Annotated in this window: 55 protein-coding genes, 1 tRNA gene and 6 pseudogenes (2 of these 62 running past the window's edge); 29 read left to right on the forward strand and 33 right to left on the reverse strand. The window is 65.8% G+C overall.

Translation table 11 applies throughout. The features are described from left to right. Positions 1-312 carry the 5' end (the start) of a diacylglycerol/lipid kinase family protein gene (locus tag PIB19_RS10315; RefSeq protein ID WP_271240736.1) on the reverse strand. 342 nt of this gene lie to the left of the window's left edge, so only the first 312 of its 654 coding nucleotides appear in the window; its start codon is at positions 310-312; the stop codon falls past the left edge of the window. A 37-nt stretch (positions 313-349) separates the two neighbouring features. Then, the gene (locus tag PIB19_RS10320) at positions 350-1,648 is read right to left on the reverse strand and encodes a DUF5597 domain-containing protein (protein WP_271240737.1); all 1,299 of its coding nucleotides are present in this window, start codon (positions 1,646-1,648) and stop codon (positions 350-352) included. Positions 1,649-2,014: 366 nt separating this feature from the next. Here PIB19_RS10320 and PIB19_RS10325 point away from each other — a divergent pair, with 366 nt between their 5' ends. The 3 genes from PIB19_RS10325 (at position 2,015) to PIB19_RS10335 (ending at position 3,981) form a co-directional block, all read left to right on the forward strand. Next, entirely contained in the window at positions 2,015-2,410 is a 396-nt protein-coding gene (locus tag PIB19_RS10325; protein ID WP_271240738.1) for an EthD family reductase, read from the forward strand. A gap of 80 nt (positions 2,411-2,490) precedes the next feature. Continuing rightward, a tRNA-Gly gene (locus PIB19_RS10330) sits at positions 2,491-2,564 on the forward strand. A gap of 25 nt (positions 2,565-2,589) precedes the next feature. Beyond that, on the forward strand, positions 2,590-3,981 hold the full coding sequence (locus tag PIB19_RS10335) for a M20/M25/M40 family metallo-hydrolase (RefSeq protein WP_271240739.1): 1,392 nt from the start codon (positions 2,590-2,592) through the stop codon (positions 3,979-3,981). Positions 3,982-4,293: 312 nt separating this feature from the next. Here the strand turns inward: PIB19_RS10335 and PIB19_RS10340 are convergent, their stop codons facing one another. Beyond that, entirely contained in the window at positions 4,294-5,049 is a 756-nt protein-coding gene (locus tag PIB19_RS10340; protein ID WP_271240740.1) for a competence/damage-inducible protein A, read from the reverse strand. After that, positions 5,046-5,552 carry a GFA family protein gene (locus tag PIB19_RS10345; protein ID WP_271240741.1) on the reverse strand — a complete coding sequence of 169 codons (507 nt, stop codon included), beginning with the start codon at positions 5,550-5,552 and terminating at the stop codon, positions 5,046-5,048. Before PIB19_RS10345 ends, PIB19_RS10340 begins: the two co-directional genes overlap by 4 nt. Before the next feature lie 63 nt (positions 5,553-5,615). On the opposite strand from PIB19_RS10345, the gene map reads away from it, so the two are divergent. The 9 genes and pseudogenes from map (at position 5,616) to PIB19_RS10390 (ending at position 16,869) form a co-directional block, all read left to right on the forward strand. Beyond that, positions 5,616-6,440 (forward strand): type I methionyl aminopeptidase, encoded by an 825-nt coding sequence (gene map / locus PIB19_RS10350; RefSeq protein ID WP_271240742.1) that lies wholly within the window; start codon positions 5,616-5,618, stop codon positions 6,438-6,440. Positions 6,441-6,616: 176 nt separating this feature from the next. Next, on the forward strand, positions 6,617-6,955 hold the full coding sequence (locus tag PIB19_RS10355) for a P-II family nitrogen regulator (RefSeq protein ID WP_271240743.1): 339 nt from the start codon (positions 6,617-6,619) through the stop codon (positions 6,953-6,955). A 93-nt stretch (positions 6,956-7,048) separates the two neighbouring features. Next, positions 7,049-8,461, forward strand: coding sequence for a type I glutamate--ammonia ligase (glnA, locus tag PIB19_RS10360; protein WP_271240744.1), 1,413 nt, complete (start codon positions 7,049-7,051; stop codon positions 8,459-8,461). Positions 8,462-8,795: 334 nt separating this feature from the next. After that, positions 8,796-11,447 (forward strand): TonB-dependent receptor, encoded by a 2,652-nt coding sequence (locus PIB19_RS10365; RefSeq protein WP_271240745.1) that lies wholly within the window; start codon positions 8,796-8,798, stop codon positions 11,445-11,447. After that, positions 11,447-12,495, forward strand: a pseudogene (locus PIB19_RS10370) (phytase). The gene PIB19_RS10365 and the pseudogene PIB19_RS10370 overlap by 1 nt, the downstream one beginning before the upstream one ends. 42 nt (positions 12,496-12,537) lie before the next feature. Next, entirely contained in the window at positions 12,538-13,836 is a 1,299-nt protein-coding gene (locus PIB19_RS10375; protein WP_271240746.1) for a M20/M25/M40 family metallo-hydrolase, read from the forward strand. A gap of 57 nt (positions 13,837-13,893) precedes the next feature. Continuing rightward, positions 13,894-14,934 carry a PQQ-dependent sugar dehydrogenase gene (locus PIB19_RS10380; RefSeq protein ID WP_271240747.1) on the forward strand — a complete coding sequence of 347 codons (1,041 nt, stop codon included), beginning with the start codon at positions 13,894-13,896 and terminating at the stop codon, positions 14,932-14,934. 253 nt (positions 14,935-15,187) lie between these two features. Beyond that, entirely contained in the window at positions 15,188-15,352 is a 165-nt protein-coding gene (locus PIB19_RS10385) for a hypothetical protein (protein WP_271240748.1), read from the forward strand. 92 nt (positions 15,353-15,444) lie between these two features. Next, positions 15,445-16,869, forward strand: coding sequence for an aldehyde dehydrogenase family protein (locus tag PIB19_RS10390; protein ID WP_271240749.1), 1,425 nt, complete (start codon positions 15,445-15,447; stop codon positions 16,867-16,869). Between the two features lie 39 nt (positions 16,870-16,908). Here PIB19_RS10390 and PIB19_RS10395 read toward each other — a convergent pair whose 3' ends face one another. The 5 genes from PIB19_RS10395 to PIB19_RS10415 all read right to left on the reverse strand — a co-directional run bounded on the left by PIB19_RS10395 (position 16,909) and on the right by PIB19_RS10415 (position 22,777). Beyond that, the gene (locus tag PIB19_RS10395) at positions 16,909-17,556 is read right to left on the reverse strand and encodes a PP2C family protein-serine/threonine phosphatase (RefSeq protein WP_271240750.1); all 648 of its coding nucleotides are present in this window, start codon (positions 17,554-17,556) and stop codon (positions 16,909-16,911) included. Continuing rightward, positions 17,540-18,628, reverse strand: coding sequence for a type VI secretion system-associated FHA domain protein (locus PIB19_RS10400; RefSeq protein ID WP_271240751.1), 1,089 nt, complete (start codon positions 18,626-18,628; stop codon positions 17,540-17,542). Before PIB19_RS10400 ends, PIB19_RS10395 begins: the two co-directional genes overlap by 17 nt. A gap of 7 nt (positions 18,629-18,635) precedes the next feature. Beyond that, complete coding sequence (locus tag PIB19_RS10405; RefSeq protein WP_271240752.1) at positions 18,636-20,249, reverse strand: protein kinase domain-containing protein; 1,614 nt, start codon at positions 20,247-20,249, stop codon at positions 18,636-18,638. Between the two features lie 234 nt (positions 20,250-20,483). Continuing rightward, the gene (locus PIB19_RS10410) at positions 20,484-21,092 is read right to left on the reverse strand and encodes a LysM peptidoglycan-binding domain-containing protein (protein ID WP_271240753.1); all 609 of its coding nucleotides are present in this window, start codon (positions 21,090-21,092) and stop codon (positions 20,484-20,486) included. Beyond that, positions 21,089-22,777, reverse strand: coding sequence for a putative bifunctional diguanylate cyclase/phosphodiesterase (locus PIB19_RS10415; RefSeq protein ID WP_271240754.1), 1,689 nt, complete (start codon positions 22,775-22,777; stop codon positions 21,089-21,091). The genes PIB19_RS10410 and PIB19_RS10415 overlap by 4 nt, the downstream gene beginning before the upstream one ends. 75 nt (positions 22,778-22,852) lie before the next feature. Here PIB19_RS10415 and PIB19_RS10420 point away from each other — a divergent pair, with 75 nt between their 5' ends. Both PIB19_RS10420 and PIB19_RS10425 read left to right on the forward strand, forming a co-directional pair. Beyond that, positions 22,853-24,115, forward strand: coding sequence for an alkaline phosphatase family protein (locus PIB19_RS10420; protein WP_271240755.1), 1,263 nt, complete (start codon positions 22,853-22,855; stop codon positions 24,113-24,115). Positions 24,116-24,153: 38 nt separating this feature from the next. After that, complete coding sequence (locus tag PIB19_RS10425) at positions 24,154-24,606, forward strand: MaoC family dehydratase (RefSeq protein ID WP_271240756.1); 453 nt, start codon at positions 24,154-24,156, stop codon at positions 24,604-24,606. Here PIB19_RS10425 and PIB19_RS10430 read toward each other — a convergent pair. The 6 genes from PIB19_RS10430 to PIB19_RS10455 form a co-directional block, all read right to left on the reverse strand. Then, the gene (locus PIB19_RS10430) at positions 24,603-25,010 is read right to left on the reverse strand and encodes a hypothetical protein (RefSeq protein WP_271240757.1); all 408 of its coding nucleotides are present in this window, start codon (positions 25,008-25,010) and stop codon (positions 24,603-24,605) included. The two genes, PIB19_RS10425 and PIB19_RS10430, sit on opposite strands and share 4 nt — an antisense overlap. Before the next feature lie 91 nt (positions 25,011-25,101). Beyond that, positions 25,102-25,641, reverse strand: coding sequence for an adenine phosphoribosyltransferase (locus PIB19_RS10435; protein WP_271240758.1), 540 nt, complete (start codon positions 25,639-25,641; stop codon positions 25,102-25,104). An 85-nt stretch (positions 25,642-25,726) separates the two neighbouring features. Continuing rightward, positions 25,727-26,560, reverse strand: coding sequence for a cytochrome c1 (locus tag PIB19_RS10440; RefSeq protein WP_271240759.1), 834 nt, complete (start codon positions 26,558-26,560; stop codon positions 25,727-25,729). A gap of 15 nt (positions 26,561-26,575) precedes the next feature. After that, on the reverse strand, positions 26,576-27,874 hold the full coding sequence (locus PIB19_RS10445; protein ID WP_271240960.1) for a cytochrome b: 1,299 nt from the start codon (positions 27,872-27,874) through the stop codon (positions 26,576-26,578). Positions 27,875-27,876: 2 nt separating this feature from the next. Next, a complete protein-coding gene (gene petA, locus PIB19_RS10450; protein WP_271240760.1) occupies positions 27,877-28,461 on the reverse strand; it encodes a ubiquinol-cytochrome c reductase iron-sulfur subunit in 585 nt (194 codons plus the stop codon). A gap of 502 nt (positions 28,462-28,963) precedes the next feature. Beyond that, positions 28,964-29,839, reverse strand: a complete 876-nt coding sequence (locus PIB19_RS10455; RefSeq protein WP_271240761.1) for an alpha/beta fold hydrolase — start codon at positions 29,837-29,839, stop codon at positions 28,964-28,966. Positions 29,840-29,932: 93 nt separating this feature from the next. Here PIB19_RS10455 and PIB19_RS10460 point away from each other — a divergent pair, with 93 nt between their 5' ends. The 3 genes from PIB19_RS10460 (at position 29,933) to PIB19_RS10470 (ending at position 31,885) form a co-directional block, all read left to right on the forward strand. Then, positions 29,933-30,382 carry a tRNA (cytidine(34)-2'-O)-methyltransferase gene (locus PIB19_RS10460; RefSeq protein WP_271240762.1) on the forward strand — a complete coding sequence of 150 codons (450 nt, stop codon included), beginning with the start codon at positions 29,933-29,935 and terminating at the stop codon, positions 30,380-30,382. Between the two features lie 61 nt (positions 30,383-30,443). Next, positions 30,444-31,286: an oxygen-dependent coproporphyrinogen oxidase gene (gene hemF, locus PIB19_RS10465; RefSeq protein ID WP_271240763.1), complete on the forward strand. Its 843-nt coding sequence runs from the start codon at positions 30,444-30,446 to the stop codon at positions 31,284-31,286. Beyond that, positions 31,277-31,885 carry a GNAT family N-acetyltransferase gene (locus PIB19_RS10470; protein ID WP_271240764.1) on the forward strand — a complete coding sequence of 203 codons (609 nt, stop codon included), beginning with the start codon at positions 31,277-31,279 and terminating at the stop codon, positions 31,883-31,885. Before hemF ends, PIB19_RS10470 begins: the two co-directional genes overlap by 10 nt. Here PIB19_RS10470 and PIB19_RS10475 read toward each other — a convergent pair. Together PIB19_RS10475 and PIB19_RS10480 are read right to left on the reverse strand one after the other, a co-directional pair. Further along, entirely contained in the window at positions 31,840-32,589 is a 750-nt protein-coding gene (locus PIB19_RS10475; protein WP_271240765.1) for a hypothetical protein, read from the reverse strand. The two genes, PIB19_RS10470 and PIB19_RS10475, sit on opposite strands and share 46 nt — an antisense overlap. Then, entirely contained in the window at positions 32,586-33,410 is an 825-nt protein-coding gene (locus tag PIB19_RS10480) for a hypothetical protein (protein ID WP_271240766.1), read from the reverse strand. Before PIB19_RS10480 ends, PIB19_RS10475 begins: the two co-directional genes overlap by 4 nt. Positions 33,411-33,502: 92 nt before the next feature. Here PIB19_RS10480 and lipB point away from each other — a divergent pair, with 92 nt between their 5' ends. The 3 genes from lipB to PIB19_RS10495 all read left to right on the forward strand — a co-directional run bounded on the left by lipB (position 33,503) and on the right by PIB19_RS10495 (position 35,334). Further along, positions 33,503-34,165 carry a lipoyl(octanoyl) transferase LipB gene (lipB, locus tag PIB19_RS10485; RefSeq protein WP_271240767.1) on the forward strand — a complete coding sequence of 221 codons (663 nt, stop codon included), beginning with the start codon at positions 33,503-33,505 and terminating at the stop codon, positions 34,163-34,165. An 89-nt stretch (positions 34,166-34,254) separates the two neighbouring features. Further along, on the forward strand, positions 34,255-34,497 hold the full coding sequence (locus tag PIB19_RS10490; protein ID WP_271240768.1) for a hypothetical protein: 243 nt from the start codon (positions 34,255-34,257) through the stop codon (positions 34,495-34,497). A 96-nt stretch (positions 34,498-34,593) separates the two neighbouring features. Beyond that, a complete protein-coding gene (locus tag PIB19_RS10495; RefSeq protein ID WP_336297308.1) occupies positions 34,594-35,334 on the forward strand; it encodes a hypothetical protein in 741 nt (246 codons plus the stop codon). A 130-nt stretch (positions 35,335-35,464) separates the two neighbouring features. Here the strand turns inward: PIB19_RS10495 and queE are convergent. From queE to PIB19_RS10530, 7 genes and pseudogenes are all read right to left on the reverse strand, one after another. After that, positions 35,465-36,096: pseudogene (gene queE, locus PIB19_RS10500) on the reverse strand (7-carboxy-7-deazaguanine synthase). Further along, positions 36,093-36,774 (reverse strand): annotated as a pseudogene (gene queC / locus PIB19_RS10505) (7-cyano-7-deazaguanine synthase QueC). The pseudogenes queE and queC overlap by 4 nt, the downstream one beginning before the upstream one ends. A gap of 163 nt (positions 36,775-36,937) precedes the next feature. Next, positions 36,938-37,342 carry a DUF3617 domain-containing protein gene (locus tag PIB19_RS10510; RefSeq protein ID WP_271240769.1) on the reverse strand — a complete coding sequence of 135 codons (405 nt, stop codon included), beginning with the start codon at positions 37,340-37,342 and terminating at the stop codon, positions 36,938-36,940. Between the two features lie 89 nt (positions 37,343-37,431). After that, complete coding sequence (hslO, locus tag PIB19_RS10515; protein WP_271240770.1) at positions 37,432-38,355, reverse strand: Hsp33 family molecular chaperone HslO; 924 nt, start codon at positions 38,353-38,355, stop codon at positions 37,432-37,434. A 148-nt stretch (positions 38,356-38,503) separates the two neighbouring features. Beyond that, positions 38,504-39,427, reverse strand: coding sequence for an ornithine carbamoyltransferase (gene argF, locus PIB19_RS10520; RefSeq protein WP_271240771.1), 924 nt, complete (start codon positions 39,425-39,427; stop codon positions 38,504-38,506). Between the two features lie 78 nt (positions 39,428-39,505). After that, positions 39,506-40,702 (reverse strand): aspartate aminotransferase family protein, encoded by a 1,197-nt coding sequence (locus PIB19_RS10525; protein WP_271240772.1) that lies wholly within the window; start codon positions 40,700-40,702, stop codon positions 39,506-39,508. 157 nt (positions 40,703-40,859) lie between these two features. Further along, positions 40,860-41,715 (reverse strand): annotated as a pseudogene (locus tag PIB19_RS10530) (ABC transporter permease). A gap of 52 nt (positions 41,716-41,767) precedes the next feature. Between PIB19_RS10530 and PIB19_RS10535 the strand changes: the two are divergent. Then, complete coding sequence (locus PIB19_RS10535; RefSeq protein WP_271240773.1) at positions 41,768-42,430, forward strand: GcrA family cell cycle regulator; 663 nt, start codon at positions 41,768-41,770, stop codon at positions 42,428-42,430. Positions 42,431-42,537: 107 nt separating this feature from the next. Here the strand turns inward: PIB19_RS10535 and PIB19_RS10540 are convergent, their stop codons facing one another. Both PIB19_RS10540 and PIB19_RS10545 read right to left on the reverse strand, forming a co-directional pair. Continuing rightward, positions 42,538-42,711, reverse strand: coding sequence for a hypothetical protein (locus PIB19_RS10540; protein ID WP_271240774.1), 174 nt, complete (start codon positions 42,709-42,711; stop codon positions 42,538-42,540). Between the two features lie 48 nt (positions 42,712-42,759). Then, positions 42,760-43,701, reverse strand: coding sequence for a serine hydrolase domain-containing protein (locus PIB19_RS10545; protein WP_271240775.1), 942 nt, complete (start codon positions 43,699-43,701; stop codon positions 42,760-42,762). A gap of 138 nt (positions 43,702-43,839) precedes the next feature. On the opposite strand from PIB19_RS10545, the gene PIB19_RS10550 reads away from it, so the two are divergent. The 7 genes from PIB19_RS10550 (at position 43,840) to PIB19_RS10580 (ending at position 48,502) form a co-directional block, all read left to right on the forward strand. Beyond that, positions 43,840-44,001 carry a hypothetical protein gene (locus PIB19_RS10550; RefSeq protein ID WP_271240776.1) on the forward strand — a complete coding sequence of 54 codons (162 nt, stop codon included), beginning with the start codon at positions 43,840-43,842 and terminating at the stop codon, positions 43,999-44,001. A gap of 15 nt (positions 44,002-44,016) precedes the next feature. Beyond that, positions 44,017-45,996: a DNA topoisomerase IV subunit B gene (gene parE, locus PIB19_RS10555; RefSeq protein ID WP_271240777.1), complete on the forward strand. Its 1,980-nt coding sequence runs from the start codon at positions 44,017-44,019 to the stop codon at positions 45,994-45,996. Positions 45,997-46,066: 70 nt separating this feature from the next. After that, positions 46,067-46,585 (forward strand): RNA polymerase sigma factor, encoded by a 519-nt coding sequence (locus tag PIB19_RS10560; RefSeq protein WP_271240778.1) that lies wholly within the window; start codon positions 46,067-46,069, stop codon positions 46,583-46,585. Next, positions 46,582-46,917 carry a hypothetical protein gene (locus tag PIB19_RS10565; protein WP_271240779.1) on the forward strand — a complete coding sequence of 112 codons (336 nt, stop codon included), beginning with the start codon at positions 46,582-46,584 and terminating at the stop codon, positions 46,915-46,917. The genes PIB19_RS10560 and PIB19_RS10565 overlap by 4 nt, the downstream gene beginning before the upstream one ends. Then, positions 46,880-47,155: a hypothetical protein gene (locus PIB19_RS10570; RefSeq protein WP_271240780.1), complete on the forward strand. Its 276-nt coding sequence runs from the start codon at positions 46,880-46,882 to the stop codon at positions 47,153-47,155. The genes PIB19_RS10565 and PIB19_RS10570 overlap by 38 nt, the downstream gene beginning before the upstream one ends. Before the next feature lie 31 nt (positions 47,156-47,186). Then, entirely contained in the window at positions 47,187-48,224 is a 1,038-nt protein-coding gene (locus tag PIB19_RS10575) for a serine hydrolase (RefSeq protein WP_271240781.1), read from the forward strand. Beyond that, positions 48,224-48,502, forward strand: coding sequence for a hypothetical protein (locus PIB19_RS10580; RefSeq protein WP_271240782.1), 279 nt, complete (start codon positions 48,224-48,226; stop codon positions 48,500-48,502). The genes PIB19_RS10575 and PIB19_RS10580 overlap by 1 nt, the downstream gene beginning before the upstream one ends. A gap of 265 nt (positions 48,503-48,767) precedes the next feature. On the opposite strand, the gene PIB19_RS10585 is transcribed toward PIB19_RS10580, so the two are convergent. From PIB19_RS10585 to PIB19_RS10605, 5 genes and pseudogenes are all read right to left on the reverse strand, one after another. Next, a complete protein-coding gene (locus PIB19_RS10585) occupies positions 48,768-49,022 on the reverse strand; it encodes a hypothetical protein (RefSeq protein ID WP_271240783.1) in 255 nt (84 codons plus the stop codon). Then, on the reverse strand, positions 49,009-49,527 hold the full coding sequence (locus PIB19_RS10590) for a GNAT family N-acetyltransferase (RefSeq protein ID WP_271240962.1): 519 nt from the start codon (positions 49,525-49,527) through the stop codon (positions 49,009-49,011). Before PIB19_RS10590 ends, PIB19_RS10585 begins: the two co-directional genes overlap by 14 nt. Positions 49,528-49,541: 14 nt before the next feature. Continuing rightward, a pseudogene (locus PIB19_RS10595) lies at positions 49,542-50,332 on the reverse strand (LysR family transcriptional regulator). Beyond that, entirely contained in the window at positions 50,329-50,727 is a 399-nt protein-coding gene (apaG, locus tag PIB19_RS10600) for a Co2+/Mg2+ efflux protein ApaG (RefSeq protein ID WP_271240784.1), read from the reverse strand. The pseudogene PIB19_RS10595 and the gene apaG overlap by 4 nt, the downstream one beginning before the upstream one ends. 11 nt (positions 50,728-50,738) lie before the next feature. Then, positions 50,739-51,944, reverse strand: coding sequence for a trans-sulfuration enzyme family protein (locus PIB19_RS10605; protein ID WP_271240785.1), 1,206 nt, complete (start codon positions 51,942-51,944; stop codon positions 50,739-50,741). A gap of 83 nt (positions 51,945-52,027) precedes the next feature. Here PIB19_RS10605 and PIB19_RS10610 point away from each other — a divergent pair, with 83 nt between their 5' ends. After that, positions 52,028-53,293, forward strand: coding sequence for a glycosyltransferase family 39 protein (locus PIB19_RS10610; protein WP_271240786.1), 1,266 nt, complete (start codon positions 52,028-52,030; stop codon positions 53,291-53,293). Here PIB19_RS10610 and PIB19_RS10615 read toward each other — a convergent pair. Together PIB19_RS10615 and leuB are read right to left on the reverse strand one after the other, a co-directional pair. Next, positions 53,290-54,393: a glycosyltransferase gene (locus PIB19_RS10615; protein ID WP_271240787.1), complete on the reverse strand. Its 1,104-nt coding sequence runs from the start codon at positions 54,391-54,393 to the stop codon at positions 53,290-53,292. The genes PIB19_RS10610 and PIB19_RS10615 overlap by 4 nt on opposite strands. Beyond that, positions 54,390-55,326 (reverse strand): annotated as a pseudogene (leuB, locus tag PIB19_RS10620) (3-isopropylmalate dehydrogenase); it runs 115 nt beyond the window's last position. Before leuB ends, PIB19_RS10615 begins: the two are co-directional and overlap by 4 nt.

The raw sequence follows: 55,326 nt of genomic DNA on the forward strand, positions 1-55,326 counted from the left end.
GTGCGGATCGGTCTCGCTGTGCAGCCCCTTGGCGAGCAGGTTCATCGTGCCGCCGGGCAGGATCAGGAACGCGCCTTCCCATTTCTCCAGCGCACAAAGCGCCGCGTTGATCGTCCCGTCGCCTGCGAACAGCACGACGGTATCGACCCCCGCGCTATCGAGTTCCCCGGCTTCGGGCAGCTTCTGCTCGGGAAACTCGGTCCGGCCGGCGAGCTTGAGCCCGCTTTCCTCGAACACTGCTTCGAGCGCCTCGCATTTGGCGCGGGTGGCGGTGCCGGAATTGGGATTGGTGATGAACCAGAGCGTTTCCATGCCCGCCGCAACGCGCGAGCCGGCTTTTGGTCGCTTCTCAGCCGTAACGATATAGCCGCACGCGCTGGACGCCCTGCGCGTCGGGCGGCAGGCGGACATGGCGTCCCTGATGGGTCTGGTCGCCGTTGAGCAACCGCCCCGGCACCCATTTCCCGTCGACGAACCTGCCCTCCTCCACCCGGTCGAGCTCCGCCCGTCCCTTGCCGTCCGCCGGCTCGACGGTGACGGTGATCCCGGTGCCCGCGATCAGATAGTCCTCGCCGCCCAGCCACAGGATCATGCCGCCATGTTCGGCAGGCACCTGCTTGTCCTTCGGCGTCCACGGATCGACGAAGCTCACCGTGAAGCGATAATCGCCGAGCGTCCGCACCTGCGGCGCCTGGTCCACCGCTCCCTCGAACGTGACCGGCGGAGAGAAGCCGAGGATTCGCCCGGCCGCCTGCGCGCGGAGGATCTCGGGCGCCATGCTGTCCAGCAGCCCATAGAGCTCGCCCAGCTTCGCCGCGCCCGCACTGTCGATCCCCTCGATGGAGAACGGACTGAAACCGATCCCGCGATGTCTGGCGATCACGCCGAAGGCATTGGCCGCTGCGCGCGGATCGCCGGCATTGTTGGCCTCGGGAACGAACAGCGGATTGCCCGGCCGCGCATAGCCCGCAACGATGCCGGCGAAGTTCGGGAAATAGATGTCGGGCGCGAGGAAATCGATCGACGGCGCGCCCTTGCGCCACACCTCCATCAGATGCGCCAGCGGCCCGCCGCTCGGATATTCGCCCGGCAGCTTGCCCGGACGCCCCTGCGCGCCGTTGACGTACATCGGCAGCGGATATTCGCGCTTGCCCGCACGCGTTACGGCTTCGGTGAAGCGCGCATAGGCATCGGCGGTGAATGCCTCTTCCGATCCCTTGAACTTCGCGAATGCCGCATCGGCCACCGGTCCATGCTCACGCGCGGTGGGAAGAAAGCCGATCTCGTTCTCGACCTGGATCATGATCACGGTGTGTCGGGCGCCGTCGACTTGCTTAAGATGCGCCATCAGCGCCGCGAACGCTTTGGCATCGGCATCGCGGGTCGCGGTGCCGAAGGCGGAGAGGATCTCCTGCGCCTTGCCGTCCGCGCCGACCGTTCGGGGAAAGCGCCGCTCGTCGCGTTTCACCCATGCCGGCACATAGGTCGACATCGAGTTCTTCCAGCTGCCGAACCACAGGAACACTAGCCGGAGATCGTTCGCCCGGGCATCCTCGATCAGCCAGTCGACGGTCGAAAAGTCGAACCGGCCTTCCTGCGGCTCGATCAGCTCCCAGCTTACCGGCGCCAGCACGGTATTGAGGTGCATCGCCTTGAGCCGCGCCCAATGCGGCTGGAGCCATTCGCGCTCGGACGCGCTCGAATTGCCGAGTTCGCCCCCAGCACCAGAAACGGCTTGCCGTCGACGATCAACTGGCCGTCCTTCAGATGCGGTGTTTGCGCGAAGGCGGGGACTGCGGCGAACACAAGGGCGAGCGAAAGGAGCAGGCGAAGCATGTCCCTTCCATCCCGCGCAGGGAGGGAGCGCGTCAAGCGACGAAACCTGCGCGGCGGCATCGGATGTCGTCCTCGGCATTGATCTCGATCGCCGGATGCGCAACCTTCCCTGCCGGGCAAATGCAGAAGGCGACTCATCGCACGACAATCGGCCGGACGGACCAGGGAGAGGAAAGCGATGCTGAGCAGACGCGATTTCGGCCGGGGAGCGGCGACGAGTCTTGGCGCAATGGCGGTCATGTCGTCCGGGGCAGCGGGCGCTACATCGGAGCCGAAGGTGAGCCTGAACATTCTCTATCCGAACCGGGAAGGCGCGCGTTTCGACCTCGCTTATTACCGCTCCGTCCACATCCCGTTGGCCATGAAGGTCATGGGGGCCGCCGATGTCATGCTGATCGAGGGTGTACCGATGGGAAATGCCGCACCGCCCTATGTAATGATCGCGCATTTCCAGTTTGCATCGTCCGCAGCGCTGGAGAAGGGGCTCGCTAATCCCGCAATAGCCGATGTCCGGGCCGATATCGCCAAGTTCACTGATATCAAACCAACGGTCATGCGCGGGAGCTCCGCATAGGGCTGTCGGAATTCCGACTGGAACAGTGTCGGAATGCCCGCTTGACAGGAGTTAGGAAACCTAGGATTTCCGCGGCTCGCGCGGGTGTAGCTCAATGGCAGAGCAGAAGCTTCCCAAGCTTACGACGAGGGTTCGATTCCCTTCACCCGCTCCAGCCTCTTGATCGGAGCCCCCGCCTTATGCGCCACGTCGCGGTTTTCCTCGCAGTGGCGCTCGCCGCCGGTTCGGCGCAGGCGCAGAACAATCCGCAGGCCGAGGCGCAGGCGCTCGAATTGCTCAAGCGCGGCGTCGCCTTCCGCAGCGTCGCGGGCCCGGGCAACCAGACTTTCGATTATGCGACCTATCTCAAGGCCCAGCTGGTGGCGGGCGGGTTCGCCGACGCCGATGTCCGCATCGAGAAGCTCGGCGACACCGCCTTTCTGGTCGCGCGCTATCGCGGCACCGGCAAGGCGAAGAACGGCGCCAAGCCGATCCTGATCTCCGGGCATATGGACGTGGTGGAGGCGAAGCCGGCCGATTGGGAGCGCGATCCGTTCACGCCGGTGGTCGAGAACGGCTATCTGTTCGGCCGCGGGGCAAGCGATAACAAGTTCGACGTCTCGACCTTTGTCGCCTCGATGATCCAGCTCAAGCGCGAAGGCTTCAAGCCCGGCCGCGATATCGTGATGCTGTTCTCGGGCGACGAGGAGACGGCGATGAAGACCACCGCCGTGCTCGCCGGCGAGTTCCACGACGCCGAATTGCTGCTCAACATCGACGGCGGCGGCGGCGATCTCGACGAGAGCGGCAAGCCGATGATGTTCGGCGTGCAGGGTGCCGAGAAGAGCTATGCCGATTTCGAGCTGAGCGTCACCAATCCCGGCGGCCATTCGAGCGCGCCGCGCAAGCCCAATGCGATCTACCAGCTCGCCGCCGCGCTGCAGAAGATCGAGGCATACGAGTTCCCCGGCCAGGTCAACGAGATCACCAAGGCGAGCTGGGCGGCGACCGCCGCGCGCACCGCGGACCCGAAGCTCGCCGACGCAATGCGCCGCTTCGCCGCCAATCCCGAGGATGCCGGTGCCCGCGCCATCCTGCGCGCCGATCCGGGCTATGTCGGCCAGACCGGCACCACCTGCGTCGCGACGATGGCCAATGCGGGCCACGCCACCAACGCACTGCCGCAGCGCGCGACTGCCAACATCAATTGCCGGATCTTCCCCGGCACGCCGATCGCCGAAGTTCAGGCGAAGCTCGCCGAACTGGTCGCCGATCCGACGGTGAAGGTGACCAAGGTCGAGAGCGGATCGGTGCCGAGCGACGCCTCGCCACTGCGCCCCGACCTGATGAAGGTGATCACCAAAGCGGTGCACGCGCGCTTCCCCGAAGCGCCGGTGGTGCCGGTGATGTCCGCGGGCGCGACCGACAGCATGTGGTTCCGGGGCCGCGGCGTGGCGAGCTACGGCGTCAGCCCGCTGTTCATGAAGTCGAGCGACAGCTTCGCGCACGGTCTCAACGAACGGATCCCGGTGGGCGAAATCGCGCCAGCGGTGACTTTCTACAAAGCGGTGATCACCGAGCTCGCGAAATAGCCCCGACGCGGCGCCGTGATGCGCCGACCATCGGCGGCTGATCCGCGCCTTTTTTGTCTGCCAGCTACTGGCAATGTAGGATTTGCCGTGCTTCCGTCCGAACATGGGCAAGCAGGATCCTGGCGCCGTCGCAACCTGTCAGAGACCGTTGACGCTTGACACGCGAATACGAAAACGCGTCAAGCACCGGACGGCCGGCGCAGCGTGTATTTTGCGATATCAATCTGAAAAACAAAGATTTTCTGAACCAACCAAAGGCTGGAAGCCGACCGCGACGCCGCCCTTGCCAACCATCCGGTTGGCAACGAATGCCTAGATCCCGCCGTCGATCACGTCATGGCCTGCGGCGTGCAATGCGTCGATCAGCGCGGTCACGCAGCGATCCACCAGTTCCTGCCCGGTCGCCCGGACGACGAAGTTCGCGCCCGTCCGCCCGTCGCGGAAGAAGGGGTAGCTGCCGATCGCCACGCCTTCATGCGCGCGCTCGATATCGCCGAGCAGGTCGGCGATCTCGCTCTCCGCGACCCAGGCGCCGACGGTGCGCGACAGTACCGGCAGTCCTCCTTCGAGCGTGCCAGTGAGCGCGTCGAGCATGCCGGCGGTGATATGCGGCACGCCGGCGAGGATGAAGACATTGCCCCAGCGGATGCCGGGCGCGCCCGACATGCGATTGGGGATCAGATCGGCGCCTTCGGGCACCCGCGCCATGCGCAGCCGCGCATCGGTGAGACCGCCGCGTGTCTCGTAATAACGCTCGAGCACGGCCCGCGCTTCCGGATGCACGATCACCGGCACGCCCAAAGCCGCGGCGATCGCATCCACGGTGATGTCGTCGTGCGTCGGGCCGATCCCGCCGGTGGTGAACAGATAGTCGTTGCGTGCCCTGAGCGCGTTGACCGCCTCGACGATCGCGCCCTCGACATCGGGCACGATCCGCACTTCGCCCAGCCTTATGCCCTGCACGTTGAGCCAGCTGGCGAGCTGCGCGACATTCTTGTCCTGGGTGCGTCCCGAAAGGATTTCGTCGCCGATCACCACCAGCGCCGCGGTCCAGACGCGCCCGTTCACGCGGCAGTGCTCCGCTCCGCCGCGCGCCGCTCGATCAGCGCGCGGAGCCGCGCCATCCGCTCGGGCGGCAACAGCTCGGCCGGATTGTAGGTGGTATCGAAATGCGGAACCCCTTCGGGCAGAGTCACCCAGGGCATCCGGCTGGCGACGAAGATCGCCGCATCGGGCCGGACCGCGCCGGGATCGTCGAGCGTCCCTGCGCGTACTCCCGCGCCGAGTTCGCCCAGCCGCGGATAGTGGCTCCACAGCGCGGTGCCGCAGGTCGCGCATCGCACGATCACCTGATCGCCGCCGCTGCCCGTCTTGACGACATGGCGCACCGTCTCGCCCGAAAGCTGCGTGATCGCATCGGTCTCGAAGAACGCATTCACCACCGAAGTGGAGCCGGTCTGATGCTGGCACAGCCTGCAGTGGCAGTTGTTCACGTAGATCGGCTCGCCCTCGATCCGATAGCGCACCGCGCCGCAAGCGCAGCCGCCGTCCAACAGGGTCGCGCCGCTCATTCCGCCAACTCCCAAGCCATATGCCCCTCGTCACTTGGACTCGGATGCCCTATATCGCAAGCCATGACCGAATATGTCACCGTCACTGAAGACATGCCGCAGGCGCGCGACGGCGCGATCAAGCTCCATGGGCCCGCAGGCTTCGAAGGCATGCGCCAGGCCGGCCGCCTCGCCGCCGAGATCCTCGACGCGCTGGTGCCGCATGTCGTCCCCGGCGTCTCGACCGAAGAGCTCGACGACATCGTCCGCAACATGACGATCGCGGGCGGCGGCGTGCCCGCGACGCTCGGCTATCGCGGCTACACGCACAGCTGCTGCATCTCGATCAACCATGTCGTCTGCCACGGCATCCCGTCCGAGCGCACGCTCAAGGACGGCGACATCGTCAACATCGACGTCACGCCGATGCTCGGCGGCTGGCATGGCGATACCAGCCGCATGTATCTGGTCGGCGACGTGCCGATCAAGGCGCGCCGACTGGTCGATGTGACCTATGAATGCCTGATGCTCGGGCTCGAACAGGCGAAGCCGGGCAACCATCTCGGCGACATCAGCAACGCCATCCAGCGCCACGCCGAGAAGCATCGCTACGGCGTCGTCCGCGATTTCTGCGGGCACGGCCTCGGCCAGGTTTTCCACGACGCGCCCGAAGTGGTCCATGTCGGCCGCCCCGGCACCGGCCCCGAACTGCGCCCGGGCATGTTCTTCACCGTCGAGCCGATGATCAATATCGGCCGTCCCGACGTGAAATTGCTCGACGACGGCTGGACCGCCGTGACGCGCGACCGCTCGCTCTCGGCGCAGTTCGAACATTCGGTCGGCATCACCGAGACCGGCTGCGAGATCTTCACCACGAGTCCCAAGGGGCTGCACAACCCGCCTTATTGAGGCGGGTTCGCGGTTCTTGCCCTCGAATAAGGCAGCCGGGCCGCCGCTGCCCATTTGGCAGGCACTTGTTAAGCCTTGCGCAGCGTGCGACCCGAGGGGCATCCCCGACTCCGCCTCTGGCACGGATGTTGCCAGACGCGCGATAGGGGAACTGCCTCATTCCTTTGGGGGAACACGTGAAAAAGATCGAAGCGATCATCAAGCCGTTCAAGCTCGATGAAGTGAAGGAGGCGCTGCACGAGGTCGGCGTCAGCGGCATCACCGTCACCGAAGCCAAGGGCTTCGGCCGCCAGAAGGGCCATACCGAGCTCTATCGCGGTGCCGAATATGTGGTGGATTTCCTCCCCAAGGTGAAGCTCGAGGTGGTCGTCGAGGATTCGCTTGCCGACCGGGTGGTCGAGGCCATCGCCACCGCCGCGCAGACCGGCCGCATCGGCGACGGCAAGATCTTCGTGATCCCGGTGGAGACCGCGTTGCGCATCCGCACCGGCGAGCGCAACGAAAACGCGATTTGACGCAGCGCAGCAACCTTCTAGTGCTGCGCCCGTAAAAGTAATTTTATTGCCCGATTCGGCGGGCAGACGAAAGAGAGCGAAAGGGCTTTAACGATGGCGAATTCGGCCAATGATGTTCTGAAGATGGTGAAGGAGCACGAGATCGAATGGATCGACCTCCGCTTCACCGATCCCAAGGGCAAGTGGCAGCACCTCACCATGGTCGCCAAGGTGATCGGCGAGGACGAGCTTACCGACGGCCTGATGTTCGACGGTTCGTCGATCGAAGGCTGGAAGGCGATCAACGAATCGGACATGATCCTGAAGCCGGATCTGGACGCCGTGTGGATCGATCCGTTCTCGGCCACCCCGATGCTGATCCTCGTCTGCGACATCGTCGAGCCCTCGACCGGCGAGCTCTACAGCCGCGATCCGCGCAGCACTGCGAAGCGTTCCGAAGCGTATCTCAAGACGCTCGGCATCGGCGACACCGTCTATGTCGGCCCCGAGGCCGAGTTCTTCATGTTCGACGACGTCCGTTTCGAGAACAGCTATGCGACGTCGTATTACGCGATCGATGACATCGAGCTGCCGGGCAATTCGGGCAAGGAATATGAAGCCGGCAATCTCGGCCACCGCCCGCGCGCCAAGGGCGGCTATTTCCCGGTCGCCCCCGTCGACAGCGCCGTCGACATCCGCGGCGAAATGGTCGCAACGATGCTCGAAATGGGCCTGCCCTGCGACAAGCATCACCACGAAGTCGCCGCCGCGCAGCACGAGCTCGGCCTGACCTACGGCACGCTGGTCGAGACCGCCGACCGCATGCAGATCTACAAGTACGTCGTGCACCAGGTCGCGCATGCATACGGCAAGACCGCGACCTTCATGCCCAAGCCGATCAAGGAAGATAATGGCAGCGGCATGCACACCCACATTTCGATCTGGGACAAGGGCAACCCGCTGTTTGCCGGCAACGGCTATGCAGGCCTCAGCGACATGTGCCTCTACTTCATCGGCGGCGTGATCAAGCACGCCAAGGCACTCAACGCCTTCACCAACCCGTCGACCAACAGCTACAAGCGTCTGGTCCCGGGCTATGAAGCGCCGGTGCTGCTGGCCTATTCGTCGCGCAACCGTTCGGCCTCGTGCCGCATCCCTTATGGTGCGGGCAGCAAGGCCAAGCGCGTCGAGTTCCGTTTCCCGGACGCGCTCGCCAATCCGTATCTTTGCTATGCGGCCTTGCTGATGGCCGGCCTCGACGGCATCCAGAACAAGATCCACCCGGGCGATCCGATGGACAAGAACCTGTACGATCTGCCGCCGGCCGAGCTGGAGAAGGTGCCGACGGTGTGCGGGTCGCTCCGCGAAGCGCTCGACAGCCTTGAGGCGGACATGGACTTCCTGCTCAAGGGCGACGTGTTCACCAAGGATCAGATCGCGGCCTATGTCGAGATCAAGCGCGCCGACGTCGCCCGCTGGGAGATGACGCCGAGCCCGGTCGAATACGACATGTACTACAGCTCGTAAGCGCGAGCGTCAGACCGACAAAAGGGGCGTCCGGAGCGATCCGGGCGCCCTTTTCGTTCGACATCGGCGCCTTGCGTCGTGCGGCGTGGCGAACTCGTCACGCCTTCGTAATGTCATTTCCACGACGTCAAACTGTCACTGAAACCGAGCCGAACTGACATTCGGCGAGGTTACGGCGCCCTCACCATCAGGGGGATCCTTCAATGACCAGCCGATTCGTCCGCAATTTCGCGGGCGCCAGCGCTTTGCGCTCAGCTTTGCACTTGCCGCGCCGGCAATAGCACAGGATGCTCCGGCTGCGTCCCCGGACGAAGCTGAAATCATCGTCACCGGATTGCGCCCGATCGCCGAATCCGAAGCATCCGCGCTCAACGTGCAGAAGAATTCGGACTCGCTGATCACCGTCGCCGCGGCGGACGGCGTCGGCCGCCTGCCCGACCAGAACATCGCCCAGGCAACCGGTCGCCTGCCGGGTGTCGCAGTCGAACGCGATCAGGGCCAGGCCCGCTATATCTCGTTGCGCGGCGCGCCGAACTATTGGACCACGCTCTCGTTCGACGGGATCAACGTGGTCAGCCCCGAAGGCCGCGACGCGCGCTTCGATTCGATCCCCTCGGCGATCGCTTCGCAGATCGTCGTTTCGAAGGCGGTCACGCCGGAAATGCCGGGCGAGACGGTGGCGGGCAACGTCAACGTGATCACGCGCTCGGCTTTCGACTACAGCGGCTTCCACTTCGCCGGCAAGGCGGGGATCGGCATCGCCGAACTGGGCGACCGCAAGCAATATGAAGGCTCGGCTGTGGTCTCGGATCGCTTCGCCGTAGGGGGCGGCGAGATCGGCGTGCTCGTCTCGGGCAGCTATTATCAGCGCGCGATGATCACCGACAATTTCGAGACCGACTACGAGCGGGTCGCCCAGGATCAGCGCCCCGGCAACCAGACGCGCTTCTGGGCGCATGAGGCCGAGAACAAGCTCTATCGCCTCACCCGCCGCAACTGGTCGGTATCGGGCCGGCTCGATTATAAGCCGGACGCGGACAACACGATCTCGCTGCGGTCGATCTACACGATCTTCAAGGACGACGAGGCCCGCGACAATTACCGCTTCGATCTCGACGACCGCCAGAACGATCTGGTGGCGAACACCGCGGCCTGCTCGACGACGGTGAACCCCACGCCCACCACCAGCGGCTATGCCGATGTCTGCATCGGCAATACGCCGCAAAAGGGCACGATCTACGGCATCGACATCCGCCAGCGCTCGACGCTGCGCGCGTTCCGCCAGTCGATCTTCACCAACACGCTGGCCGGCGACCACGACTTCGCCGAGGGCTGGCACCTGAGCTGGCTCGGCAACTACACCGAGTCGAAGGACGACCGCTCGGTCGTCGGCGAGGTCGCCTGGGACAGCCCCTCCACGCGGACTTTGCGCCCCACGGTCAGCTATGATTTCAGCGACCGCAACTTCTCGCGCCTCGCGCTCTTCACCACCACCCAGCTGACCGGCCCGACTCGCTTCCAGGCAGGCACCCCGGTGACCAATATCGACAGCTTCACCAAGCCGCCTTCGTCGCTCACCGTGCTCGACGCGATCGATACGACCAAGGCCTATACCGGCAAGCTGGTGCTTTCGCGCGAAACCGGCTTCCTGGGCAGCGAAGCGGTTTTCAAAGCGGGCTTCCAGTTCGACCAGCGCACCAAAATCGCGGACGAGAAGCAGATCCTGCTCAACACCGCGGCGCAGTTCACCACCGTTGGCCTGCCCCAGGATTTCAACCTCTTCTCGCTCGACCAGTCGTTCCTCGGCAAGATCCCGATGGGCTACACCTTCCACTATTTCGACACTGACAAGATGCGCGCGGTGTCCGATGCGGCGCGCGCCAATTTCGCCTTCACGCCCAACACTGACAACAATTACGAGGTGCGCGAACAGGTCTATGCCGGCTTCGCGATGGCTACCCTGAAATATGGCTGGGGCTCGATCCTCGGCGGCGTCCGCGTCGAGCATCTGAAGAACAGCGGCGAAGCCATTGCCACAGTCGGCACGATCAAGGGTCCGGTGAGCGCAACGTCCAGCCAGACGCTCGCTTTCCCCAGCCTGCACGTCAATTACAATCTGGACGATACCAAGAAGCTGCGCCTATCGTTCAATTCGGGCGCGGCGCGCGCCGATTATGATCAGCTTCGCCCCAATGTCGTCGTCAACGACACCAACCAGTCGATCTCGGGCGGCAATCCCGCGGTGAAGCCCGAGCGCGCATACGGGGTCGACGGCTATTTCGAATGGTATGTCCGACCGCAGGGCTATCTGATGGCTGGCCTGTTCTACAAAAAGGTCAAGGACGTGCTCTATCGTCAGACGCGCACCTTCGGATCAGGCGCATTGGACAGCAACGGCATCGACCGCTCGTCCTATACCTTCTCGGGCATCACCAATGGCGGTGACGGGCGCGTGTTCGGCGCGGAAGCCGCGGCGCAGTTCCAGCTCGAACCCTGGACCGACGATCTCGGCCTGCCCGGCTGGATGGGCGGCTTCGGCATCACCGCGAACGTCACGTTGAACGACAGCGAAGTGACCAAGCCTGCTCTGGGCGCGGTGCTCGCACGCAAGGTGCGGCTGCCCGGCACATCGGACCTCGTCTATAATATCGGCGGCTATTACGAGAAATACGGCCTGTCGCTGCGCGTCCAGTATCAGCGCCGCAGCACCTGGCTCGACGGCATCGCCGATGATCTCACCGACGGTGGCGACACCTATTGGGCGGCCGACGACGAGATGGACATCTCCGCGCGCTACGCGGTCAATCGGAATTTCGAGATTTTCCTCGACGCGTCGAACGTGCTCAACAAACCCGGCCGCCGCTATTCGGAGCCGGGCAATTTGCTGAACGCCACCGGCGTAGCGAGCCCGCGCAGCGACATCCAGACCATCGAATGGGAGCAATTCGGCCGCCGCTATTCTGGTGGCATCCGGGTGACCTTCTGATGCGCAACACGATTCAGACGACTCTGCTCGGCCTGCTGTCTTTGGCGACGGGCTGCACCGCCGCCGAGAAGCGCCCAGCCTTCTCTCCCGCGCCCACCGCTTCGGTGCAGGCGCGCGGCGAGACGGCGGCGGTGGGCACCGCCAATGCCGATGCGGCGGACGATCCCGCGATCTGGCGCAATCCGGTCGATCCGGCCGCGAGCCTGATCGTCGGGACCGACAAGAAGGCCGGGCTCTACGTCTATGACCTGGCGGGCAAGCAGCTGTCGTTCATCGACGCGGGCCGCGTGAACAATGTCGACCTGCGCGACATGGGTGCGGCCGGGATCATTGTGGGGGCGAGCGACCGTAACGATCCGCTGCGCGCCCAGCTCGCGCTTTTCCGGCTTGATCCGGTGACCCGGAAACTGACCGCGCTCGGCAAGGTCGCCGTGGGTGCGGGCGAGGCCTATGGCGTGTGCCTCTATCGCGAGGGCGACGCGCTTCAGGCTTTCAATGTCCTCAAGGACGGCACCATCAACCAGCTGGCGCTCGATCTTTCGAGCGCGGCGCCCGCGGGCAAGATCGTCCGCACCATGAAGCTCGCCACGCAGTCCGAAGGCTGCGCGGTGGATGAACGCACCCACCGGCTCTACGTCGCCGAGGAGGATGTCGGCATGTGGCACTTTGATGCGCGCGCCACCGGCAGCACCACGCCGGCGAAGATCGCCGCGGCCGATGGGATCCAGATCGTCGCCGATACCGAAGGCGTCGCGCTGGCGACTGAAGGCGACGGGAACGGTGGCTATCTGCTGGTGTCGAGCCAGGGCGACAATGCCTATGCCGTCTATCGGCTGAGCGACGAATCCTATGTCGGCCGGTTCCGGATCGGCGCAGGCAAGTTCGGCGCGACCGAGGAGACCGACGGCATCGACGTGGTGGCGGGCGATTTCGGCGTCGACTATCCCGGCGGACTGTTCGTCGCGCAGGACGGGCACAACACCCCTCGGCGCAGAACTTCAAGCTCGTCGCCTGGGCTGACATCAAGACAGCGCTCGGGCTGAACTAGCGGGCATTGCGCCGAGGCGGTTCGGAACCTAGCCTCGGCGTCATGCTTCGTCCCCTGCTCTGCGCGCTCGCACTCACCGCCGCCCTGCCCGCCTCCGCCCAGCTCAGCAGCGCCGAGCGCAAGATCGCCGCGGCGGTCGATAGCGATGCGGAAGGCACGCTCGCCTTGCTCGAGCGAATGGTGAACCAGAATAGCGGCACGCTGAATCTCGCGGGCGTACGCGCGATGGGCGAGATGCTGCGTCCCGAATTCGAAGCGCTCGGCTTCGAGGTGACATGGATCGACCTGCCCGAAACCCAGCGCGCCGGCCACTTCGTCGCCATCCATAAAGGCAATGGCCGCGGCAAGCGGATGCTGCTGATCGCGCATATCGACACGGTGTTCGAAGCGAACTCGCCCTTCCAGAAATTCCATCGCGAGGGCGACAAGGCGATCGGCCCCGGCGTGGTCGACGACAAGGGCGGGATCGCGGTCATCCTCGCCGCGCTCCGTGCGATGGACAAGGCCGGCACGCTCAAACAGGCCGACATCCAGGTGATACTCACCGGCGACGAGGAGAAGACCGGCGATCCAATCCCGCTCGCGCGGCGCGACCTGATCGAGGCGGGCAAATGGGCCGATGTCGCGCTCGAATTCGAGAATCTCGCGCGCGAAAACGGCCAGGATTTCGGCACCGTCGCACGGCGCAGCGCCAATGGCTGGACGCTCACCACCACCGGCAAGACCGGGCATGGCGGCGGTATCTTCAACGCCGAGACCGGCTATGGCGCAATCTACGAGATTGCCCGCATCCTCGATTCGTGGCGCAGCGGATTGATCGAGGAGAACCTCACCTTCAATGTCGGCGTGATCGGCGGCGGCACGCCCGCGACGATCGACAAGGACGGCGTGCGCATCGAAGCATCGGGCAAGACCAACGTGGTGCCCGCCACCGCGATCGCGCGCGGCGACCTGCGCAGCCTCACCCCCGAGCAGGACGCAGCCGCGCGCGCGAAGATGCAGGCAATCGTCGAGAAGCATCTGCCTGGCACCACGGCCACGCTCGACTTCCAGGACAACACGCCACCGATGGCCCCCACCGAGGGCAATCGCGCATTGCTCGCCCGGCTCAACAAGGCCAACCGCGACCTCGGCCTGCCCGAGATGGCCGAATTCCCGCCCGCCAAGCGCGGCGCGGCGGATTCGAGTTTCGTCGCGGCTTATGCCGACACGCTCGCGGGCATGGGCCCGAGCGGCGGCACGCTGCACGCCGAAGGCGAGTGGCTCGACATCCCCAGCATCGCGCTCCAGGCCAAGCGCAGCGCGATCCTGATAAGCCGGCTGGCACGCGAGAGGCGCTGACCCGGAACGAACCGGGCATTTGTCGCGTTCGACGCTCGCGTCGAGAGGAGAGCGGTCATGCGTCGTGCGGTGTTCGGCTCACTCCTCTTCCTCGCCGCCTGCAGCAGCGACGGCAATGGCGACGGCGCCACCCCCACGCCAACCCCGGGCCCCAATAGCCCGCCGAGCTTTACTTCGGCCGCCACGGCCAGCGTCGCCGAAAATACGGCGCTTGCCTATCAGGCCAGCGCGACCGATCCGGAGGGCAATCCAATCACCTTCTCGATCACCGGCGGCGCCGATCAGGCGCGCTTTACGATCAGCGCCGCCGGCGCACTGAGTTTCGCCGCCAACCCCAATTTCGAGCTTCCCGCCGATGCCGACGGCAACAATATCTACGCCGTCCAGCTGCGTGCCAGCGACGGCACCGCCAACGCGACGCTGGACTTGCAGGTCACAGTCACCAACAGCCGTGAAGGCATCGCCGTCCGCCGCGTGGGCACCGGCTTCGACCAGCCGATCGACGTGGCGGCGGTGCCGGGCGACAACAGCCGTGTGCTCGTCGCGGAGAAGACCGGCGGCGTCTGGTTCCTGACTCCATCCACCGGCGCGAAGGCGCTTGCCTTCCGCGTGACGGGTCTCACCACCGAAAACGAACGGGGGCTGCTCGGAATCGCGCCGTCGCCCAACTATGCCACCACCGGCGAGGTCATGGTTCATATGACCGGTACCGCAGGCACGATCTTCATCCGCCAGTGCTTCGTGCCGGGCGGAGCGTGCAACGACGTGCTGTCGATTCCGCACCCGACCAACAGCAACCATAATGGCGGCTGGATCGCGTGGGGTCCTGACGGCAATCTCTATGTCGCGGCCGGCGACGGCGGCGGAGGGGCGATCCGAACAACAATGCGCAGAATCCCAATTCGCGGCTCGGCAAGATCCTGCGGCTGGCGCGGGGCGGCGCGGGGGCTTCGTCGCGGCGCCCGGCAATCCATTCGCAGCGGGGGGCGGCGATCCCTATGTCTTCGCGCTCGGCCTCAGGAATCCCTTCCGCAATTCGTTCGACGGCAACCGGATCATCATCGCCGATGTCGGCCAGAGCGCGATCGAAGAGCTTGATCTGGCGCGCACCGATCAGCCAGGCCTCAATTTCGGCTGGCGCTTCCTCGAAGGGACCCAGCCTTTCTCCGGCACCGCGCCGGCCGGGCTGACCGCACCGGTATCGCAATATGGCCATGGCAGCGGCCCGCGCGAAGGCGGATCGATCATCGGCGGCTATGTCTATCGCGGCCCGATCACGTCGCTGCAGGGCGCCTATGTCTTCGGCGACTTCATCAGCGGCAATATCTGGACCCTTCCCGCCGCCTCGCTCGTGCAGGGATCGCTGTTCCCCGCGTCGAGCTACGAACGCCGCAATCAGGATTTCACGCCGGACGCCGGCACGATCGATCAGCTCGTATCGTTCGGTCTCGATGGCGTGGGCAACCTCTACATCGTCGATATCGCGGGCGAGATATTCGAGGTGGTTCCGGCGTAAAGCCGCGCTTCGCGCAAATGCGTTGCAGCTTGCAACCGCTGACGCCGGCCGCCATCTAGTGCGCCATACCGGAAGTTCGAATCGGAGTCGGGATGCGCAGCTATCTGAAGCACTATATCGACGGTGCCTGGGTCGAGAGCGACGGCGGCATGCGCCACGAGGTCATCAATCCGGCGACCGAGGCACCCGTCACCGAGATCACGCTCGGCTCGACGGCCGATGTCGACAAGGCGGTCACCGCCGCCAGACGCGCCTTCGAAAGCTTCTCGCGCACCAGTGTCGACGAACGCATCGCCCTGATCGAACGGGTTCTCGAAGCCTATAAGACACGTGCTGCCGACATGGCGGAAGCGATCAGCCTCGAAATGGGCGCGCCGCTCAGCCTCGCCAAATCCGCGCAGGTCGGGTCGGGAATCGGCCACCTGCTGTCCGCCGCCCGCGCGCTCGGGGAATTCCAGTTCGAGGAGCAGATCGGCAACAGCCTCGTCGTGCACGAGCCCATCGGCGTGGTGGCCATGATCACGCCGTGGAACTGGCCGCTCAACCAGGTCCTCTCAAAGGTCGCGCCCGCGCTCGCCGCGGGCTGCACGATGGTGCTCAAGCCGTCCGAGGAGGCGCCGGGCTGCGCCGCGATCTTCGCCGAAGTGATGGATGCGGCAGGCGTGCCGGCCGGCGTGTTCAATCTCGTCAACGGCGACGGCCCCGGCGTCGGCACCGCGCTTTCGCAGCACAAAGGCGTCGACATGGTGAGCTTCACCGGCTCGACCCGCGCCGGCATCCTCGTCGCGAAGAACGCCGCCGACACCGTCAAGCGCGTCCATCAGGAGCTCGGCGGCAAATCGCCATCGCTCGTCCTCGAGGGCGCCGATCTCGGCAAGGCAGTCCCGGGCACTCTGTTCAGCGTGCTGATGAATTCGGGGCAGAGCTGCATCGCTCCCGCACGCCTGCTCGTGCCAAGGTCCCTGCAGGAGCAGGCTGCTGCGATCGCCGCCGCGAATATGAAGGCCGTTCAATGCGGCGATCCTTCCGAAGAGGGCCGCCACATCGGGCCCGTCGTCAACAAGACCCAATGGGACAAGATCCAGGGCCTGATCGCCAAGGGTCTTGAGGAAGGCGCCAAGCTCGAAATTGGTGGCCTCGGCCGCCCCGACGGGATCGAGACCGGCTATTTCGTCAAGCCGACCCTGTTCTCGAACGTCCGCAACGACATGACGATCGCGCGCGAAGAGATCTTCGGCCCCGTCGTCACGATCATCCCCTATGAGGATGAGGAAGACGCGATCCGCATCGCCAACGACACCGATTACGGACTGTCGGCAGTGGTGTTCGGCGATGCCGAAAGCGTCAAGCGCGTCGCCCCGCGGCTGCGCGCGGGCATGGTCTATGTGAATGGCGGCCAGCCCGATCCGAACCTTCCGTTCGGCGGCTACAAGCAATCGGGCAACGGCCGCGAGCATGGCAAGTTCGGACTCGCCGAGTTCCTCGAGGTCAAATCGGTGGTCGGGGTCTTCGCGTAGAAAGTCCCGGTACCGGCGATCAGGCGGCAGCCCGATTGGTCAGTGCGAAGCTTCGGCATTCGAAATGAGCACGAAACTGATATTGTCGCTGCCGTCCTTCAGGAGCGCCTCGGCGAGCAACTGATCGGCCTCGCCGGCGCGCACCGGATCCAGCGAGCGGCTGAGCCCATCCGAGCAGAGCAGAATCGCTTCGCCCGCGATGATCGGGAAGGATGTGCAGGCGATCTCAACCGTGGCATCGACGCCGAGCGCGCGGGTGATGACGTGCGCGCGCGGATGATGCACGGCGTCGCTCGCATCGATCAGGCCCTGGTCGAGCAATTCCTGGACGAGGCTGTGATCGCGGGTCACCTGTTCCCAGACACCGTGCGCTGCCCGATAGGCGCGGCTGTCTCCGGCCCAGAAGATATGCGCCTCGCCCCGCGCGATGTGCAGGGCGACGATCGTCGATCCGATGACGCCTCCCGCCACGGCGCTGCGGGCGAATATCTCGTCATTTGCGCGCGCCAGGGCCACCCGGATCGCGTCGTTCGTGATCGGGGCCGGATCGTCGGCGAGATCGTGGAGCGCGGCCACGGCGAGCTCGGCGGCGATGTCGCCCCCGCGATGCCCGCCCATGCCGTCGGCGACTGCCCAGAGCGCGCGATCGGGACGATTGAGGATCCGGTCCTCATTGACCTTGCGCACGCGCCCGACATGCGTTCGCGCCGTCGACTGGTATCCGGTGGCGGCCGGTTCTCCGTGAGCGGGAGCGGACGGCACAATAGTCGCGTTCACTTGCTCTGCTCGGCCGCGGCATAAGCCTGGACGAAAGCACGATCGAGCGTCCCTTCCTCCCCTCGAGTTGCCGCGACAGATCGGCATGCCGCGCGGCGATCTCCGCAGATTGCAGCACATGCTTGCTCTTGAGCAGCGAGCCCTTCGCCGAAACCGCCGCGTCTATTTGGGCAGGATCGAAACTGGTCACCGCCTGGCGGAGCGAGGCCTGCAGCCCGGCAAAGGTCGCGATCAGATGGCGCTTGACGTCCTGCAGCGAGCCGCTGATCGCCGCGGGCCCTGACAGGAAGCCGCCGACGCCCGAGAGCAGCAAGTCGATCGCGAGGCGCTGGGTGGGCGCCCATTTGAACGGGTTGTTGCCCGAACCGCCGATCGTCGTGCGGCTGAGATTGTAGCGGCCGCGCGCGCGGTCGCGCTCGATCATCAAATCGGCGATCCCCAGCACCATTTGGCGATAGACCGCGCCCGCGCGCTCCATCACTTCGGCGGGCTCTTCGCTCGACAGCAAGGAGGCATCGAGGCCGGCGCCGCGGCAAAACGCTTCGAGCAGTGATTCGCCGTCCGACGCGGCGATCGGTTGCGCATCGGTCCAATCGGTCAGGATCGCAGTGGAGGCGCCTAGCGGTGGCGTCAGCACCATGGTCTTGCCGGTATCGGTGTCTTCGTCGTCGAGCGGCGCGCGGCTCGCGGCGATCCGGAACCGGCCCATGCGCAGCGTGAAGGGAACGCTGATCGGCACGTCGACCAGATCGGGCAGCCGATCACCGGTCTCGTCGTCGAACACGCCGTTGGTGCCGATCGGGCGGACGATCAGGCCGTCGGCCGACGCCGCGACCTCGCAATGCTCGCGCGAGAGCGCGCGGTCGGGATCGGCGATCGGCCAGTCGCACTTGGTGTCGCGGCCGATGCTGATCGCGCCGTCGCGCAACAGCCGGGCGTCGATCGGCTGGACCGAATCGTCGACATCGAAGAGCTGGAGCATGTACATTTTACGCCGCCCGCTTCGGCGCGATCTGGATGCAGGTCGCGTCCAGCGCGGGCTCCTCGGCCGCCTGCGCGCCGTTCAGCCGCGGCTCCATCTCGCTTGCCAGCCTATTGAAACCGTCGAACAGCGCGCCGATCTCGTCGCGCCGCCGGTGCGAGATGCGGGAAGCGAAACCGTTCGCGCGCGCCTCATCGAAGCTCTGCTGCAGCCGGCGCAACGGCCGCACGACCATCGCGCCACTCATATAGCCGATCACCAGCACGACGAGCATGATGATCGAGGCGAGCACGAGCAGCCAGGTTCGCGCATTCATCATCGCCGCATCGAGCGAAGTGCGCGGCAGCAGGATGTCGACCGAACCGAAATCGGCCCCGGCGTAGCGGATCGGCCGGATGAAGCGCAGCGCGCCGCCCTTGCCGTCCGGCGCGTTGGTGACGGCCGGACCGGTCGCCGCGCTCAGCCGCTGTTCGTCCATCGGCGCGGAATAATGCCGCCCGATGCGCTCGCCATCGCTCGCCGCGCGGATCGTGCCGCTCGCGTCGGTCACGACAATCCCGCGTACGCCACCGCCCTGGCTAGCCGCCGCCACGAAGGCCTGCAAAGCCGCCCAGTCCTGCTGCTCCGGCGGAAGCCCGGCATTGTCGGCGAGCAGGACTGCCGCATTCTGGGTAACGAAGGTGGCGATCGTCTCGCCCGATGTGGTTGCCATATGCTCCAACGCGCGCTGCTGACGCGTCAGGATCGTCGAGATGCTCAGCAGCAGCGCGACGAGCGTGATCGTCACCAAAGCGAGCGGCAGCTTGACCCGGATGGAAAGGCCGCGACGGACCACTGCGTCCTCGGCGTTCAACGCCGCGCCCTCGCGCTCGAGCGCCTGCACGAGTTGCGCACCGTCGGCGAAGCGCTGATCCGGCTTCTTGGCGAGCAATTTCTCGATGATCTGACGCAGCCCCGGCGGGCAATCGGCGGCGGAGCGCTCGATCGGCGCGACCTTCTCCTGCGCGATCTGCAGCGCGAGCGTGGCGAGCCCGGTGGCGTCGAATGCGCTCTTGCCGGTGAGCATCTCGTAGAGCACCGCGCCGAGCGAAAACAGATCGGAGCGCGGGTCCACGGGCAGGCCCAGCGCCTGTTCGGGGCTCATGTAGCGCGGCGTACCGATCATCTGCCCCGCCTGCGTCCGGGCCAGTTGGCCCTCGCTCTCGCCGATGCGCGCGACGCCGAAGTCCAGCAGCTTCGCGGTCTTGCCGTCCGCGGAGAGCAGGATGTTCGACGGCTTCACGTCGCGGTGCACGATCCCCAGCGAATGGGCGTAAGCGAGCGCGCCGCTGAGCTGCACGCCCAGCGCCAACACGCGCTCGAACGGCATGCGCCCCTGCGCCTGCAGCACCGCGTCGATCGGCAGCCCCTCTATGAGCTCCATTGCGATGTACGGCACGCCATCGGCCTCGCCGACGTCGTAGATGGTGGCGATATTGGGATGATTGAGCGCGCCCGCGGCACGTGCCTCGCGCAGGAAGCGGGCGCCGAGTTCCGGATCGCGGCGATAATCAGGCTTGAGCGCCTTGATCGCCACCACGCGCCCGATGTCCGGATCATGCGCGCGAAAAACGTCCGCCATCGCGCCTTCGCCGATGCGTGCTTCGATCCTGTATCGGCCCAGCTTTTCCATAACGCCTTCCGGCTCCGCCCGACCTGTGGCTTAGCGGCGGAGACTTAAGGATTTATTGTGCGCAGCCTCATTGTCGCGCGCGCACGGTGGCGGCGATCCGCTGGGCGCGCTGGAGATCGCGCAGGATCATCGCATTGCCCGGATCCAGCGCATTAGCACGCTGAAGCTGCGTCACTGCCTCTTTCACTGCCCCCGGTTGAGCGCCGCCAGCCCCGCAGAGCGCGCGCGCTGAGCCGCAGCCGGGTTCGCGGCGGGCTTTGCAGGCACAGAGGCCGGGGCGGCAGGCTTCGACCTGGGCGCCGCGGGTGCGGACCGCGACGGCCGCTCCGGCGCCGGCTGCACCTTGGGACGCGGTGGCGTTCCCGGGATGCGGATGGCCTGCCCGGCTGCCAGCGCCGAAGGGTTGACCAAGCCATTGTAGCGCGCGAGCTGGTACGCTTTCAGGCGATTGCCGAGCAGACGCTCGGCCAATTGCTCGATCGTCTCGCCGGGCCGCACGACATAGGGATAGCTGACCGGTCCCAGTTGCTCCTGCGGATCGCCCGCGATCGAATCGCGCAGCAACAGCAGTTGCGGGTTCATCGGCTCGCGCTTCAGCAATGGCTCCAGCTGCTCCCCGGCGCCCTTGGAGTCGCCCTGCATCAGCAGCGCCTGGACGCCATCGATGTCGCTTTCCGCCACTGCAACCGGCACCGGCACCGGCGCGGTCTTTGGCGGCGGCGCTTTCGAACAGGCGGCGAGCGCGAGTGCGCCTGCCAGCGCGGCAAGGCGCAGGATCGATCGGTGCTTCATGTTGCGAGCCTCTTGGAAAGGTTCATCTGGACCTGCCGCGCATCGAGTACGAGCAATGCGCGCAAGCTGGCCGGATTACGGACGAATGCCTGGAACTCCGCCCCGGTGAGCGGCGGCGAGAAATAAAAGCCCTGGAATTCCGAACAGCCGTGGCGCCGGAGCCAGAGATATTCCTCCTGCCGCTCGACGCCCTCGGCGAGGACGCGGATGCCGAGCCCGCGCGCGAGCGCGATGATGCTCTGGCAGATCGCCTGGCTGTCGCGGCGGCGCTCGACTTCGGTCACGAACTGCCGGTCGATCTTGATCTTGTCGAACGCCAAAGCCCGCAACGCCGAAAGGCTCGAAAAGCCGGTTCCGAAATCATCGATCGCGATGTGGATGCCGAGCGCGTGAAGCGCCTCGAACAGCCGATCCGCGCGATCGATATCCGCGGCAGCGGCGCTTTCGGTGAGCTCGATCTCGAGCATTCCGGCGCGCAGCGAATGCCGTTCGAGCGTACGCTTGATCAGCGTGTGGAGATCGGCACGATCGAGCTGGTGTGCCGAAACGTTCACCGCCACCGAGAGCGGGCTCTTCGCGATCCTGTGCCACTTCTTCGCTTCACGGCACGCGGCGTTGAGCGCCCAGAGCCCAACTTCCTCGATCATGCCGGCATTTTCGAGGATCGGGATGAACAATGTGGGCGAGACCATCCCACGCGCCGGGCTGTTCCAGCGCAGCAGCGCCTCGGCGCCGATTATGCGGCCGTTCGCGGCATCGACTTGCGGCTGATATCGCAATTCGAACGCGTCGTTGTTCAGCGCACCGCGCAGATCCTGCTCCAGTGCATAGCGTTCGCGCTCCGCGGCCGCCGAAATCTCATCGATCCGCTGGACTTGCAGCGGACCTTCGGTGACCGCGCAGGCCGCCAGTACACGAGCAAGCGTCGCCTGCGAGGCTTCCTCGTCAGCCGACCAGGATGCATGGTGAACGCGAACCTCGGGCAACAGCTCGCGCCCTTCGTCGTGCATCGTTCCACTAAGCGCATAGCTGATCGCGACAAGCTGCTGCCCAACCTCTTGCGCAGTCGTCTGCGGGCCGAACCAAAGCGCGAAATGCGCGCGATCGACATGCGCTACCATCCGGTCGCCCCCGATCATCCGCGTGATCCTTTCGGCGAACTGCTTGAGCGTGCGATCGGCAAGTGCAGGATCGAAGGCGCACAATCGATCGAAGTCGCTCAGCGCGATCAGCCCCAGCGTCCCCGCGCCATCGGCTTCCATGCGCGCCAGCAGCGGTTCGCGGGTCGGCAAGCGAGTCAGCGCATGGCGCTGGTCCAGACGGTCGTCATTGCTCCGAAGTCTGTCTTCAATGCAGTCGGTCGCGGAGGCCAGGATCGTCCATGCCGAGCCCTGCTTTGGTATCCTCGCGAGCTTTGCGAGCCGATCCGCCACCGCCGCCAATCGGCTGCGCACCACGAGATGCGCGCAGAGCCCCGCTGCGGCCAGTAGGCCGATCGGCCAAAGCGGCTGCCGAAACACCGCTCCAGCGACGAGCGCAGTGCCCGCCAGCAGCAAGCTGCCGGCGCGCAAAAGGGATATCGGACCGCTCCCCCGGGCAGATAACCACGGCGCATACGCGGCTTGATACCGCTGCGACTCATACGAAGGAGTTAAGGAAACACCCTTCGCACAAGCGTTTAACATAGATTTATTTACCATCCGGAACGGTGGCGCGCCAATGGACTTTCCGCCGCAACATGCGCGTGGCAAGGATCCGCGATGCGTTCGATCTTCAAGCTCGGCCTCGCCGTTCTCGCCGCCCTCCAGACCTGCACGCTCCCGATGCCCGCCGCGGCACAGACCGCGACGACGGTCGAAACGCGCGCGCCGGTGACGATCCTCATCTCGATCGACGGGTTCCGGCCGGACTATCTCGAAAAGGGCGTGACGCCGGTGCTGTCGCGGCTCGCCGCGGAAGGCGCGTTTGCGGCGATGCGGCCGAGCTTCCCGAGCAAGACCTACCCCAATCACTGGACTTTGGTGACCGGCCTGCGCCCCGATCGCCACGGCATCGTCGCCAACAAGATGGAGGATCCGAAGCGTCCCGACGAAACCTTCAATATGGCGACCGACGACCCTTTCTGGTGGAACGCCGCCGAGCCGATCTGGCTCGATGCCGAGCATGCGGGCATCCGCACCGGAACCCAGTTCTGGCCCGGCTCGAACGTCGCGATCGGCGGCCACAAGGAAAAGCCGAAGGACTGGGAGACGATCGGCGGCGAGCGGCCCTCGGACTGGCAGCAGTTCAACCAGTCGATCACCGGCGAGCAGCGCGTCAACGGCATCCTCGACTGGCTGCGGCGCCCCGCGGCGATCCGCCCCCTGTTCCTGACGCTCTATTTCGACGTCGTCGATACGGCGGGACACAAGTTCGGTCCGGGCGACGCGAGGACGCTCGAAGCCGTGGCGCAGGTCGACAAATGGATGGGCCAGCTGGTCGACGGGCTCGGCGAACTGCGCCAGCCCGCCAATCTGGTGATCGTCTCGGATCACGGCATGGCGCCGACCCAAAGCAGCCGCGTCATCGCATTGAACCAGATCGTGCCGCTCGACGATTTGGAACTGTTCGAATCGGGTACCTATGCCAGCCTGACGCCGATGCCGGGCAAGGTGGCAGCGGTCGAAAAGGCACTGCTGGGCAAGCACGCGCATTACGAATGCTGGCGCAAGAGCGAGATTCCGGCGCGCTTCCATTACGGCACCAACCTGCGGATTCCGCCGATAGTCTGCCTCGCCGAGACCGGCTGGCTGATCAACGCGAAGCCGTCCGAGAAGCGCTTCGCTGGGGGCGAGCACGGCTATGACAATTTCGCGCCCGATATGGCGGCATTGTTCATCGGCCATGGCCCGGCCTTCCGGCCGGCAAAGCTCGCGCCGTTCGACAATGTCGACGTCTATCCACTGCTGCGCGACCTGCTGAAGCTGCCCGCCAAGCCCGACATCGACGGCACCGACGCGCCGTTCAGGGATGCGCTCCGCTAGGGCTTGCCAAGTTTCGGTTTTCATCCGAAACTCATATCATGCTGTATCTGGACGATATCGAAGTGGGCATGACGCGCAGCTTCGGCCGCTATGAAGTCACCCGCGAGGAAGTGCTGGAGTTCGCCGGGAAATACGATCCCCAGCCCTTCCATCTCTCCGACGAGGCGGCCGCGCAGACCCATTTCGGGCGGCTGGCGGCGAGCGGCTGGCACACTTGCGCGATGACCATGTCGATGTTCGTCGCCGAGATGAAGGTCCATCCGCAGGCGAGCCTCGGCGCCGCCGGCGTCGACGAGCTGCGCTGGCTCAAGCCGGTCTATCCGGGCGACGTGCTGCGTTGCGAGAGCGAAGTGCTCGAAGTGCGTCCCTCACAGAGCCGCCCGGAAATGGGCAGCGTCCGCAACCGGATGACCACCTTCAACCAGAAGGACGAACCGGTGCTGAGCTTCACTGCCCTCGCGCTGATGCGGCGGCGGCCGCCGAGCGCCTAGTTGCGCCGATAGCGACGCTCGCCGCGGTCGGGGCGACGGTTACCGCGGTCCCAGTCGCGCCGCTCGCCGCGCCGGTTACCGAAGCTGCCCCAATTCTCCCGCCGATCACCGCGCCACTCGCGGCCGCGATCATACCAATAGCGCTGCTGCCCGTTGTTCCAGCGATGCGGACGGCGGTAGCGATCATAGACGTAATAGCCGGTGCCCGGATAGTAATAGTCCCCGTACCAGCCGAAATAGGAGCTCGGCCCGTAGCTGTAATAAGGGTCGTAATCGTCGTAATAGCCGCCGCTCGAATAACCGACCGAGACGCCCGAATAGCCATAGCCGTCTTCGGTGCAGGCGGCGGCGGTCAAGCCCAGCGCGATGGCCAGGCCGGCGGCGGAAATGCGGTGAATCAGCATGTGCGTCTCTCCGGCACCGTCATGGCGCTCTGGAGACGCCTGAAGGACGGCTAACCAGTTTAGAACGTCGCGGGCGGGCCGATGTTCCGGCTCAGTGGTCGTCGAACGCCACCAGCGCGTTCACGGCGATGCCGTCGCCGCGCAGCGCGTCCGCACCGCCCAGTTCGGGCAAGTCGACCACGAATGCCGCCTGGACCACTTCGGCCCCGGCTTTATGGAGCAGCCGCACCGCGGCACGCGCAGTGCCGCCGGTGGCGATGAGGTCGTCAACCAGCAGTACCCGCGCGCCGGGCGCACAGGCATCGGCGTGGATGGCGATGCGATCGGTACCGTATTCGAGTGCATAATCCTCGGCGATCGTCGCGCCGGGCAGCTTGCCGTCCTTGCGGATCAGCAGCACCCCGGTGCCCAGCTTCACTGCCAGCGCCGCGCCGAACAGGAAGCCGCGTGCCTCCACCCCGGCGACGAGATCGACCTTCCCGCCGACCGCTTCGGCCATGCGGTCGATCGTCAGCCGCAGCCCCTCTGCGTCGAGCAGCAGCGTCGTGATGTCGCGGAACAGGATCCCCGGCTTGGGGAAATCGGGGATGGTGCGGATGCGCCGCCGGATGTCGTCATTGTCGTTCGCCATGTCGTCGGCTCTCGGTTCCCAAAGGAAATCCCGCCGGGCTGGGCCGCGGCGGGACTTCGTCAGTTCGGCGATGGGGCGGGCAGCCTCAGTGCTTCACGCCCCGCCACACGGTGAGATACGCGCCATAAGCGAGGCCCGTCGCGATCAGCAGGAAGATCACCACGGCGAGGCCGGCCGCGTGGCGACGCTCCATCGTCGGCTCGGCCGTCCAGACGAGGAACGCCGAAACGTCCTTCGCCATATTCTCCACAGTCGCCGCGGTGCCGTCCGAATAGGTGACCTGATCGGCGGCGGTCAGCGGCGGGGGCATCGCGATGTTGAGGTTGGCGAAATAGGGATTGTAGTGCGAACCGTCAGGCGTCTTGGCGCCCGGGAACTTCGCCAGCAGCTCGGCAGGCTGCTTCTCCTCATACCCCGTCAGCAGCGAGTGGACATATGCCGCGCCACCATGCCGTGCCTTGGTGATCAGGCTGAGATCGGGCGGCGTGCCCGTGCCCGGATAATAGACCTTGGGGAAGCGATCCGACGGCAGATTGTCGCGCTCGCCCCACGTGCCCGCCTTGGCATCCTGCACCGGCTGCTTGAACGGCCAGTCCTTGGCGATCTTCTTCACCTCGGCTTCGTTATAGCCGATCTGCTGAAGGTCGCGGAACGAGACGAGGTTCAGCGAGTGACAGGCCGCGCAGACCTTCTCGAAGACCAGGAAGCCGCGCTGCAGCTGCTGGTTGTCGAACTTGCCGAAGGGGCCATCCGACTTGAGCGCGAGCTCCTTGGGATGGTGATGGAATTCCTCCTCGGCGGTCGGCTGCGGCGGATCGGTGATCCAGCTCGAGACGGTACCGAACAGCGCGAGCGCCAGGACGAAGATGAAGGCGCCACCGACAAGGAATTTGATCGAGCGCAGGAACAGCGGAAGCATGTTTTCGATACCCCTTTACGCGCTCAGCGCCGTTTCGCTCATCCGCGAGCCGCTCTTGTCGCCCAGCACTGCCTCGGTGATCGAGTTGGGCAGCGGCTTTGGGCGCTCGAGGCGCGAGATGATCGGCACGATGATCAGGAAGTGCGCGAAATAATACATCGCGGTGATCTGGCTGAGCAGCACGATCCCCGGCGTCGCGGCCGAACCGCCGCAATAGCCCAGCACCAGCACGTCCACCACGAGCACCCAGAAGGCGACGCGATAGGCCGGGCGGAAGTTCGCCGAGCGCACCGGCGACTTGTCGAGCCAGGGCAGGAAGAACAGCAGCAGGATCGAGCCGAACATCGCGACCACGCCCCACAGCTTCGCCGGGATGATGAAGTCCGCGGTGAAGGCGCGCAGGATCGCGTAGAACGGCCAGAAATACCATTCGGGGACGATGTGCGCGGGGGTCGAGAGCGGGTTGGCCGGGATGTAATTGTCCGGATGGCCCAGATAATCGGGGAAGAAGAAGATCAGCGTCGCGAACACGATCATGAACACGCCGACGCCGAAGCCGTCCTTCGCGGTGTAGTAAGGATGGAACGGAACGGTGTCCTGCTCGCCCTTCACTTCCACGCCGGTCGGGTTGCCCGAGCCGGGGATGTGCAGCGCCCAGATGTGGAGGATCACGGCGCCCGCGATCACGAAGGGCAGCAGATAATGGAGCGAGAAGAAGCGGTTGAGCGCGGCGTCGTCCGGCGCATAGCCGCCGAGCAGCCAGATCCGGATCCAGTCGCCGACCACGGGAATCGCCGAGAAGAAGCCGGTGATCACCTGCGCGCCCCAGAAGCTCATCTGCCCCCAGGGAAGCACATAGCCCATGAACGCCGTGGCCATCAGCAGCAGGAAGATCACCACGCCGATCAGCCACACCATCTCGCGCGGCGCCTTGTACGATCCGTAATATAGGCCGCGGAAGATGTGGATATAGACCACGGTTAGGAACATGCTGGCGCCGTTGGCGTGCGCGAAACGCAGGAACCAGCCCGCATTCACGTCACGCATGATGCCTACGTTGACGCTCTCGAACGCGCCGGCGGCCGAGGAGTGGAAATGCATCGCGAGCACGATGCCGGTGACGATCTGGACGACCAGCGCCACGCCGGCGAGCACGCCGAAGTTCCAGAAATAATTGAGGTTGCGCGGCACCGGATAGCCGGCGCCGACCGCGTTATAGACGAAGCGCGGCAGCGGAAGACGGCTGTCGATCCACTGCGTCAGCGGGTTCTTGGGTTCGTAATGGCGTGCCCAGGGAAGCTCATCTGCGTCTATCCTCAACCGACCACGACGACAGTGTCGGACGTGAATGCATATTCGGGAACCTCGAGGTTCTTCGGCGCGGGACCCTGACGGATGCGGCCCGCGGTATCATAGGCCGAGCCGTGGCAGGGGCAGAAATAGCCGCCGAAGGGGCCGCGATTCTCGCCCTCGCCCGCACCCAGCGGCACGCAGCCGAGATGGGTGCACACGCCCAAGGTGATCAGCCAGTTGGTATGGCCTTCCTTGGTGCGCTGCTCCAGCGTCTGCGGATCGCGCAGGCTCGACACGGGGACCGCGTCGGCCGCGGCGATCTCTGCCGGCATGAGATTGCGCACGAACAAGGGCTGCTTGCGGAAGCTCGCCTTGATCGCCATTCCGGGATCGATCTTGGAGAGATCGATCTCTGTGGTCGACTGCGCGAGCACGTCGGCGGAGGGGTTCATCGAATTGATCAGCGGCAGCACGGTGACGCCCGCGCCTACGCCTGCGAACGAAACGGCGGCGATCGTGAGATAATCGCGGCGGCGCGGGTTCTCGATCACTTCGCCTGGTGGGACCACGGTCTGGGTCGGGGAAACACCGTCTTCAAGCGTTGCCATGCTTCAGCCCTTGCACTTCGAACAATCCGCGAGGAACGCGCGGCTTAAGAGGACGCAGGCGCATACGCGCCCAGAGCCGCCCGGTGCCCCCGGTGGCTTGGGCGGCCTGATAGACGCGGGGAAGCTGCTTTGCCAACAGGGATTTTGAACCGCGGGTGACTGCAAGGTGTCGGGGAGCCGATAGCCCACCGAAAGGTTGGCAGGAATCGCGATGCCAACCGTTTGGTTGGTTTCGAAAAGAGCGGATTTGCGCGGTTTCGGGCTTTTCCGGCACCGCGCAGGTTGACACTAGCTTGACTCGTTTGCGCATGTGTGAGTCAACCGACGTGCGGAGATGCGGTTCGAAATCCGGCCCAGCCGTATCGACTTCAACAAACTTACGCCCCTCCCTGCGAGGGAGGAGGAAGAGTCGAATGTCGATGCGGCTCAGGTCCATGTGCGGACGAGAGCAGAGCAAATCCTACATTACCAGTGCTCGTCGCAGATTGACCCGCTCCCCGGCTCAATCGCCCTGCACGTTCAGGATGAACTCGCACATCAGGGCGGCGCATTCCTGAGCGTGCGTCTCCAGCAGCAAGTGCGCCGCGTCGTAGATGTGCATGTCCAGGCGATCGAGCTCGCGGGCATAAGCGAGCACCTCCTCGATTTCGAAATACGGGTCGTGCCGCCCCCAGAGCAGGAGCGCGGGCGGCTGATGATCGCGATGATAGGCCGATATCTCCGGAAAGCGGGCGACGTGGCGGCCATAATCGGCGAAGATCCGGAACTGTATCTCGACCAGCCCCGGCCGGCGCATCCGTTCCCAATCGAGATGCCAGCCCTCGGGCGGGAAAAGCGGCTCGAGCCGATCCGGGATGTCACCGACATAGGTGTGCCGCACACCCTCGAAATCCAGCCATTCGGGAAGTTTCGCGCGATTCTCCGGCGTGGGATCCGCCCAATAGGCCTTGCTCGCGTCCCAGGTCGGGCCGAGGCCCTCCTGATGGGCATTGCCGTTCTGGATGACGAGTCCAAGCACCCGATCGGGCCGCGCCAGCGCCAGATAATAAGCGACCGGTGCGCCGAAATCGTGGACGTAGAGGAAGAACCGATCGAGCCCGATCTTGCGCGTCAGGGCGTCGATCGTCCGCGCCATGGCCTCGAACGTGTACGGATAGTCTTCGGGCGCCTCCGTGAAGCCGAACCCGGGCAGATCGGGCGCGACGACCCGCGCCACTTCCGCCAGCGGGCTGATCACGTCGCGGAAGCCGTACGATGAGCTGGGCTGGCCGTGGAGCAGCAGGACACCGGGCGCATCGCGCCGTCCCGCCTCGCGATAGAACAGGTTCACGCTGTCGACTTCGACCGTGCGGTGCCTGCCCTTCTGGATATTCAGCATGCCGCCTTCCTTTCGCGGCGGGGAACGCACGGGAAGGTATAAGGATCATGACAGGGTGACGCGCGCAGCCGTGGCCGCTAACTCCGGCCGACCATGCGCATCGCTTTGTTCCAGCCCGATATCGCCGGCAATGTCGGCACGATTCTCCGCCTCGGCGCGTGCGTGAACGTGCCCGTGGACCTGATCGAGCCGATGGGCTTCCCGTGGAGCGATCGCGCATTGGCACGCGCGGGCATGGACTATGCCGCGCAGGCCGAAGTCCGGCGCCATGCCGACTGGGACGCATTTGTGGCGCAGGTCCCGGGCCGAATCATCCTGCTCACCACCCGGGGCGGCACACGGCTCGACGAGGCGCGGTTCGCGCCCGGCGACACGCTCCTGCTCGGATCGGAAAGCGCGGGCGCGCCCGATTTCGTCCATGCCCGCGCCGATCTCGCGCTGCGCATTCCGCTCGCGCCGGGATTCCGCTCGCTCAACGTCGCGATCGCAGCAGGCATGGCGCTGGGCGAGGCGCTGCGCCAGACCAGCGGCTGGCCCGCCTGAGTCTCAGAAGTACAATCTGTCCACTCGACACGCTTCCCCGCCCCCGCTTACTAGGCCGGCCATGCAAGAGCTCGACCCCCAGCAGCAAGCCGCCCGAACCTGGTTCGAAAGCCTGCGCACATCGATCTGCGCAGAGTTCGAGGCGATCGAGGCTGAGGCGGGATCCGACGCGCGCTTCGAGTATCTCGCCTGGGACCGCACCGATCCCAGCGGCCAACCGGGCGGTGGCGGCGTGCGCGGCGTGATGAAGGGCAAGGTGTTCGAGAAGGTCGGCGTCAATGTCTCGACCGTCGGCGGCAGCTTCGAAGGCGATTTCGCAAAGACGATCCACGGCGCGGGCGAGGACCCCAGCTTCTTCGCCACGGGGATCAGCCTCGTCGCGCACATGGCCAATCCACACGTGCCCGCGGTCCATATGAACACGCGCTTCCTGTGCACCACGAAACGCTGGTTCGGCGGCGGCGCCGATCTCAACCCGCCGATCCCGGTGGAGGAGGACACCGCCGAGTTCCATGCGGTGCTGAAGGCGGCGTGCGACAAGCACGATCCGGACTATTATCCGCGCTTCAGGAAATGGGCCGACGACTATTTCTACATCCCGCACCGGAAAGTGCATCGCGGCGTCGGCGGGATCTTCTACGATCATGTCGAGGCCGATTGGGAGGCGGATTTCGCGTTCACCCAGGACGTCGGCCGCGCGTTCCTCGACGTATTTCCGCGCATCGTCCGCCGGCGGATGGATGCACCCTTCACCGAAGCCGACAAGGCCCGGCAGCTCGAATGGCGCGGGCGCTATGCCGAGTTCAACCTGATCTACGATCGCGGCACCCTGTTCGGGCTCAAGACCGGCGGCAATGTCGACGCGATCCTGATGAGCCTGCCCCCGATGGCGGCATGGGCCTGACGCCCGTCCCCGACGGCGAGATCGCGACGGTCGTCACCTCGCTGGAGATGCGGAAGAAGCCGCCGCTGCGGCCGGCCCCGCCCTCGCCGCTCAAGCTCACGCACTGGCCCGCGCCGGCGAGCGACAAATATCGCGCGCTGTTCCGCCGCGTCGGCGAGCCCTGGCTGTGGTTCTCGCGGCTGGTGATCCCCGAGGAGGCACTGCGCCGCATCCTCGATGACGCGCGGATCGAAGTCTATGCCGCCACCGACCGGGCCGGGATCGAGCTCGGCATGATCGAGCTCGACTTCCGTGTCGAGGGGACCTGCGAATTATCCTATTTCGGGCTGGTCCCCGAACTCACCGGCAAGGGCAATGGCGGCTGGCTGATGGCGCAGGCGCTGGGCCTGGCGTGGCGCAAAGGCGTGGAGCGCGTCTGGGTGCATACCTGCACGCTCGATCATCCGGCGGCGCTCGGCTTCTACCGCCGCCACGGCTTCGTTCCCTACAAGCGCACGGTGGAGACCTTCGCCGATCCGCGGATCGCCGGGATCCTCGTGCCCGACGCCGCGCCTCACATTCCCTGTTTGGGCCCCTGTCCGGACGCGGCCCGCAAATAAGCGGCGACGCGAAGCACCGCGAGTGTCGACCAGGCAAATCCACCGATCAAGGCCGTGACGACATAGCCGATCGCCACCACGACCTGCGCATCCCCGACCGCAGCGCCGAGCCCCGCGAGCACGCTGGTAGAGACCACCACCAGCATCATCGCGCCAAGCAGCACGAACCCCGCCGCCGCCAGCAGTACGATCCAGCCGAAGCCGGCGCTGCTCCGCCAGCCTTGCCGGAATGCCGCGATCACGCCGCGCTCGGGCGCGGCGGCAAAGGCCGGGCCGGCAAGCCAGGTCCGCCCGAAGGCGAACAGCCCGGGCAGCAGCAGGAGCGAGGAGCCGAAGCTGAACAGCAATGCCGCGATAATGTCGATCGCCAGCCAGGGCAGCAGCCGCCGGAGCGTGAGCGCCAGCACTTCGCCCAGCGTGCGTCCGCCGCCCTGCAGGTATAGGTTGAGCATGGCGAAGGTGCCGAAGTCGATCGCGAGATTGGCGAGCAGGATCGGCAGTAGATTGGCGGTGTAGAACGCCATCACCGCCTCGCGCAACTTCTCCGGCGGGACGTCGCCCGGGAAGCCGCTGCCGGCGAGCAGGAGGATGATCCCGAGCATCGGCACGACGAAGAACATGCCCGCGATCGGCAGGAGCAGTTCGCGCTCGCGGCGCCAGAGCGTTCGGGCGTCGGCGAGCACGCCGGCGAGGCTGAGCGTCATGCGTCGGCTTCGTGGCGGAAGCGCGCGGCGGTCAGCGCGAGATACAGTTTGGCGGTGAAGACCGGCGGAATGACCATGAAGGCCGATTGCACCGCCGCGACGACGATCGAGGTCATCACGCCCGACAGCGTCACCCCGTCGCCCCGCCCCGCGACCAGCGCGAAGATGCTGCCGAACACGGTCATGGCGGCAAGCATGGCCACCCAGCTCACGATCACGAAGAGGATGATCACGCCGACGATGCGCAGCCCCACGCCGCGCGTCAGCCGCCATGATTCGCCGAGCGCGCTCAGCACGCGGCTCTCGCGGACCAGCACAGGCGTAGCGACCACGAACCGCGCGATCAGCCAGACGATGAGGAACACCAATGCAAGCAGATAGAGGACGATGAATACCGCCACGCTCATGCTCAAATTGACCTCTTCGTCCCGCGCCATCGCCGCCATGTCATAGCCGTTGAACGCCAGCACGCCCGGCACCGGAAGCACCAGCGCCGAGGCGACCACGATCATCACGATCGAGACCACCAGCGCGGGGAGCAAGCGCCGCGTGGCGATGCTCGCCGCGCTGCGCTCGCCGGCGATGTCGAGCGCCATCGCAGTGATCGCCAGCGATCCCCAGACCGAAAGGATCGCGAACAGGACCTGGAGCACGGTGAGCAGGATCTTCAGTTCCTCGCTCGCTCCGGTCATCGCCGCGGTGAAATTGCCCTTGATCGACGCGGGCACGAAGAAGGTGAGCAACGCGATCGGCAGGACGGCAGCAAGGTTGTCGCTCAGGAACTCGGCCGTCCGATCCCAGACTCCAGCCATCTTCACCATGACGCGCACATCCCCTTCGCCTCCTCGAGCCTCGTGTTAGCCGTCGGCCGGAGGCTTGCCAATGGCTGCGCAAATCCCTTTATCGGCGGGACATGACATCCGAAATCGAATGGCGCGTCGAACCCGGGCGGATCGACTATGGCGCGGCACTGGCGGAAATGGAGGCGCGCGCCGCCGCCGTGACGCGCGGGGACGCACGCGAATTGGTGTGGCTGCTCGAGCATCCGCCGGTCTATACCGCGGGCACCAGCGCGACCGACGCCGCCGAATTGCTCGATCCGCGCTTCCCCGTGCACAAGACCGGCCGCGGCGGACGCTACACCTATCACGGCCCCGGCCAGCGGATCGGCTATGTCGTGCTCGATCTGCGCGAGCGCCGCCGCGACGTGCGCTGTTATGTCCATGCGCTCGAAGGCTGGGTGATCGCCGCATTGGCCGAATGCGGGATCGAGGCGTTCCGCGCCCAGGGCCGGATCGGCATCTGGACGCGCGACGCGGCCGGCCGCGAGGCGAAAATCGGCGCGATCGGCGTCCGCATCCGGCAATGGGTGACGCTCCACGGCTTCGCAGTGAACCTTTCCCCCGATCTCAGCCACTTCACCGGCATCGTACCCTGCGGCATCGCCGAATTCCCGGTGACGAGCGCCGCGGCCCTGGGCAAGCAGGTGAGCATCGAGCGCTTCGATTCCGCGCTCTCCGCCACATTCCTGCCATTTTTGACGGCTCTCTCTACTGGCGGGCAAATCGAGTCTTGAGGGCTTGCCCCAAACCGACTAATGTCCACGTCGGTTTGGGTATTAACGGCGTATCCGCTGTCCAAATCCATTATCTAGGGAGCTATTACATGCGTGCAGTCCTTTCCAAGATCGTTGCAGGTTCGATGATCGCCGGTGCGGCCCTTCTGGCCTCGGCGTGCACCAGCAACGAGTCTTCGACCAACGTCACCAACACCACCGAAGTCGTTCCGACCGAGAACGTCACCACGACCGACACGATGGTCACGAACATCGATGCGGCTGCTCCGATGGACAACATGGGCGCCGAGGCGAACACCACGGTTACCGAGAACACCGCGAACGCGATGTAATCATCGCGCGTCAGCGTGTTTGATAGGGCCGCCCGGGCAACCGGGCGGCCCTTTTCGTTGGGCCCGGGGCCGCTCCGCAAGCGGCGAAAAAAGGGCTTGGGCACGGAGTCGAAAAGCCCTAACCACGCGTGGGACCAGCAAAAAGAGGGCGTGATGCCAGTTCCGCGTTTCGTTTCCGTACTTGCCGTAGCGGCCGGCTTTCTCTCCGCCGCCCCCGCATCGGCGCAGTTTTTTCTGAAGTCCGCGGCGATGCCGAGCGGCCGCGTGACCGGCACCGAGCCGGGCATGACAGGCCCCGCGCTGCCCGACGCCAGCCCTGCCGAGCTCCGCGCCGCCCTGGTGTGGAATCTGCGAGCCGCGCTCAACGTTGCCGCGCTCCAATGCCAGTTCGAGCCGACGCTGCTGACGCTCGGCAATTACAATGCGATCCTCAAAGATCACGAAGTCGAACTGCGTGAATCCTATGGAACGCTCGAGAAATATTTTACACGCCAGAACAAGACCAAGAAGGCCGGACAAACCGAACTCGACAGGTTCGGAACTCGCGTCTATTCGGGCTTTTCAACTGTCTCTGGCCAGCTATCTTTCTGCCAGACGGCCGCCGCAATCGGCCATGAAGCGCTGTTCGCCCGGCGCGGTACTTTCGGTGAGGTCGCGCAGGAACGGATACGCGAGCTTCGCGCCAGCCTTACGCCATGGGGCGAGCAGTTGCGCCGCAGCCTGAGCTATCGGGGCCTGGCCACCGCATCGCTCCCTCCCTTCTTCAGCAACGACAAATGCTGGCGCAAGGGCACGTACCAGGTGAAGAAATGCGGCGCGCTGCTCGCGACGCGTTAGGCGCCCGGAATCTGATGCCTTCACTCTGATCCGTTCGTTTCGAGCGCAGTCGAGAAACCGAGCCAGGCGTGACGCCATGTTTCTCGACTACGCTCGAAACGAACGGAGAAGGTAAGCTAGCCATCCCGTTCTAGCGCAAGCCTAGTAGCTTGTGCGTCTGGAGCGATAGCCGCCAGCGCGGCCGCTCCATCGCCAGCACGACTGCGGCGCGGGTGTTCGCCTCGGCTTCGGCGCTGTCCATCGGCTGGACGAGGAAGTGGCGGAAGTCCCAGGTCTCCAGCGTATCGAGATCCGTCCCCGCCTGTGGCCATACCAGCTTGAGCTCGTCGCCCGAGCGCTGGATCACTTCGCTTCCGGCCTTTGGGCTGATGCACACCCAGTCGATCCCGGGATGCACGGGCAGCGTGCCATTGCTCTCGATCGCGATCCGGAAGCCGCGCATGTGGAGTGCATCGACCAGTGCATCGTCGACCTGCAGCATCGGCTCGCCACCGGTCAGGACGACGAAGCGAGCGAGCGGCTCCGCTCCCCAATGCCCGACGACCGCATCCGCCAGCGCGTCCGCGTCGGCAAACTTGCCCCCGCCCAGACCATCGGTTCCTACGAAATCGGTGTCGCAGAACCGGCAGACCGCCGTCGCGCGATCCTGCTCGCGCCCCGACCAGAGGTTGCACCCGGCGAATCGCACGAACACCGCGCGCGCGCCCGCGTTCACCCCTCGCCCTGGAGCGTGAGGAACATCTCCTTGACGGCGTAGCTCATGGAACGGTCGCGTAGCGCGTCGGATCGGGAATGCCGGCCTCCTCGAAACCTTTCGAACGCAGCCGGCAGCTGTCGCACAGCCCGCAATGCAGGCTGCCGGGCGCGGGATCGTAGCACGACCAGCTCATGCCCGCGTCGAGCCCGAGCCGTGCCGCCTCGCGGACGATGTCGGCCTTGGTCATCTCCTGCAACGGCGCGCGGATCCGGAACGGTGCGCCCTCGACGCCCGCCTTGGTCGCGATTTCGGCGAGCTTCTCGAACCCGGCGATGAATTCGGGGCGGCAATCGGGATAGCCCGAATAATCCAGCGCATTGACGCCGATATAGATGTCACGCGCGCCCGCCGCCTCCGCCCAGCCGAGCGCGAGGCTGAGGAAGATGGTGTTGCGCGCAGGCACATAGGTCACCGGGATGTCGTCGCCGACACCCTGCTTGGGAACGTCGATCTCGGCAGTCAGCGCCGATCCGCCGAACGCGCGCAGATCCAGCGGCAGTACCACGTGGCGCTCGGCGCCGAGCACCTGCGCGATGCGGCGCGCCGCGGCAAGTTCGACATGGTGGCGCTGGTTATAGTCGATCGAGAGTGCGAGCAGCCGGTGCCCGTCCTCGCGCGCGCGCGGCCGAAACCATCGAATCCAACCCGCCCGAGATCAGGGCAACTGCTACGCTGTCGGTCATGGCCCAGCCGCTAGCCGCTTTCGCGTGCTGAATCAAAACAGGCTGAATCAAAATGGGCCGCCGAAGCGGCCCAGTTAGGGATGTTGCCAGAGAGGAAAATGCTCTCGAAGGAGCAGCCCAAATCTAACCGACAAGGGTTAACGAAACGTATCCCTGGCCGGGATCAGTTGCAGACGCCTGTCCGCCGCCCCTCGAAGCGCTCGGAGAAAGGCGCACCGTCCGCAACTCCCTGGGTCTCGAGATTGATCACGCGCGGCGTGTCGATCGAGATGGCGGTGCGGCCATGACCGTGGCTGGGGCAGGTATAGCGGATGGTGGCGCCGCGCGCGCTGCTGTCCATCACGAAATGCTCGCACTGGGTATTGCCGTGCATGATCTGGAGCAAGTCGGCGGGGCTGCGCACGCAAAGCTGCCGCAAGCCGCCGTCCACGGACTTGAGCTGCCATTGGCCGCGCTCGATCCCGTTGAGCGCGTTCGGCACAGGGTCGCGCTGCGCAGTCGCGCCCGCGGCTCCGAACAGGAGCAACGCACCGGCAATCATCGGGCGCATCAAACGCTTAAGCACCATATCAACTCCCCGCCCCAGGCCGCATATTCCGGCGCCCCAATCGAGATCTGCGTCCCGGTTCGAGGAAGATATGGAAATCGGCACCACAATTACAACGGCGGCGAAACAAAATCCGCGAGCTGCACGGGAAACTTCGTGGAGCAGAAGGCACAATCCACGCTGATCACGCCTTCTTCGTCGGCCATCGCCGCGCGTTCTTCGGCGGGGAACTTGCCGAGCACCTGCGTGATGTACGCAGCGTCGCATCGGCAGCCGCGCGAGAGCTGGGTCCCGCCCAGCAGCCGCACCTCGGGCTCCTCGTTGAACAGCCGCCAGACGAGGTTCTCGAGCGGGATCGCTGCATCGGCCAGCTCATCGGCGCCCATGGTCGAGCCGAGCGCCTCGACATGCTGCCATTCGGGATGATCGAGCCGGGTGTGCAGCCGCTCGCGACCCACTTCACCCTCCGGCAGATGCTGGAGGAAGATGCCGCCCGTGATCAGCTGGCCACCGGCGTCGCGCCGGACGCCGAGCCGCACCAGGCTGGGGATCTGCTCGGATTGCAGGAAATAGCTCTCCGCCGCCGCGCTCAGCGAATCGCCGTCGAGCGGCACGATGCCCTGGTAACGCTCCTTCGTTGTCGACTGATCGAAGGTGATCGCCAGATAGCCCTGATTGAACAGCGCATAGAGCGACGGGTTCTTGCCGAGCCGGGCGAGCCGCTCGGCGTCGAACTGGACATAGCCGCGCAGCTCGCCATTCTTGTAGTCGCACACCAGCAGGCTGACGATGCCGCCCTTGGTCTGCGCCTGCAGCGTCATCTGCCCCTCGGCATTCTTGAGCGTCGCGCCCAGCAATGCAGTCAGGGTCAGCGCCTCGGCGAGCAGTTTCTCGATGACCGGCGGATAGGCATGTGCCGACAGGATCTCGTTCAGTACCGGCCCCAGCCGCGTGATGCGGCCACGGGCATGGCGGCCTGGAATGGTGAAACCGACGACGCGGTCGAGATCGGTAGTGGGGGCGGTGTTGGTCATCATATCTCTCCACCCGTTCGCCCTGAGCCTGTCGAAGGGCGCGTTGCCACGAGCGTCACGCTGGTGGCGGACGCCCTTCGACAGGCTCAGGGCGAACGGGGAATTTCGGGTTCCGGGCCTAGATAGTAACCGGAACCACCAAAGCAACTCAGCCGATCTGGCCGAAACACCAGCGCAGGATCGACTTCTGCGCGTGCAGCCGGTTCTCGGCCTCGGGCCAGATCAGCGATTGCGGGCCGTCGATCACGGCGTCGACCACTTCCTCGCCGCGGTGCGCGGGCAGGCAGTGGAGGAACGCCGCATCGGGCTTCGCCGCCGCCATCAATTCCCTGGTGACCTGAAACGGCATCATCGCCGCGAGCTTGGTCTCGGCATGCGCCTGGCCCATCGAGATCCACGTATCGGTGACGATCACGTCGGCGCCCTCGGCCGCTTCCTTGGCGGTGCCGACGACTCGGGCCCGGCCGCGCCCGCGCGCGACATCCTCGTCGCTCGGCTGGAATCCCTGCGGGCACGCCGCAACCACGTCGAACTGCATCAACCCTCCCGCTTCCATGATCGAAGCGAGGACGTTGTTGCCGTCGCCCAGCCACGCGACCTTGAGCCCGGGCAGCGCGCGGCCGCTCTCGATGATCGTCAGCAGGTCGGCCATGATCTGGCACGGATGCGAGGCGTCGGTGAGCCCGTTGATCACCGGCACGCTGGCGTGCTTCGCCATGTCGACCACCTTCGCGTGATCGTCGGTGCGGATCATGATCGCGTCGACATAGCCCGAGAGGACGCGCGCGGTATCGGCGATGCTCTCGCCGCGGCCGAGTTGCATGCTGCCGGAATCCATCACGATGGAAGTGCCGCCCAATTGGCGGATCGCCATGTCGAACGACACGCGGGTGCGCGTCGAGTTCTTCTCGAAGATCATCGCTAGCGTGTGGCCGGCAAGCGGCGCGTCGGCATCGGCCTTGCCTTTAGGCCAACCCTTGCGCGCGGCCTTGCGCTGGAGCGCGTCGCCCAGCATCGCGGCGATGCCGTCGCCGCCGGCGTCAGAGAGGTCAAGGAAGTTCCGGTAGGTCATGGAATTCACCCTCACCCCGTTCGCGTCTCGACTATGCTCGACACGAACGGAGGGTTTTAGTTCTGCCAACGCAGTGGTTCAATCATCGCTCGGCGGCGCATAGGCGCGGGCGCCCGCGCTCATCCGCTCGACGCACTCGGCGATATGGCTCTCGTCGATCACCAGCGGCGGCAGCACGCGGAACACGTTCTCGCCCGCCGCCACGGTCAGCAGCCCGTGATTGTCGCGCAGATGCGCCACGAAGTCGCGCGCCACCGCCGGCTCCTTGAGCTTGATGCCGAGCATCAGCCCCTTGCCGCGGATCTCCTCGAACAGGTGATCGTGATTGGGGATCATCTGTTCGAATGCCTGGCGCAGCCGATCGCCCATCTTGACGACATGTTCGAAAAAGCCGGGCTCGAGCATCACGTCGAGGATCGCCTGCCCTGCCGCCATGCCGAGCGGGTTGCCGCCATAGGTCGAGCCGTGCGTGCCGATCACCATTCCCTTGGCCGCCTCCTCGGTGGCGAGGCACGCGCCGAGCGGGAAACCGCCACCGATGCCCTTGGCCGCGGTCAGGATGTCGGGGGTGATGCCGTAATGCTCGTACGCCCACATCTTGCCGGTCCGGCCATAGCCGCACTGGATCTCGTCGAGAATCAGCAGCAGGCCGTGCTCGTCGCAGGCCTTGCGCAGGCCCTGGATGAACTCGGGCGTGCCGGCGGTCATCCCGCCCTCGCCCTGCACCGTCTCGACGAGGAAGCCCGCGGTCTCGTCGTCGATCGCGGCGAGCGCGCCTTCGAGATCGTTGAACTTCACATAGTCGAACCCGGGCAGCAGCGGCTCGAAGCCGTCGCGCATCTTGGGCTGGTCGGTGGCCGAGATCGCCCCGATCGAACGGCCGTGAAAGGCGTTCTTGAAGGTGATGAGCTTGTGGCGCTGCGGGTTGCCGTTGACGTAATGATAGCGGCGCGCGGTCTTGATCGCGCACTCGATCGCCTCGACTCCGGAATTGGTGAAGAACACCGTGTCGGCGAAGCTGTTGTCGACGATCCGCTGCGCCAGCGCCTCGCCCTGCGGCGAGCCGTAGAGGTTGGAGACGTGCATCAGCGTCGCCGCCTGCTCCTGGATCGCCTTGGTCAGATGCGGGTGGCCATGGCCCAGCGCGTTGACGGCGATCCCGGCGGCGAAATCGAGATACTTCTCGCCGCGCTCGCCATAGAGGTACACGCCCTCGCCTCGCACCGGCCGCACACCGCACCGCGGGTAAACGGGCATCAGCGGAGTGATAGGCATGGGAACGGTACCTCCTCGAGAAAAGCTGGGTTGAGCTCCAGAAACGCAAAAGGGCGGCCAACCGGACCGCCCGGAGCGGGTGTTTACGAGCAGCGCCACACCTGCGTCAATATTCGTTTGGGCGGAGCCCCATGCATCGCCGCCATGCGACGGGCATCTAGTTCTTGAGCTTCCAGCCCTTGCGCAGCAGCCAGTAGCACAACAACCCCAATGCGGCATCGAGCGCGAGGATGATTCCGCTGCCGGTCAGGATCGGCGAGATCCGCGACGCCGAGAAAGCCGTAGCGGAAGCCCGAGATGATGTAGAAGAACGGGTTGAGATGGCTGATCGTCTGGAACACCGGCGAGAGCCTGTCGACCGAGTAGAAGGTGCCCGACAGCAGCGACAGCGGCGCCACGACGAAGTTGCTCACCGCCGCGGCGTGATCGAACTTCTCCGCCCAGATCGAAGTGAGCACGCCGAGCAGCGACAGGAACAGTGCGCCGAGGAAACCGAACCACAGGATCGCCCAGAAATGCCGCGGCGTCACGTCGACGCCTGGCCACAACGCCATTGCCAGCCACACCGTCGCGCCGACGCAGAAGGCGCGGGTCACCGCGCCGCCGCACAGGCCCGCAAGCAGCTCGCCGGTCGAAAGCGGCGGCATCAGATAGTCGACGATCGTCCCCTGGATCTTGCCGACGAGCAATGAGAAGCTCGAATTGGCGAAGGCATTTTGCAACATGCCCATCACGATCAGCCCGGGCGCGATGAAATCGGCGAAGTGGATGCTGTGCCCCTGCAGCTCGATCGTGCGCCCGCCGCCGCCCAGTGCGACGGTGAAAATCACCAGAAACAGCAAGGTCGTGACCGCTGGTGCCCAGATCGTCTGGAGCTGCACCTTGAAGAAACGGCGCACCTCCTTGATATAGAGGGTACGCAGTCCTCCCCAATTCACGTTGCGAATCACCGGAACGCCGGGTTCGGGGAGACTATGGCTGATTTTGGGGCCGGATTCCGGGTAGCTGCTCATCGCATGTTCGCGTAAACGCTGCCCGCGCCGCCCGCAAGTTGAAGGAAGATAAGTGAGCTGGACCGAAGAGCGTATCGATACGCTGAAGAAGATGTGGGACAGCGGCCTGACCGCGACCCAGATCGCCGAGGAGCTCGGCGGCGTGTCACGCAATGCCGTGATCGGCAAGGCGCACCGGCTGGGTCTCCAGTCGCGCCCGTCGCCGGTCAAGCCCAACGAGCCGAAGGCCGAGGCCGCGCCCGCAGCGCCCAGGCCAGCCGCGCCTGTTGCTGCGCCGGCCCCCAGAGCGCCCGTAGCGCCCGCCCCCAAGGCGCCGGTCGAGGCCGCCGCTCCCGGCGCCGCGGCACCGGCTGCCGAGCCCAAGCCCGAATCGAACGCGCCCGTGCTGCGCTCGGTCGGTCCCGGCGGCTTCCTCCGCCAGAATCCCGGCGAGCAGTCCGCACCGATCACGCCGGCCCCGCCGCGCCGTCTGGTCCCGGCCAAGCCGAGCGACGCGATCGCGGGCAAGACCAGCCTGCTCGATCTCAACGACCGCATCTGCAAATGGCCGCTCGGCCATCCGGGCGAGCCCGACTTCCATTTCTGCGGCGAAAAGGTGAATCCGGGCTTCCCGTATTGCGTCGCGCATTGCGGCCACGCCTATCAGGCGCAGCTCCCCCGCCGCGATCGCCGTCCCCCGCCGCCTTTGCCCTTCGGCGGCCCGCGGGTGCGCTGATCCGATCCTGAAGTTCGCATCGCCCCGGAACCCGGTTCCGGGGCGATTGCTTTGGGATGTCGATGTTGGCTTCTATAGCCGCCGCCCCGGATATAAATGCCGGCGCGTCAGGGCCGATGGAATTGGTCGGGATATTCCCAGCGCCACGGCAGGCCCATCTCGCCGAGCACCGCCTTCACCAGCTCGGGGAACGCCGCTTCGGCGCGCACATCGTTCGACAGGAGAACGATGCAGCGCTTTCCGCGCTCGATGCACACGAGGTTGTTGCCGGTCGAGATCATTGTGTCCGCTCTTGAAGAAGCCGGGGCCCTGCGGCCCGGTAAACGCTATCACTCCCAGTCCAGCCGCGAACCCCTTCGGCCGGGAGGCCGGGGCAGATCGGGCTGCAGCGTCGGGAATTGCGAGGACGTGGTGATCGGCAATTGCCCGCGCACCATCTCGCGGCGCGCCTTCGCGCTCAGCCCGTCGCCGCGCGCCAGCCCGGCCGCGAAGCGCGCCATGTCGGCGATGGTCGTGTCCATCGAACCCGCCGCGCGGACCCGGCTGCGCTCGTCGTGCGGCTCGACCTTGCCCTCCGCGGTCCAGCCGTCCGCCAGGTTGCGCGCAAAATCGGCGCGCCATTTCATGCTGGTGTTGGTCATGCCGAAGCGATCGAACACGCGGCGCTGCATCTCGGCGCCGAGGTCGAGGTCCAAGCCCTTCTCGATTGCGAACTGGAGCAGGAGGATGCCCTCGCCCGAATAGGCGTAGCGGCTGCCGGGCTCGAAATGGATGCGCAGTTTCTCGTCGGGCTCGAGAAACGCGAAATTGGCGAAACCGGTGCTGTGGGTCAGCACCATCCGCGGCGTGATCTTGCGCCAGCGCGGATCGCCGGCGAGATCACCCCAATTCCCGTAAGCTTCGAGATTGCCATAATCGGGCAGCGGTTTCGGCAGCATGTCGGCGATCGGCTTGTCGAGGTCGATCTTCCCCTCATCGACCAATTGCATCACCGTGTAGGCGAACACGGCCTTGGTCAGCGACGCGCCGTACATCACCGTGTCGGTATCGAGCGATGCGCCCGCGGCGTTGCGCGCGCCGAAGCTTCGCACGACCACCGGCTTCCCGTCCTCGATCGTCGCTATCGCGAGCCCTTTGGCGCCGGTGCGCGCCATCGCAGCCTTGACCGCCGCATCGATCGCCGCGGCGTCCCGGGTTTGTGCCTGGCCGGCATTGGGAAGAGTCGCGGCGAGCAATGCCGCGATCGTTGCTGCCCGCTTGACGATCCGCATCATCTCTCCCCGTTCGATTCCCGGCGAGAGCGTAAAAGCGGCGCCCAAGCCACGCAACCGCGCATAAGTTCTCTTTTTGTTCTTTTCTGCCGCGATGCGTTCTGATATGCAGTCGCGCAAGCGAAGGAGATCGACGCCATGTATTTGCAGCCAGCCGAATGGTCGAACGCCGGCATCGCCCGCGCCACCGGGCCGCGCAGCATCGGCAGCATCCTGAGCGCGATGCCCGAAGTGGCCGCGCTCCGCGCCGCGAAGGACGGTCGTTTGCGCAACCTTGCCTTGCGCCGCAATTCGGCGTGACCCTATACCCTTTGCATGTCTGAAGACCTGTTTGCCGCGCCGGGCGTTCCCTCCGGCACTTATGACGCCTCCTCGATCGAAGTGCTGGAAGGGCTCGAGCCTGTCCGGCGGCGCCCCGGCATGTATATCGGTGGCACCGACGAGCGCGCGCTCCATCACCTCGCCGCCGAAGTGCTCGACAATGCGATGGACGAGGCGGTGGCGGGCCACGCCAACCGCATCGAGATCGTGCTCGAGGTCGGCAACCGGCTGACCATCGTCGACAATGGCCGCGGCATGCCGATCGATCCGCACCCCAAATTCCCCGACAAGTCGGCGCTCGAAGTGATCCTCTCGATGCTCCATTCGGGCGGCAAATTCTCGGGCAAGGCGTACGCCACCTCTGGCGGCCTCCACGGCGTCGGCATCAGCGTCGTCAACGCGCTGTCGGTCGACACGGTCGTGGAAGTGGCGCGCGACAAGCAGCTCTATCGCCAGCGCTTCAGCCAGGGCCAGACGCTCGGGCCGCTCGAGCATCTCGGCGGCACGCCCAACCGGCGCGGCACATCGGTGGCATTCACTCCCGACACCGAGATTTTCGGTGAGATGCTGTTCAAGCCCGCCCGGCTCTACAAGCTGGCGCGCTCCAAGGCGTATCTATTTGCGGGCGTCGAAATCCGCTGGAAATGCGATCCCTCGCTGATTTCCGACGAAACGCCACCTGAAGCGGTGTTCCAGTTCCCCGGCGGCCTTGCCGATCACCTCAAGGAGCAGATCGCCGGCCGCGAATGCGCCACCGCGGAGTTCTTCGTCGGGCAACAGGACTTTCCCGGCGAGGATCAGGGCCGCGTCGAATGGGCAGTCGCCTGGCCGCTGTGGAGCGACGGCAGCTACAGCTGGTATTGCAACACCATCCCGACGCCCGATGGCGGCAGCCACGAGCAGGGCCTGCGCCAGGCGCTCACGCGCGGCATCCGCGCGTTCGGCGAGCTGGTCGGCCAGAAAAAGGCCAAGGACATCACCGCCGACGACGTGATGGTCGGCTCCGAGCTGATGCTCTCGGTGTTCATCCGCGAGCCGCAATTCCAGTCGCAGACCAAGGACCGGCTGACTTCGCCCGAAGCGACCGCCTTGGTCGAACGCGCGGTGCGTGATCATTTCGACCATTTCCTCTCGGACCATATGGACCGCGGCAAGGCCTTGCTCGGCTATGTGCTCGATCGCATGGACGAGCGCCTGCGCCGCAAGCAGGAGCGCGAGGTCAAGCGCAAGACCGCGACTTCGGCGCGCAAGCTGCGCCTCCCCGGCAAGCTCACCGATTGCGCCGCCGACAGCCCGGAGGGCACCGAGCTGTTCATCGTCGAAGGCGATTCGGCCGGCGGCTCGGCCAAGCAGGCGCGCGACCGCAAGACGCAGGCAATCCTCCCCATTCGCGGCAAGATCCTCAACGTCGCATCGGCCACCGCCGCCAAGATTCTCGCCAATCAGGAGATCGCCGACCTGGTCCTCGCGATGGGCTGCGGCACGCGGAAGGACTGCATCCCCGAGAATCTGCGCTACGAACGCATCATCATCATGACCGACGCCGATGTCGACGGCGCACACATCGCGACCTTGCTGATGACCTTCTTCTTCCAGGAGATGCCCGAGCTCGTCCGGCAGGGGCATCTCTATCTCGCCCAGCCGCCGCTCTATCGCCTGACCGTGGGCTCGAAGAGCCTCTATGCCCGCGACGACGCGCACCGGCTCGAGATCGAGACCACGGCATTCAAGGGCAAGAAGGTCGAGGTCAGCCGCTTCAAGGGCCTTGGCGAGATGAACCCCAACCAGCTCAAGGAAACCACGATGGACCCGAAGACGCGCGGGCTGCTGCGCGTCACGCTGCCGCAGGAATATGAGGAGCGCGCGGGCGTGAAGGATCTGGTCGACCGGCTGATGGGCAACAATCCCGCGCACCGCTTCGCCTTCATCCAGGAAAATGCCGCGCGGCTCGACGAGGAAGTCATCGACGCCTGATTTCTCGGCGCCCCCTGTAAGAAATCCCGCCCTTCCCCGACTAAAGCTGTGAACGGGAGGGTAGCGCAGAATGCACGGCGATCGGACAAGGCAGGACGCGCTCTACGCCGAGGCCGGCGCCGCGCACGCGCCGGCGATCGCCCGCCTCGCCCGCTCGGTTGAGGCCAATCCCGATCAGGCGCGCGATCTCGAGCAGGAAATCCACCTCGCTTTGTGGCGCAGCCTCGCCGGATTCGACGGCCGCTGCGCGGTCGCGACCTGGGTCTATCGTGTCGCGCACAATGTCGCTGCCAGCCACGCCGCCCGCGGGGCGCGCGCAGCCAAGCTCGTCGCGCTCGACGACGAGGCCTTGCTCTCCGGGAACGATCCCGAGGCCGAAATCGGCCACGCCCGCACGATCGAGCGCCTCAATGCGCTGATCCGCCGGCTCCAGCCGCCCGATCGCGAAGTGATGCTGCTCTATCTGGAGGGGCTCGACGCGCGCGCGATCGCCGAAATCACCGGCCTCGCCGCGAACCACGTCGCAGTGAAGGTCCATCGCATCAAGGCGCTGCTCGCGGCGCGTTTCCAAGCCGGAGAAGCGGCATGACCGACTCCATCACCGCACTCTGGGCGCAGCAGCACACAGACGCCGCACCACTCGACGCCGAAGCGCTCGCCCTCGCCGACACGCGCTTTCGCCGCCGTATCCGCCGGCGCGATACGATCGAGTATGTCGCCGGGCTGCTCGCGTCGGGCGTGTTCGTCAACACCGCCGTGCGCACCCCGGACTGGGGCGTCCGCATCGCCTGTGCCGCGATCATCCTCGGCGCGCTGATCGTGCTGTACAATTTGTGGCGTCGTCGTCCGGCCGCACACGATGCCGCACTGGGGGCTCCCAGCCTTGCCTTTCATCGCGCGAGATCTAGTCACACAACGTGACGCGCTCACCACCGTCTGGCGCTGGTATCTCGCGCCGGTCGTCCCCGGCATGGTGCTGTTCCTGCTCGCCGTGCTGCGCGCCTCGGCCCAGCACATGCCCTTCTGGGCGGCGTTGCTCGCGATCACCGGGGTGGCCCTACCCGTCGTCGGGATCTTCTGGGGCATCCACCGCCTCAATCGTATCGGCGCGCGCCGCCTCCAGGCAATGATCGACGCGCTCGACCGCGGCGAAGTGTGACGGCTACACTCAATCCACGGGAGATTTCGAAATGCGCCTGCTGCTGTCATGTCTGCTCGCTCTCGTCCCCGTCGCGGCGCACGCGCAAACCCCGCCCGCCGCACGGGCAGCGGCGCCGACACCCGCCTCCGCCTTCGAGGCACGCGCGAAGGAGCTCGCTACGCTGCTCGCGGACGCCGCCGGCTATGACAGCTTCTTCTCGCCGGGCTTCCGCGCCGCTGTACCCCGCGACAAATTCGAGCCTACCCGTGCCAGCCTGCAGGAAGCCAATGGCCCGGTCACGGGCGTGCGCATCCGGGCGATGACCTCTCCTTGGGCGGGCACGCTCGAAGTCGATTACCGCGATGCAGTCGCGACCGTAGAGATGGTGGTCGACGCCACCGAACCGCATCAGGTCTCCGGTCTGCGCATCACCAACGTCAGCGGACGCGAGAAGAGCACGGACGAAGTCGCCGCCGCGATCCGTACGCTCCACGGCACTACCGGCTTCGCTCTCGCCAGGCTCGGCAACGGCGCACCCGAGCTGTTGATCCAACACCAGCCGGACCGCCCCTTCGCGATCGGCTCCGCATTCAAGCTGATCATCCTCGCCGAACTGGTCCGCGCCACCAATGCCGGCGAGCGCAAATGGAACGACATGGTCACGCTGGACGGCACACCGCTGCCGGGCGGCGGCTATTTCATGAAGCCCAAGGGCACGCAGGTCTCGCTGCGCGAGCTTGCGACGCAGATGATCTCGATCAGCGATAACAGCGCCACCGACATCCTGCTGCACACGCTGGGCCGCGAGAAGGTCGAGGCGATGCTCCCGGTGGTCGGCGTCAAGGACCCGGTGCGCAACCGTCCGTTCCTCGGCGCGCTTGAATTGTTCAAATTGAAGGGGATCGAGGCGAACAATCTCGCCACGCGCTATCTCGCCGAGAACGAAGCCGGCCGGCGCCGCATGCTCGACGGGGAGATCGCCGGGCTGCCGCTGCTGCTGATCAAGCCGACGCTGTTCCGCGACGGCAAGCCGGTGCTGATCGAGCAGCTCGAATGGTTCCTCTCCCCGCCGACCTGGTGCGCGTAATGGACTGGCTCCGCCGCAACACCGAAGGCCCTAAGGGCGCCGATGCCCGCGCGGTGCTGTCGAAGAATCCCGGGATCGGCCCCGTTGCCGGCAAGTGGCAATGGGTCGGCTACAAGGGCGGCTCAGAGCCCGGCGTGATGAACATGACCCTGCTGCTCCAGGCAAAGGCCGGTGGCTGGTATGCTCTCACCGGAAGCTGGAACGACCCCGCACAGGCCGTGAGCGAAGGCCGCTTCGCTGCGCTGGTCACCCGCGCGGCGGAACTGGCGGCGCCATAGCGGTACGACCACTGGCAGCTAACGCCCCACTAGCAGACATGCTTGCAATGTAGGATTTCGTCTGACAGCCTCATCTAGCTCTTTGACATCGTAACGCCCCTCTCCTCCTGGTCGTGCGAAAGCAGGAGCATAGCGCCGCTTGGTCCACACCATCCTGGATTGCCTGCGCAGGAACAGGCCAGAACCATGCAGGCAGTGTGACCCTAGTGTGACCTTTCGCGGCTAACCACCAATAGCCGACATTCGCCGCGCAAGGACTCGCGCCCTATCCCCGCATCCGCAGCCGATGATACGCCGCCCGCGTCGAGATCGCCGCGATCGTCACCAGCACGCCGATCCCGAGCACGCCCACGCCCAACCAGAGCGGCACTGTCTCCACGCCCTTGCGATGAAGCAGCACCAGCAGCGCGCCCGCCAGTGACACGCCGATGCCTGCGCGCCGCAGCCGCAGCGCCACGCCGCGCAGCTCGCGATGATAGGCCGCGCGCTCGGCCGGGTCCTTCAGGTCAGGCGGCGCCACGCCATTCGTCCCGCAGCAACCCGTAGAGCGCAGTGTCACGCACGCCGATATGCGTCTCCCATTCGCCGCGTAATATGCCCTCGAGCTTGAAGCCGAGCTTTTCGAGCAGCCCGCGCGACGCCGCGTTCTCCGGATCGGTATCGGCGAACACGCGCCGCTGTCCTTCCGCGAAAAGCCGGTCGATCACGCCGCTGACCGCCTCGGCAGCGATCCCGCCGCCCCAATGCGCGCGCAGCGGCATATAGCCGATCTCGCTGACATTGCCCTGCCGCTTCTCGCCCGCCGCGACGAAACCGATCGCGGTGTCGTCACCCTTCAGCGTGATCGCCCAGCAGCGCCATTCGGGCGCTTCCTTCGCGAGATGCGCGCGCGTCTGTTCGATCCGGTCGTGCGGACCGCTCGACCACCAGCGCATCAGTTCCGCATCGGCATAGGCCGGGTGCAGCGCCTCGGCGTCAGCGAGGATGCGCGGCCGCAACCGCAGGCGCGCGGTCTCCAGCACCATTGTTTCCCGCGCGATCACGCCGCCAGCGCGTCGACGAGCGACTTCACCTTCTTCTGCCGCCATTGCGGGAGGGGCGCGACCAGCCAATAGCCGAGCCTCGACGATTTGGGTTCACCCACCGCGACCACGCGCCCTGCGGCCAGATCGGCGCGTGCGATCAGCTCGGGCACCGTCGCGCGTCCCAGCCCCTCGGCCGCCGCATCGAGCGCGAGCCCGGCATCGGCGACGCGGACCAGCGATCCTGCATCCTCGGCGAGGCATCCGGTCCATGCGATCGGCGTGTCCATGCCCCCGCCCGGCCGCTCGACGGTGATCATCCCGTCGCTCTCCAGCGCCTCGCCCTCATTCTCGCCCGGGCCCTCGCCCCAGCGGATCGCGAGATCGAGATTGGCTTCGGTGAAATCGATCGCCTCGTCGGCGGGCACGAGCATGAAGCGCAGTTCGCCGTCGCCCCGGGCGATCTCGGCGAGCTTGGGCATCAGCCATTTGGCGGTCAGGTCGCGCGGTGCGGCGATGGTCAGCGACTTGGACGATTGCCCGGCCTGCATCGCGCGCACCGATTCCTCGAACTGGAGGAACCCCGCCCGCAGTGCGATGAGCCCGGCCTCGGCCTCGGGCGTGAGCTCGAGCCCCTTGGTCGTGCGGCGGAACAGCACCACACCCAGCGTATCCTCCAGCGCCCGGATCTGCTGCCCGACGGCTGCAGGCGTGACTGCCAACTCGTCGGCGGCGCGCGTGAACGAGAGGTGCCGCGCCGCGGCGTCGAGCACGCGCAGGCCGTTCAGGGGAGATGGGTCCGCTTCACTCCGTCACCGCCGGCGCCATCAGCGCGAATTTGGGGATCGCCACGTCGAACGCCGCGCCGTCCTCGCCGATCATATGGTAGCTGCCCTTCATATGCCCGGTCGGGGTCGAGAGCGGACAGCCCGAGACGTAATCGAAGCTCGCGCCCGGCTCGATCATCGGCTGTTCGCCGACCACGCCTTCGCCTTCCACCGAATGGCGCGCGCCCCGCCCGTCGGTGATCACCCAGTGGCGGGTGAGCAACTGCACCGTGAACGGCCCCCGATTCTCGATGCGGATATGATAGGCCCAGAACCAGCGGCCGCGTTGCGGCTCGGACTGTTCGGGCAGATAGGAGACGGAGACGCGCACCACGATGCCGCGCGTCTCGGCCTCGTCGGTGAACAGCGCCTTCATCGCCGCATCGCTCATAGGCCGACTTGCCCCAATGCCTGATCGAGATCGACGATCAGGTCCTCGGGGTCTTCGAGCCCGACATTCAACCGGAGCATGCCTTCGGTCACGCCCATCTCGATCCTCTTCTCCTCGGCCAGGCCCGCATGGGTGGTCGATGAAGGATGCGTCATCAGCGAGCGCGAGTCGCCGATATTGTTCGAGATGTCGATCAGCTCGAGTGCGTCGAGCAGTCCGTGCGCCTGGCTGCGCCCCTCGACTTCGAACGAGAAGATCGGCCCGGCATCGTCCATCTGGCGCGTGAACAGATTGTGCTGCGGATGGCTGGGCAGCGCGGGGAAATTGATCTTCGGCACGCGCTTTTCGAGGAAGCGCCCCACCTTGAGCGCATTCTCGCTCTGCCGGCGGATGCGCAGGTCAAGCGTCTCCAGCCCCTTCAGCACTACCCAGGCATTGAACGGGCTCAGCGTCGGCCCGGTGTTGCGCGTGAAGGCGAGCAAAGTCTCGTTGATGAATTTCTCGCTGCCGGTCACTGCGCCGGCGAGCACGCGCCCCTGCCCGTCCATCATCTTGGTCGCCGAGTAAGCGATGACATCAGCACCGAATTCCAGCGGTCGCTGAAGCGCGGGGGTGGCGAAGGCATTGTCGACCACGCTGGTGATGCCGCGGGCCCTGGCGATGCCGCACACCGCTTCGAGATCGACCACGTCCATCGTCGGGTTGGCCGGGGTTTCGAAGAAGAACACCTTGGTGTTCGGCCGGATCGCATCCTGAAATTGCTGCGGATCGCGCGCATCGACGATCGTCGTCTCGATGCCGAACTTCGGCAGCAGGGTATCGGTCAGCCAGCGGCACGATCCGAACGCCGCGCGTCCGCCGACCAGATGGTCGCCCTGCTCGAGCTGGCAGAGCAGGGCCGCGGTCATCGCCGCCATGCCGCTCGCCATCGTCCGGCAGGCCTCGGCGCCTTCGAGCAAGGCGATCCGCTCCTCGAGCATCTGCACCGTCGGGTTCTGGAGGCGCGAATAGGTCATGCCCTCCTGCTCGCCCGCGAACCGCGCCGCGGCGTCGCCCGCGCAATCATAGGCATAGCCCGAGGTGAGGAAGAGCGCCTCGCTGGTCTCGCCGAACTCCGAACGCATCGTGCCGCCGCGGATCGCCTGCGTTGCGGGCTTCCAGTTGCGGGTGACGTTACGGTCCTGTCCAGTACGGCGTTTCATGGGAATCGCTTTGCCGGGCGGAAGCGCCCCGCGTCAACCAAGTCCGGCATGACGGGGACGAATTGATCGTTTATCCCCCGCGCATGCTCGACCGCCTCAAGGCTCTCCAGACCCGTCCGTACCTCGTCGCCCTGCTGCTGGGGCTCGCCGCGCAAACGCTCTTCACGGTCCATCTCGACCGGCCGAGCCGGATCATGTTCGACGAGGTCCATTATGTCCCCGCCGCGCAGGCGCTGCTCGCTCTCGAAGGCCCGCGCAACATCGAGCATCCGTTGGTCGGAAAGGAGCTGATCGGGGCGGGAATCGTGCTGTTCGGCGACAATCCGTTCGGCTGGCGGGCATTCGCGACCCTTGCGGGCACCGCGACGGTGCTCGGCGCGTTCGCCTTTGTCTGGCTACTTCTCGGCTCGATGCGCGCCGCTCTGGTCGGCGCGGTCCTCACCGCATTGAACCAGAGCGTGTACGTCCAGGCCCGCACCGGGATGCTCGACGTGTTTCTCGGCGCGTTCCTGCTCTGGGCGATGGTGGTGATGCTGTGGGCGGCGAAAGGCGCGCCCGCGCAGGTCCGCCGCCGCTGGATAGGTGCCGCGGTGCTGTTCGGCCTCGCGGTCGGCACCAAATGGGCCGCGATCCCCTATGTCGCGCTCGCCGGCCTCGCCTTTCTCGTCATCCGCCTACGCGATGCGCGCGCCGGGAGACCACCCCATTGGCCCGGCCTCGGGCTCGTCTCCGGGCTGCTGATCCTCGGCGTGGTGAGCATCGTCACCTATTTCCTGACGTTCCTCCCCGCCTTCTTCTACGAACGCGATCCGCTCACGCTCGCCGGCCTGATCCCGCTCCAGCGCGACATGTACGCGCTCCAGACGCAGGTGCTGGCGAAGCACACCTACCAGTCCGACTGGTGGAGCTGGCCGCTGATGATCCGGCCGATCTGGTATTTCTACGAATGGGATCAGGAGGCTCAGCGCGGGGTGCTGCTGATCGGCAATCCGATGATCATGTGGGGCGGATTGCTCGCCGTGCTTGCCTGCCTCTGGGCGGGGCTTCGCGAAAAGGCGATCCGGCCGCTCGGCGTGGCTTTGCTCTGGATCGCCAGCCTCGGCATCTATGTCGTGATCCCCAAGTCGATCGGCTTCTATTATTACTACCACCTCTCGGGCATCTTCCTGTGCCTCGTCCTGGCAGCGGCGTTCCACCATTTCGACCGCGGCCGGGGCAAGGGCCGCGAGGAATGGTTCCTCTTCGCGGTTCTGGTCGCGTTCGTCTATTTCTACCCGATCCTCGCCGCCTCGGCGCTGCCGGATCCCCAGGGGTTCCAGAAATGGATGTGGTTGCCGACCTGGCCCTAGTAGCGGCCCCACGTAAAGCGTGACGACAGCGCGAAATTCCACACCGCCGCCACTGCGATCCCGGCCAGCGCCGACACCCGCCAGTCGCCGTGCTGGACATTGTGCAGGAACGCCGAGACTCCGACATTCGCCGCCGCACCCACCGCGCAGACAAGACAGAAGCTCACCCAGCCGCCGATCAGCTCCCTGGCGCCCTTGAGCCGTTGCTCGCGATAGGTGAGCGTGTTGTTGAGGAAGAAGTTGAAGGTCATCGCGACGATCGTGGCGACGATCGTCCCCGTGACGAAAGGCCAGTCGAGCCCGCGGAACAGCAATCCGAGCACGACGAAATGCACCGCCGCCCCCAGCGCCCCGATCGCCGAGAACATCGCGAACCGCACCGGCACGACCTTGCCGAACATCCGGTCGTACAACGCGATCAGATATTCCATCGCGACGACGTGATCGAGCTTGCTCTCGCCCTCGGTGCGGATGCGGAAGGTGTAAGGCAGTTCGCGGAACTTGAGCGGGTGCGGTGCCGCGGTCATGATGTCGAGCAGGATCTTGAAGCCGATCCCCGACAAAGTCGGCACCAGATCGCGGACGATCTGCGTGCGGATCATGAAGAAGCCGCTCATCGGATCGCTGAGATCGGCCTTGAGCACCTGCCGCGACAGCCGCGTCGCGAATGCCGATTTGGCGACACGGTCGCGGTCCCACTCGCCGGTGCCACCGCCCTCGACGAAGCGCGATCCGACCACCACTTCGAGCGCCTCGTCGCCTTCCAGCGCGTCGAGCATCCCGGGCAGGATCGTCTCGTCATGCTGCAGATCGCCGTCGATCACCGCGACGAACGGCGCGGCAGTCGCGCACATCCCCTCGATGCATGCCGAGGAGAGCCCGCGCCGGCCGATCCGCTGGATCACCCGCACGCGCTTGTCGACTCGCCCAAGCTCGCGTGCCGCCGCGGCGGTGCCGTCGGGGCTGTCGTCGTCGACGAAGATTGCCTCCCAGTTGCGGCCTGCGAGGGCCTGATCGAGCTTGGCGATCAGAACGGGCACGTTTGCACGCTCGTTGAACGTCGGAATGACGACCGCAAGCTCGAGCAGGTCGGGTGTCACGCGAGTTCGCGCAGCACGGCGTCGCCCATCTCGGTCGTGCTCAGGCTGCCGCCCAGATCGGCGGTGCGCGCACCCTTTGCCAGCGCCGTGCCCACTGCCTTCTCGATCCGCTGCGCCGAAGCCTCGTCGGTCAGGCTGTGCCGCAGCAGCATCGCCGCCGAGAGGATCGCCGCGCACGGATTGGCCTTGCCCTGTCCGGCGATGTCGGGCGCGCTGCCGTGGATCGGCTCGTACATGCCGTTGTCGCCGCTCCACGCCCGCAGCGACGCCGAGGGCAGCATCCCGATCGAGCCCGCACACATGCTCGCCTGATCGGAGAGGATGTCGCCGAACAGATTGCCGGTGACGATCACGTCGAAATCGGTGGGGCGCCGGACGAGCTGCATCGCGGCGTTATCGACATACATGTGGGTCAGTTCGATTTCGGGATAGTCCGTGCTCATCTCGTTGACCACGTCGCGCCACAGCTGCGAGGTCTCGAGCACATTGGCCTTGTCGACCGAGCACAATTTCTTCTTGCGCCGCTTCGCCATCTCGAACCCGACCCGGGCGATGCGTTCCACCTCGGCCTCGTTATAGCTCATCACGTCGAAGCCCTGGCGGAGCCCTCGACATTGGTGCGCCGGCCCTTCTCGCCGAAATAGACGTCGCCGGTCAGCTCGCGGACGATAACGATATCGAGGTTGGCGACCACTTCGGGCTTGAGCGGCGACGCGTCCTCCAGGCCGGGGAACAGCGTGGCGGGGCGAAGATTGGCGAACAGCCCCAGTTCGCGCCGGAGGCCGAGCAACGCCGCCTCGGGGCGCAATTGCCGTTCGAGCGCCTCGAAGCGCGGATCGCCGATCGCCCCGAACAGCACCGCATTGGCGCGCTTGGCGAGCGCCAGCGTGTCGGGCGGAAGCGGCCGCCCCGCCACGAGATATGCCGCACCGC

The organism is Sphingomonas sp. 7/4-4, assembly GCF_027941955.1.
Classification (GTDB): domain Bacteria; phylum Pseudomonadota; class Alphaproteobacteria; order Sphingomonadales; family Sphingomonadaceae; genus Sphingomonas.

Excerpts from the sequence above, each read along its gene's own strand:
- PIB19_RS10420 (WP_271240755.1), top strand. The coding sequence starts at position 22,853 with ATGCGTTCGATCTTCAAGCTCGGCCTCGCCGTTCTCGCCGCCCTCCAG.
- PIB19_RS10490 (WP_271240768.1), top strand. The coding sequence starts at position 34,255 with ATGCGTGCAGTCCTTTCCAAGATCGTTGCAGGTTCGATGATCGCCGGT.
- PIB19_RS10525 (WP_271240772.1), bottom strand. The coding sequence starts at position 40,702 with ATGCCTATCACTCCGCTGATGCCCGTTTACCCGCGGTGCGGTGTGCGG.
- PIB19_RS10320 (WP_271240737.1), bottom strand. The coding sequence starts at position 1,648 with ATGCACCTCAATACCGTGCTGGCGCCGGTAAGCTGGGAGCTGATCGAG.
- PIB19_RS10380 (WP_271240747.1), top strand. The coding sequence starts at position 13,894 with ATGCGTCGTGCGGTGTTCGGCTCACTCCTCTTCCTCGCCGCCTGCAGC.
- PIB19_RS10610 (WP_271240786.1), top strand. The coding sequence starts at position 52,028 with ATGCTCGACCGCCTCAAGGCTCTCCAGACCCGTCCGTACCTCGTCGCC.
- lipB (WP_271240767.1), top strand. The coding sequence starts at position 33,503 with ATGACATCCGAAATCGAATGGCGCGTCGAACCCGGGCGGATCGACTAT.
- petA (WP_271240760.1), bottom strand. The coding sequence starts at position 28,461 with ATGGCAACGCTTGAAGACGGTGTTTCCCCGACCCAGACCGTGGTCCCA.
- PIB19_RS10605 (WP_271240785.1), bottom strand. The coding sequence starts at position 51,944 with ATGAAACGCCGTACTGGACAGGACCGTAACGTCACCCGCAACTGGAAG.
- PIB19_RS10410 (WP_271240753.1), bottom strand. The coding sequence starts at position 21,092 with ATGAAGCACCGATCGATCCTGCGCCTTGCCGCGCTGGCAGGCGCACTC.
- PIB19_RS10480 (WP_271240766.1), bottom strand. The coding sequence starts at position 33,410 with ATGGTGAAGATGGCTGGAGTCTGGGATCGGACGGCCGAGTTCCTGAGC.
- PIB19_RS10540 (WP_271240774.1), bottom strand. The coding sequence starts at position 42,711 with ATGATCTCGACCGGCAACAACCTCGTGTGCATCGAGCGCGGAAAGCGC.
- PIB19_RS10375 (WP_271240746.1), top strand. The coding sequence starts at position 12,538 with ATGCTTCGTCCCCTGCTCTGCGCGCTCGCACTCACCGCCGCCCTGCCC.
- PIB19_RS10550 (WP_271240776.1), top strand. The coding sequence starts at position 43,840 with ATGTATTTGCAGCCAGCCGAATGGTCGAACGCCGGCATCGCCCGCGCC.
- PIB19_RS10400 (WP_271240751.1), bottom strand. The coding sequence starts at position 18,628 with ATGCTCCAGCTCTTCGATGTCGACGATTCGGTCCAGCCGATCGACGCC.
- hslO (WP_271240770.1), bottom strand. The coding sequence starts at position 38,355 with ATGACCAACACCGCCCCCACTACCGATCTCGACCGCGTCGTCGGTTTC.
- PIB19_RS10565 (WP_271240779.1), top strand. The coding sequence starts at position 46,582 with ATGACCGACTCCATCACCGCACTCTGGGCGCAGCAGCACACAGACGCC.
- PIB19_RS10435 (WP_271240758.1), bottom strand. The coding sequence starts at position 25,641 with ATGGCGAACGACAATGACGACATCCGGCGGCGCATCCGCACCATCCCC.
- PIB19_RS10425 (WP_271240756.1), top strand. The coding sequence starts at position 24,154 with ATGCTGTATCTGGACGATATCGAAGTGGGCATGACGCGCAGCTTCGGC.
- parE (WP_271240777.1), top strand. The coding sequence starts at position 44,017 with ATGTCTGAAGACCTGTTTGCCGCGCCGGGCGTTCCCTCCGGCACTTAT.
- PIB19_RS10580 (WP_271240782.1), top strand. The coding sequence starts at position 48,224 with ATGGACTGGCTCCGCCGCAACACCGAAGGCCCTAAGGGCGCCGATGCC.
- PIB19_RS10475 (WP_271240765.1), bottom strand. The coding sequence starts at position 32,589 with ATGACGCTCAGCCTCGCCGGCGTGCTCGCCGACGCCCGAACGCTCTGG.
- PIB19_RS10345 (WP_271240741.1), bottom strand. The coding sequence starts at position 5,552 with ATGAGCGGCGCGACCCTGTTGGACGGCGGCTGCGCTTGCGGCGCGGTG.
- glnA (WP_271240744.1), top strand. The coding sequence starts at position 7,049 with ATGGCGAATTCGGCCAATGATGTTCTGAAGATGGTGAAGGAGCACGAG.
- PIB19_RS10390 (WP_271240749.1), top strand. The coding sequence starts at position 15,445 with ATGCGCAGCTATCTGAAGCACTATATCGACGGTGCCTGGGTCGAGAGC.
- PIB19_RS10510 (WP_271240769.1), bottom strand. The coding sequence starts at position 37,342 with ATGGTGCTTAAGCGTTTGATGCGCCCGATGATTGCCGGTGCGTTGCTC.
- PIB19_RS10405 (WP_271240752.1), bottom strand. The coding sequence starts at position 20,249 with ATGGCGGACGTTTTTCGCGCGCATGATCCGGACATCGGGCGCGTGGTG.
- PIB19_RS10575 (WP_271240781.1), top strand. The coding sequence starts at position 47,187 with ATGCGCCTGCTGCTGTCATGTCTGCTCGCTCTCGTCCCCGTCGCGGCG.
- PIB19_RS10470 (WP_271240764.1), top strand. The coding sequence starts at position 31,277 with ATGGGCCTGACGCCCGTCCCCGACGGCGAGATCGCGACGGTCGTCACC.
- hemF (WP_271240763.1), top strand. The coding sequence starts at position 30,444 with ATGCAAGAGCTCGACCCCCAGCAGCAAGCCGCCCGAACCTGGTTCGAA.
- PIB19_RS10590 (WP_271240962.1), bottom strand. The coding sequence starts at position 49,527 with ATGGTGCTGGAGACCGCGCGCCTGCGGTTGCGGCCGCGCATCCTCGCT.
- apaG (WP_271240784.1), bottom strand. The coding sequence starts at position 50,727 with ATGAAGGCGCTGTTCACCGACGAGGCCGAGACGCGCGGCATCGTGGTG.
- PIB19_RS10560 (WP_271240778.1), top strand. The coding sequence starts at position 46,067 with ATGCACGGCGATCGGACAAGGCAGGACGCGCTCTACGCCGAGGCCGGC.
- PIB19_RS10430 (WP_271240757.1), bottom strand. The coding sequence starts at position 25,010 with ATGCTGATTCACCGCATTTCCGCCGCCGGCCTGGCCATCGCGCTGGGC.
- PIB19_RS10415 (WP_271240754.1), bottom strand. The coding sequence starts at position 22,777 with ATGTTAAACGCTTGTGCGAAGGGTGTTTCCTTAACTCCTTCGTATGAG.
- map (WP_271240742.1), top strand. The coding sequence starts at position 5,616 with ATGACCGAATATGTCACCGTCACTGAAGACATGCCGCAGGCGCGCGAC.
- argF (WP_271240771.1), bottom strand. The coding sequence starts at position 39,427 with ATGACCTACCGGAACTTCCTTGACCTCTCTGACGCCGGCGGCGACGGC.
- PIB19_RS10335 (WP_271240739.1), top strand. The coding sequence starts at position 2,590 with ATGCGCCACGTCGCGGTTTTCCTCGCAGTGGCGCTCGCCGCCGGTTCG.
- PIB19_RS10455 (WP_271240761.1), bottom strand. The coding sequence starts at position 29,839 with ATGCTGAATATCCAGAAGGGCAGGCACCGCACGGTCGAAGTCGACAGC.
- PIB19_RS10325 (WP_271240738.1), top strand. The coding sequence starts at position 2,015 with ATGCTGAGCAGACGCGATTTCGGCCGGGGAGCGGCGACGAGTCTTGGC.
- PIB19_RS10460 (WP_271240762.1), top strand. The coding sequence starts at position 29,933 with ATGCGCATCGCTTTGTTCCAGCCCGATATCGCCGGCAATGTCGGCACG.
- PIB19_RS10440 (WP_271240759.1), bottom strand. The coding sequence starts at position 26,560 with ATGCTTCCGCTGTTCCTGCGCTCGATCAAATTCCTTGTCGGTGGCGCC.
- PIB19_RS10545 (WP_271240775.1), bottom strand. The coding sequence starts at position 43,701 with ATGCGGATCGTCAAGCGGGCAGCAACGATCGCGGCATTGCTCGCCGCG.